This is a genomic window from Streptomyces sp. NPDC051020, assembly GCF_040683105.1.
Classification (GTDB): Bacteria; Actinomycetota; Actinomycetes; order Streptomycetales; family Streptomycetaceae; genus Streptomyces.
Window position 1 is genome coordinate 1 of the sequence record NZ_JBFBCG010000004.1, and the last position, 56220, is coordinate 56220.

Annotated in this window: 51 protein-coding genes, 2 pseudogenes and 1 riboswitch; of the genes and pseudogenes, 28 read left to right on the forward strand and 25 right to left on the reverse strand. The window is 67.5% G+C overall.

Features of this window, described 5'->3' with window-relative positions; all coding sequences use genetic code 11:
- Positions 1-254: 254 nt before the first annotated feature.
- From AB0N06_RS03325 to AB0N06_RS03335, 3 genes are all read right to left on the reverse strand, one after another.
- Positions 255-1523, reverse strand: a complete 1269-nt coding sequence (locus AB0N06_RS03325; RefSeq protein WP_366133069.1) for an MFS transporter — start codon at positions 1521-1523, stop codon at positions 255-257.
- A 124-nt stretch (positions 1524-1647) separates the two neighbouring features.
- Positions 1648-2730 carry an inositol-3-phosphate synthase gene (locus AB0N06_RS03330; protein WP_366133070.1) on the reverse strand — a complete coding sequence of 361 codons (1083 nt, stop codon included), beginning with the start codon at positions 2728-2730 and terminating at the stop codon, positions 1648-1650.
- 67 nt (positions 2731-2797) lie between these two features.
- Positions 2798-3505 (reverse strand): helix-turn-helix transcriptional regulator, encoded by a 708-nt coding sequence (locus AB0N06_RS03335; RefSeq protein WP_366133071.1) that lies wholly within the window; start codon positions 3503-3505, stop codon positions 2798-2800.
- A gap of 376 nt (positions 3506-3881) precedes the next feature.
- Between AB0N06_RS03335 and AB0N06_RS03340 the strand changes: the two genes are divergently transcribed.
- On the forward strand, positions 3882-6584 hold the full coding sequence (locus AB0N06_RS03340) for a transglycosylase domain-containing protein (RefSeq protein ID WP_366133072.1): 2703 nt from the start codon (positions 3882-3884) through the stop codon (positions 6582-6584).
- Between the two features lie 113 nt (positions 6585-6697).
- A complete protein-coding gene (locus AB0N06_RS03345; RefSeq protein WP_366133073.1) occupies positions 6698-8224 on the forward strand; it encodes a glycosyltransferase 87 family protein in 1527 nt (508 codons plus the stop codon).
- A gap of 88 nt (positions 8225-8312) precedes the next feature.
- Here the strand turns inward: AB0N06_RS03345 and AB0N06_RS03350 are convergent, their stop codons facing one another.
- The 3 genes from AB0N06_RS03350 to AB0N06_RS03360 form a co-directional block, all read right to left on the reverse strand.
- Positions 8313-9344 carry an alanine racemase gene (locus AB0N06_RS03350; protein ID WP_366133074.1) on the reverse strand — a complete coding sequence of 344 codons (1032 nt, stop codon included), beginning with the start codon at positions 9342-9344 and terminating at the stop codon, positions 8313-8315.
- Positions 9345-9477: 133 nt separating this feature from the next.
- Positions 9478-10596, reverse strand: a complete 1119-nt coding sequence (locus AB0N06_RS03355; RefSeq protein WP_366133075.1) for a peptidoglycan bridge formation glycyltransferase FemA/FemB family protein — start codon at positions 10594-10596, stop codon at positions 9478-9480.
- A 217-nt stretch (positions 10597-10813) separates the two neighbouring features.
- Positions 10814-11125 carry a hypothetical protein gene (locus AB0N06_RS03360; RefSeq protein ID WP_366133076.1) on the reverse strand — a complete coding sequence of 104 codons (312 nt, stop codon included), beginning with the start codon at positions 11123-11125 and terminating at the stop codon, positions 10814-10816.
- 278 nt (positions 11126-11403) lie between these two features.
- On the opposite strand from AB0N06_RS03360, the gene rpsF reads away from it, so the two are divergent.
- The 4 genes from rpsF (at position 11404) to rplI (ending at position 13119) form a co-directional block, all read left to right on the forward strand.
- Positions 11404-11694 carry a 30S ribosomal protein S6 gene (gene rpsF, locus AB0N06_RS03365; protein ID WP_015609864.1) on the forward strand — a complete coding sequence of 97 codons (291 nt, stop codon included), beginning with the start codon at positions 11404-11406 and terminating at the stop codon, positions 11692-11694.
- Between the two features lie 74 nt (positions 11695-11768).
- Positions 11769-12374 (forward strand): single-stranded DNA-binding protein, encoded by a 606-nt coding sequence (locus AB0N06_RS03370; RefSeq protein WP_366133077.1) that lies wholly within the window; start codon positions 11769-11771, stop codon positions 12372-12374.
- Positions 12375-12417: 43 nt separating this feature from the next.
- Positions 12418-12654, forward strand: a complete 237-nt coding sequence (rpsR, locus tag AB0N06_RS03375; protein WP_003967857.1) for a 30S ribosomal protein S18 — start codon at positions 12418-12420, stop codon at positions 12652-12654.
- 18 nt (positions 12655-12672) lie between these two features.
- Positions 12673-13119, forward strand: coding sequence for a 50S ribosomal protein L9 (gene rplI, locus AB0N06_RS03380; RefSeq protein WP_358856630.1), 447 nt, complete (start codon positions 12673-12675; stop codon positions 13117-13119).
- 90 nt (positions 13120-13209) lie between these two features.
- On the opposite strand, the gene AB0N06_RS03385 is transcribed toward rplI, so the two are convergent.
- Positions 13210-14547: an MATE family efflux transporter gene (locus AB0N06_RS03385; RefSeq protein WP_366133078.1), complete on the reverse strand. Its 1338-nt coding sequence runs from the start codon at positions 14545-14547 to the stop codon at positions 13210-13212.
- Positions 14548-15025: 478 nt separating this feature from the next.
- Between AB0N06_RS03385 and dnaB the strand changes: the two genes are divergently transcribed.
- The 5 genes from dnaB to AB0N06_RS03410 all read left to right on the forward strand — a co-directional run bounded on the left by dnaB (position 15026) and on the right by AB0N06_RS03410 (position 23348).
- Positions 15026-16486, forward strand: coding sequence for a replicative DNA helicase (gene dnaB, locus AB0N06_RS03390; RefSeq protein ID WP_327249482.1), 1461 nt, complete (start codon positions 15026-15028; stop codon positions 16484-16486).
- Positions 16487-16710: 224 nt separating this feature from the next.
- Entirely contained in the window at positions 16711-17439 is a 729-nt protein-coding gene (locus AB0N06_RS03395) for a TnsA-like heteromeric transposase endonuclease subunit (RefSeq protein WP_366133079.1), read from the forward strand.
- Positions 17436-19580: a helix-turn-helix domain-containing protein gene (locus AB0N06_RS03400; RefSeq protein ID WP_366133080.1), complete on the forward strand. Its 2145-nt coding sequence runs from the start codon at positions 17436-17438 to the stop codon at positions 19578-19580. Before AB0N06_RS03395 ends, AB0N06_RS03400 begins: the two co-directional genes overlap by 4 nt.
- Complete coding sequence (locus tag AB0N06_RS03405) at positions 19573-20700, forward strand: ATP-binding protein (protein ID WP_366133081.1); 1128 nt, start codon at positions 19573-19575, stop codon at positions 20698-20700. Before AB0N06_RS03400 ends, AB0N06_RS03405 begins: the two co-directional genes overlap by 8 nt.
- Positions 20697-23348, forward strand: coding sequence for a TniQ family protein (locus tag AB0N06_RS03410; protein WP_366133082.1), 2652 nt, complete (start codon positions 20697-20699; stop codon positions 23346-23348). Before AB0N06_RS03405 ends, AB0N06_RS03410 begins: the two co-directional genes overlap by 4 nt.
- A 136-nt stretch (positions 23349-23484) precedes the next feature.
- Here AB0N06_RS03410 and AB0N06_RS03415 read toward each other — a convergent pair whose 3' ends face one another.
- On the reverse strand, positions 23485-23973 hold the full coding sequence (locus AB0N06_RS03415; RefSeq protein WP_366133083.1) for a GNAT family N-acetyltransferase: 489 nt from the start codon (positions 23971-23973) through the stop codon (positions 23485-23487).
- Positions 23974-24115: 142 nt separating this feature from the next.
- Between AB0N06_RS03415 and AB0N06_RS03420 the strand changes: the two genes are divergently transcribed.
- Positions 24116-24529, forward strand: a complete 414-nt coding sequence (locus AB0N06_RS03420; RefSeq protein ID WP_366133084.1) for a cytidine deaminase — start codon at positions 24116-24118, stop codon at positions 24527-24529.
- Positions 24530-24802: 273 nt separating this feature from the next.
- On the opposite strand, the gene AB0N06_RS03425 is transcribed toward AB0N06_RS03420, so the two are convergent.
- Positions 24803-25564, reverse strand: a complete 762-nt coding sequence (locus AB0N06_RS03425; RefSeq protein ID WP_366133085.1) for a DUF6188 family protein — start codon at positions 25562-25564, stop codon at positions 24803-24805.
- 105 nt (positions 25565-25669) lie between these two features.
- On the opposite strand from AB0N06_RS03425, the gene AB0N06_RS03430 reads away from it, so the two are divergent.
- Positions 25670-26176 (forward strand): SigE family RNA polymerase sigma factor, encoded by a 507-nt coding sequence (locus AB0N06_RS03430; protein ID WP_366133086.1) that lies wholly within the window; start codon positions 25670-25672, stop codon positions 26174-26176.
- Between the two features lie 41 nt (positions 26177-26217).
- Positions 26218-27492: a hypothetical protein gene (locus tag AB0N06_RS03435; protein ID WP_366133087.1), complete on the forward strand. Its 1275-nt coding sequence runs from the start codon at positions 26218-26220 to the stop codon at positions 27490-27492.
- 511 nt (positions 27493-28003) lie between these two features.
- Here the strand turns inward: AB0N06_RS03435 and AB0N06_RS03440 are convergent.
- From AB0N06_RS03440 to AB0N06_RS03450, 3 genes and pseudogenes are all read right to left on the reverse strand, one after another.
- Positions 28004-28199, reverse strand: a pseudogene (locus tag AB0N06_RS03440) (glycosyltransferase); the annotation flags it as partial.
- Positions 28200-28208: 9 nt separating this feature from the next.
- On the reverse strand, positions 28209-30356 hold the full coding sequence (helR, locus tag AB0N06_RS03445) for an RNA polymerase recycling motor ATPase HelR (RefSeq protein ID WP_366133088.1): 2148 nt from the start codon (positions 30354-30356) through the stop codon (positions 28209-28211).
- Positions 30357-30544: 188 nt separating this feature from the next.
- On the reverse strand, positions 30545-31774 hold the full coding sequence (locus AB0N06_RS03450) for a glycosyltransferase (protein ID WP_366133207.1): 1230 nt from the start codon (positions 31772-31774) through the stop codon (positions 30545-30547).
- A gap of 223 nt (positions 31775-31997) precedes the next feature.
- On the opposite strand from AB0N06_RS03450, the gene AB0N06_RS03455 reads away from it, so the two are divergent.
- The 3 genes and pseudogenes from AB0N06_RS03455 to AB0N06_RS03465 all read left to right on the forward strand — a co-directional run bounded on the left by AB0N06_RS03455 (position 31998) and on the right by AB0N06_RS03465 (position 33705).
- Positions 31998-32144, forward strand: a complete 147-nt coding sequence (locus AB0N06_RS03455; RefSeq protein WP_366133089.1) for a hypothetical protein — start codon at positions 31998-32000, stop codon at positions 32142-32144.
- A pseudogene (locus AB0N06_RS03460) lies at positions 32138-32269 on the forward strand (dihydrofolate reductase); the annotation flags it as partial. The gene AB0N06_RS03455 and the pseudogene AB0N06_RS03460, both read left to right, overlap by 7 nt.
- A 554-nt stretch (positions 32270-32823) precedes the next feature.
- A complete protein-coding gene (locus AB0N06_RS03465) occupies positions 32824-33705 on the forward strand; it encodes a GNAT family N-acetyltransferase (protein ID WP_366133090.1) in 882 nt (293 codons plus the stop codon).
- Positions 33706-33783: 78 nt separating this feature from the next.
- On the opposite strand, the gene AB0N06_RS03470 is transcribed toward AB0N06_RS03465, so the two are convergent.
- A complete protein-coding gene (locus tag AB0N06_RS03470) occupies positions 33784-34389 on the reverse strand; it encodes a TetR family transcriptional regulator (RefSeq protein ID WP_366133091.1) in 606 nt (201 codons plus the stop codon).
- Between the two features lie 119 nt (positions 34390-34508).
- On the opposite strand from AB0N06_RS03470, the gene AB0N06_RS03475 reads away from it, so the two are divergent.
- Both AB0N06_RS03475 and AB0N06_RS03480 read left to right on the forward strand, forming a co-directional pair.
- On the forward strand, positions 34509-35093 hold the full coding sequence (locus tag AB0N06_RS03475) for a dihydrofolate reductase family protein (RefSeq protein ID WP_366133092.1): 585 nt from the start codon (positions 34509-34511) through the stop codon (positions 35091-35093).
- 64 nt (positions 35094-35157) lie between these two features.
- Complete coding sequence (locus AB0N06_RS03480) at positions 35158-36540, forward strand: serine hydrolase domain-containing protein (RefSeq protein WP_366133093.1); 1383 nt, start codon at positions 35158-35160, stop codon at positions 36538-36540.
- Between the two features lie 52 nt (positions 36541-36592).
- Here the strand turns inward: AB0N06_RS03480 and AB0N06_RS03485 are convergent, their stop codons facing one another.
- From AB0N06_RS03485 to AB0N06_RS03495, 3 genes are read right to left on the reverse strand one after another with little or no spacing between them, the layout of a single operon-like run.
- Positions 36593-37756, reverse strand: a complete 1164-nt coding sequence (locus AB0N06_RS03485; RefSeq protein ID WP_366133094.1) for a winged helix DNA-binding domain-containing protein — start codon at positions 37754-37756, stop codon at positions 36593-36595.
- A 46-nt stretch (positions 37757-37802) separates the two neighbouring features.
- A complete protein-coding gene (locus AB0N06_RS03490; RefSeq protein WP_366133095.1) occupies positions 37803-38255 on the reverse strand; it encodes a GNAT family N-acetyltransferase in 453 nt (150 codons plus the stop codon).
- A gap of 19 nt (positions 38256-38274) precedes the next feature.
- Positions 38275-38742: a MarR family transcriptional regulator gene (locus AB0N06_RS03495; protein WP_366133096.1), complete on the reverse strand. Its 468-nt coding sequence runs from the start codon at positions 38740-38742 to the stop codon at positions 38275-38277.
- A 138-nt stretch (positions 38743-38880) separates the two neighbouring features.
- Here AB0N06_RS03495 and AB0N06_RS03500 point away from each other — a divergent pair, with 138 nt between their 5' ends.
- The 3 genes from AB0N06_RS03500 to AB0N06_RS03510 all read left to right on the forward strand — a co-directional run bounded on the left by AB0N06_RS03500 (position 38881) and on the right by AB0N06_RS03510 (position 40925).
- Positions 38881-40092: an MFS transporter gene (locus AB0N06_RS03500; protein ID WP_366133097.1), complete on the forward strand. Its 1212-nt coding sequence runs from the start codon at positions 38881-38883 to the stop codon at positions 40090-40092.
- Positions 40093-40158: 66 nt separating this feature from the next.
- The gene (locus AB0N06_RS03505) at positions 40159-40587 is read left to right on the forward strand and encodes a heme-binding protein (RefSeq protein WP_366133098.1); all 429 of its coding nucleotides are present in this window, start codon (positions 40159-40161) and stop codon (positions 40585-40587) included.
- A 71-nt stretch (positions 40588-40658) separates the two neighbouring features.
- Positions 40659-40925 carry a hypothetical protein gene (locus AB0N06_RS03510; RefSeq protein WP_366133099.1) on the forward strand — a complete coding sequence of 89 codons (267 nt, stop codon included), beginning with the start codon at positions 40659-40661 and terminating at the stop codon, positions 40923-40925.
- Positions 40926-41096: 171 nt separating this feature from the next.
- Here the strand turns inward: AB0N06_RS03510 and AB0N06_RS03515 are convergent, their stop codons facing one another.
- Complete coding sequence (locus AB0N06_RS03515; RefSeq protein WP_366133100.1) at positions 41097-41987, reverse strand: GNAT family N-acetyltransferase; 891 nt, start codon at positions 41985-41987, stop codon at positions 41097-41099.
- Positions 41988-42394: 407 nt separating this feature from the next.
- Between AB0N06_RS03515 and AB0N06_RS03520 the strand changes: the two genes are divergently transcribed.
- Positions 42395-43564, forward strand: coding sequence for a globin domain-containing protein (locus AB0N06_RS03520; protein WP_366133101.1), 1170 nt, complete (start codon positions 42395-42397; stop codon positions 43562-43564).
- Between the two features lie 44 nt (positions 43565-43608).
- On the opposite strand, the gene AB0N06_RS03525 is transcribed toward AB0N06_RS03520, so the two are convergent.
- The 4 genes from AB0N06_RS03525 to AB0N06_RS03540 all read right to left on the reverse strand — a co-directional run bounded on the left by AB0N06_RS03525 (position 43609) and on the right by AB0N06_RS03540 (position 46807).
- Positions 43609-44088, reverse strand: coding sequence for an NUDIX hydrolase (locus AB0N06_RS03525; RefSeq protein WP_037702185.1), 480 nt, complete (start codon positions 44086-44088; stop codon positions 43609-43611).
- Between the two features lie 53 nt (positions 44089-44141).
- The gene (locus AB0N06_RS03530; RefSeq protein WP_366133102.1) at positions 44142-45038 is read right to left on the reverse strand and encodes a LysR family transcriptional regulator; all 897 of its coding nucleotides are present in this window, start codon (positions 45036-45038) and stop codon (positions 44142-44144) included.
- 229 nt (positions 45039-45267) lie between these two features.
- On the reverse strand, positions 45268-46392 hold the full coding sequence (locus tag AB0N06_RS03535) for a cystathionine gamma-lyase (RefSeq protein WP_366133103.1): 1125 nt from the start codon (positions 46390-46392) through the stop codon (positions 45268-45270).
- A gap of 37 nt (positions 46393-46429) precedes the next feature.
- Positions 46430-46807: a phage holin family protein gene (locus tag AB0N06_RS03540; protein ID WP_366133104.1), complete on the reverse strand. Its 378-nt coding sequence runs from the start codon at positions 46805-46807 to the stop codon at positions 46430-46432.
- 68 nt (positions 46808-46875) lie between these two features.
- Between AB0N06_RS03540 and AB0N06_RS03545 the strand changes: the two genes are divergently transcribed.
- From AB0N06_RS03545 to AB0N06_RS03560, 4 genes are all read left to right on the forward strand, one after another.
- Positions 46876-47193: a cupin domain-containing protein gene (locus tag AB0N06_RS03545; protein ID WP_366133105.1), complete on the forward strand. Its 318-nt coding sequence runs from the start codon at positions 46876-46878 to the stop codon at positions 47191-47193.
- Positions 47194-47320: 127 nt separating this feature from the next.
- Positions 47321-47533 carry a DUF5326 family protein gene (locus AB0N06_RS03550; protein ID WP_345512737.1) on the forward strand — a complete coding sequence of 71 codons (213 nt, stop codon included), beginning with the start codon at positions 47321-47323 and terminating at the stop codon, positions 47531-47533.
- A gap of 246 nt (positions 47534-47779) precedes the next feature.
- Positions 47780-48550: a helix-turn-helix domain-containing protein gene (locus AB0N06_RS03555; RefSeq protein WP_366133106.1), complete on the forward strand. Its 771-nt coding sequence runs from the start codon at positions 47780-47782 to the stop codon at positions 48548-48550.
- A 101-nt stretch (positions 48551-48651) separates the two neighbouring features.
- Positions 48652-49089 (forward strand): SsgA family sporulation/cell division regulator, encoded by a 438-nt coding sequence (locus AB0N06_RS03560; protein WP_037702202.1) that lies wholly within the window; start codon positions 48652-48654, stop codon positions 49087-49089.
- Positions 49090-49170: 81 nt separating this feature from the next.
- Here the strand turns inward: AB0N06_RS03560 and AB0N06_RS03565 are convergent, their stop codons facing one another.
- Entirely contained in the window at positions 49171-50508 is a 1338-nt protein-coding gene (locus AB0N06_RS03565) for a YibE/F family protein (RefSeq protein ID WP_366133107.1), read from the reverse strand.
- Positions 50509-50578: 70 nt separating this feature from the next.
- Positions 50579-50712: riboswitch (TPP riboswitch) on the forward strand.
- Between AB0N06_RS03565 and thiC the strand changes: the two genes are divergently transcribed.
- Positions 50705-52492: a phosphomethylpyrimidine synthase ThiC gene (gene thiC / locus AB0N06_RS03570; protein ID WP_366133108.1), complete on the forward strand. Its 1788-nt coding sequence runs from the start codon at positions 50705-50707 to the stop codon at positions 52490-52492. (Overlaps the previous riboswitch by 8 nt.)
- A 151-nt stretch (positions 52493-52643) precedes the next feature.
- Here the strand turns inward: thiC and AB0N06_RS03575 are convergent, their stop codons facing one another.
- The 3 genes from AB0N06_RS03575 to AB0N06_RS03585 all read right to left on the reverse strand — a co-directional run bounded on the left by AB0N06_RS03575 (position 52644) and on the right by AB0N06_RS03585 (position 55989).
- Positions 52644-53468, reverse strand: coding sequence for a hypothetical protein (locus AB0N06_RS03575; RefSeq protein ID WP_366133109.1), 825 nt, complete (start codon positions 53466-53468; stop codon positions 52644-52646).
- A 182-nt stretch (positions 53469-53650) separates the two neighbouring features.
- Positions 53651-54703 (reverse strand): metallophosphoesterase, encoded by a 1053-nt coding sequence (locus tag AB0N06_RS03580; protein ID WP_366133110.1) that lies wholly within the window; start codon positions 54701-54703, stop codon positions 53651-53653.
- 173 nt (positions 54704-54876) lie between these two features.
- Positions 54877-55989, reverse strand: a complete 1113-nt coding sequence (locus AB0N06_RS03585) for a LacI family DNA-binding transcriptional regulator (RefSeq protein WP_358856609.1) — start codon at positions 55987-55989, stop codon at positions 54877-54879.
- Positions 55990-56220: the final 231 nt, after the last annotated feature.

Consider the following 56220-nt stretch of genomic DNA (forward strand, 5'->3'; position numbering starts at 1 on the left):
CGACGTTCCCCTTCTGGATCCGAGTGCGGATGGTCTCGGCTTCGAGTGACCGCGTTGCGAGCACCGTACGTGCGTACCACGGCAGTCACGTGAAACAGCGCCCCTCGATGCAGCAGCTATCGGTACGTGCCCCGGAAGAGGGGCGGCCCGTCGACTGCATCGGCGTCAGGCAGAGAACCATGCTGTCCCGGGTCTTACGGCTGCCGGATGTTTCGGTGTGGACCCTGCGCCGCTCTTCATTTGACGCGCGCACGCTAGAGCACTTCACTGACACGACTCCACCGGAACATCGTCACGGCGACGATCCCGTAGAGCAGCGCAAGCCCGATCACCACTGTGGCCGACTTCCCGTCAGGAGGCAGTGCCACAGCGGCTACTGCGGCGGCGCCCACAAAGGCCACGTTGAACAGCACGTCGTACAGGGAGAAGACGCGACCGCGGAATGAGTCGTCCACCGCGGTCTGCACCACCGTGTCCGTCGCGATCTTCGTTCCCTGAGTGACGGCTCCGAGGGCGAATGCCGCGACCAGCATCGGTCGAGGGGCGAACCACAGCCCGAGCGCGGGCTCAAGGACGGCAGCCGCGGCAGCGCACGTTGCTATCCAACGGAACCGGCCGAGCCGTCCAACCGCCCAGGGCGTCACCACGGCCGCCGCGAAGAATCCCGCCCCCGAGGCGCCCACGGCCAGTCCGAGCAGGGCCAGACCGCCGGATTCGCTGTCGGACCAGGCGTACCGGCACAGCATCAACACCATCACGGTCAGTGCCCCGTAGCAGAACCGGACCACTGTCATGGCGGCCAGTGCCCGTGCGGCGTCCGTCCGTTCCGCTAGATGGCGCAGCCCGTCGACGAGTCCGTGCGCGGTGGTGGCGAGAGCGTCCCTCAGCCGGACAGGACTGCCGTGCATATCCGGTCCGAGGAGTTGGGTGGCCAGGCTCAGGGAGGCCAGCGCCGAGGCGAGGTAGAGACCCGCGCCCAGCAGCACCACTGCGGCATCCGAGTCCGCAGCCACGAGGCGTACGGCGAAGGCGAGGCCGCCGCCCGCCGTGGCGGCGAGCGTGCCAGCTGTCGGTGAGAGCGAGTTGGCCATGACCAGCCGGTCCCTGTCGACGACCCGCGGCAGTGCGGCCGAGAGCCCCGCCAGCACGAAGCGGTTCACCCCGGTGACGCACAGCGCGGAGGCGTAGAAGAGCCAGTCGGGTGCGGTTCCGAAGATCAGCAGGGCGGTGCAGCAGGCGAGGGCTGCGCGCAGCAGATTGCCGTAAAGGAAGACTTGGCGGCGCGGCCAGCGGTCCAGCAGGACGCCGGCGAAGGGGCCGATGAGTGAGTACGGCAGCAGCAGCACGGCCATCGCGGAGGCGATGGCCGCCGCCGACGTCTGTTTCTCCGGGGAGAAGACGACGTGCGCGGCGAGGGCGACCTGATAGACGCCGTCGGCGGCCTGGGAGAAGAGCCGTACGGCCAGCAGACGACGGAAGTTCCGAAGGCGTAGGAGTACGCGCAGATCACGTACGACGGGCATGTGGGCAAGGGTCACATATGTTGAGGGTCCCCGGGCGGATTGCCCGGGGACCCTCAACGAGGCGGGAGCGGAAAAGCGTTGCCGCTCATCGCCCTGCCGCGTTCACGCGCCGTTTCCGGTCGTGTCAGCGCTCGACGTCGCCGTTGATGAACTTCTCGACGTTCTCGCGGGCCTCGTCGTCGAAGTACTGGACCGGCGGGGACTTCATGAAGTACGAGGACGCGGAGAGGATCGGGCCACCGATGCCACGGTCCTTGGCGATCTTCGCGGCGCGCACGGCGTCGATGATGACACCGGCGGAGTTCGGGGAGTCCCAGACCTCGAGCTTGTACTCCAGGTTCAGCGGAACGTCACCGAAGGCGCGGCCCTCGAGGCGCACGTACGCCCACTTGCGGTCGTCCAGCCAGGCCACGTAGTCCGACGGACCGATGTGGACGTTGTCCGCACCGAGCTCGCGGTCACGGATCTGCGAGGTGACGGCCTGCGTCTTGGAGATCTTCTTGGACTCCAGGCGCTCACGCTCGAGCATGTTCTTGAAGTCCATGTTGCCGCCGACGTTCAGCTGCATCGTGCGGTCCAGGATGACACCCCGGTCCTCGAAGAGCTTCGCCATCACGCGGTGGGTGATGGTGGCGCCGACCTGGGACTTGATGTCGTCGCCGACGATCGGGACACCGGCCTCGGTGAACTTGTCCGCCCACTCCTTGGTGCCGGCGATGAAGACCGGGAGGGCGTTGACGAACGCGACCTTGGCGTCGATGGCGCACTGCGCGTAGAACTTCGCAGCGACCTCGGAACCGACGGGCAGGTAGCAGACGAGGACGTCGACCTGCTTGTCCTTGAGGACCTGGACGATGTCGACCGGGGCCTCGGCGGACTCCTCGATGGTCTGGCGGTAGTACTTGCCCAGGCCGTCGTGGGTGTGGCCGCGCTGGACGGTCACGCCGGTGTTCGGAACGTCGGCGATCTTGATGGTGTTGTTCTCGCTGGCACCGATGGCGTCCGCGAGGTCGAGGCCGACCTTCTTCGCGTCGACATCGAAGGCGGCGACGAACTCGACGTCACGCACGTGGTAGTCGCCGAACTGGACGTGCATCAGACCGGGCACCTTGCCGGCCGGATCGGCGTCCTTGTAGTACTCGACGCCCTGCACCAGCGAGGCGGCGCAGTTGCCCACGCCGACGATGGCTACGCGAACCGAACCCATTCCGGTTGCTCCCTGTGTTGAGTGTTCTCGGTGATTCCGATGAAGGCCCTGCGGAAGTGCCGGGACTTCACTTGCCGGTGTCGTCGGACGGATCCGGCGGGGTATGACCCCGGTGCCGGGGCAGGCCGTCCGTCTCCCCTGCTGTGTTCTGCTGAGTGGAGCCCTCGGGCGAGGATCGTCGCTGATCCCGTCCCGACCGCTCGCTCTCGATGAGCTCGTTCAGCCAGCGCACTTCGCGCTCCACGGATTCCATGCCGTGTCGCTGCAGCTCAAGCGTGTAGTCGTCGAGTCGTTCGCGGGTGCGTGCCAGAGAGGCGCGCATCTTCTCCAGCCGCTCCTCCAACCGGCTGCGGCGGCCTTCCAGGACGCGCATCCGCACCTCGTGCTCCGTCTGTCCGAAGAAGGCGAAGCGGGCTGCGAAGTGCTCGTCCTCCCAGGAGTCGGGGCCGGTGTGCGAGAGCAGTTCCTCGAAGTGCTCCTTACCTTCTGCCGTCAGCCGGTAGACGATCTTGGCGCGCCGTCCTGCCAGTGAAGAGGCAGGGGCGACCCCACGTCCGCCGGCGGGTGGGACCTCTGTCGGACCGTTTCCCGGTTCCTCGATCAACCAGCCGCTGGCTACCAGCGTCTTGAGGCAGGGGTAGAGGGTGCCGTAGCTGAAGGCGCGGAAGATCCCCAACGAGGTGTTGAGGCGTTTGCGCAGCTCATACCCGTGCATGGGGGACTCGCGGAGCAGACCGAGTACGGCGAATTCGAGGATGCCGGAGCGTCTGCTCACCTTCGCCTCCTCCTTCTCCGAGTGCTCTCGCGGATCCTTATGCCGAGCTGATGTATCGACTCGATACATCATGACGATAGATCGCTCACCGCGATGCGACAAGGGGGGTCATCGTGAACGGCGTCACATCACCAATTCATAGGAAGCGACTTGCGTGATTTGGGGTGAACTTGGGCCCTAGGTGGGTTTTGACCGTGCGTAGTCTGTGCGGCATGCAGACCACCGGGAACCGCGCGACGCCCCCGAGCGTCAGTCGTCGCGGACTGACCGGACGCACTGCGGATGAGCCTGTCGCAGGGTCCGTCCGTAATTCGGGGGGACCGGATCTCAACTGCCGCTTCCAGGCGCTCTCGCCTGCCCGAGGAGTAGTCGTTCGATGAGCGAGCACCGTCGCAAAACGCAGCAACCGCAAGGTGGCGGGCGTGCCGCGACCAGACGAGCCGCCCAGCAGCCCGCAGGGCGCCGCGCAGCTCCGTCACGCGGAGTAACTAATGAGTCACCTTCTGGTTCGTACGACGACGAGAGTCCGTACGGCGGGCGTGCCGCGGCCAGACGAGCCGCACAGCGTGGAAGCGGGAGCCGGCGTGCCGCCGAGGGAGGTGGAGCGGGTCATGGCGGCGGGGGCGGCCGACGCCGCGGTGGTGGCGGCGACGGGTACGAGGGTCCCGGTCGAGGCCGCGGGCGCGGCAGTCAGCGTCCCGTCAAGAAGCGCTTCATCGACTACCCGCGCGCCGGCAAGTACGGAGCGCGGCGCTGGGTGCCGTCGTGGAAGCTGGTCTCCAGTCTCTGTATCGGCTTCCTCGGCCTTCTCATGGGTGTTGCCGGGCTGGCATACGCGATGGTCGGGACGCCCGACGTGAAGGCTGCCGCCGAGGCGGAGAACAACGTCTACTACTGGGCGAACGGCAAGCAGATGATCGCCACGGGTGGCGAGGCCAACCGTCAGATCATCGATTACGAGCAGATCCCCGAGGCCATGCGGAACGCCGTCATCTCGGCGGAGAACAAGTCGTTCGAGACCGACAGCGGCATCGACCCGATGGGTATCGCCCGGGCCTTCTACAACATGGCCAAGGGCGGACAGACCCAGGGCGGTTCGACGATCACCCAGCAGTACGTGAAGAACTCGCGTCTCTCCCAGGAGCAGACCCTGAGCCGGAAGTTCGAAGAGCTCTTCATCACGATCAAGGTCGGCAAGACGGAGAGCAAGCGGACGGTCATGGCCGGCTACCTGAACATCTCGTATTACGGGCGAGGCGCATCGGGGATCCAGGCCGCGGCACGTACGTACTACGGCAAGGACGCCAAGAAGCTCAATGCAAGCGAGTGCGCCTTCCTGGCCGCTCTGCTGAAGGGCCCGACCTACTTCGACCCGGCCGGCGTTACCGAGGCCGACCCGAAGGAGGCGACCCCTGCGAAGAACAAAGACCGGGCGGAGAAGCGCTGGCGCTGGATCCTCAACGAGGAGGTGAAGGACGGGCGGATGACCCAGGAGGAGCGCGCCAAGTACACGGAGTTCCCCATGCCGAAGCCGCCGAACCAGAACGCGCAGCTGACCGGTCAGACCGGCTATCTGGTGTCCCTCGCCCGGAAGAGCTTCCTCAACAACAACAAGGGCGTCACCCCGGAAAAGCTTGCTTTGGGCGGCTACGAGATCCACACCACCTTCGACGAGAAAAAGGTCAAGTCGCTCAACGCCGCGGTCAAGAAGGTCTACGACCGCAAGATCAAGCCGAAGCAGCGCCCCAAGACGGACACACACGTCCAGTTCGGCGGCGCTTCGGTGGATCCGAAAACCGGCGCCATTCGCGCGATCTACGGTGGTCAGGACGCGACGCAGCACTACACCAACAACGCCGACACCACCGGTGCGCAGGTCGGTTCGACGTTCAAGCCGTTCGTGCTGACTGCCGCGATGGAGTACGGCAAGCGTGACCCGTCAGGCACGGAGGATCAGGATGCGTCGCAACGCACGAAGGTCTCCCCGAAGAGCATCTACAACGCCGACGACAAGCTGAAGATCAAGAAATACAACGGTGAGATCTGGACCGACGAGAACGGCAAGGAGTGGCTGCAGACCAACGACGGCCATGAGTCGAGGGGGAACATCACCCTTCGCGAGGCCATGCAGTGGTCCGCCAACTCCCCGTACGTCCAGCTCGGTATGGACGTCGGCACCGACAAGGTGAAGGACGTTGCCGTCGCCGCAGGCCTTCGTGACGACGACTCCATGGCCGACTCGACCGTTCCGTCGTTCTCCATCGGTACGTCCCAGCCCAGTGCGATCCGGATGGCGGGGGCCTACGGCACCTTCGCCGACAGCGGGATGCAGCACGACCCGTACTCCGTCGAGGAAGTCAAATACCGCGGCGACATCATCTATCAGCACAAGAAGGTTCCCAAGCGCGCCTTCGACAATGCCGTCGCCGACAACGTCACCGACGTCCTGAAGAACGTCGTCGAGCACGGGACCGGGACGCCTGCCAAGCTCCCCGGTCGTGATGTCGCGGGCAAGACGGGTACGACGGACGACAACAAGTCCGCCTGGTTCGTGGGGTACACCCCGCAGCTGTCGACCGCCATCAGCATGTTCCGGTATGACGACAACGAGAAGCACAAGAACCGCAAGTTCGAGAAGATGTACGGCACGGGTGGCGAGAAGACGATCCACGGTGCCTCGTTCCCGGCCCAGATCTGGCACGACTACATGGCCGATGCGCTGGAAGGGGAGGACGTCATCCCCTTCCCGAAGCCGGAGCCGTGGGGCGAGACGGTCTACGGGGGCGGCGCCCCTTCGCCGAAGCCGACCATCGAGCCTTCGGAGACCCCCTCCACCACACCGTCCACGACACCTTCGATGACGCCCTTCTCCCCCACGCCCGACCCGAGCGGCAGCTGCCGGCCGTGGGACCGGAACTGCCAGAACAGCAGCGGGGGCAACTCGGCCGTCAGCGGCGGAGGCGGATCTCCCACTCCGACCGACGGGACTACGTCTCCGGGGACCCCGTCAGGCGGCGGGGGCAACGGGAACGGTAACGGGAACGGGAATGGCGGTCTCTTCGGAGTCCCGACTGGATAGCGCCCGAACGGCAGGCCCATAGGCACAGCCGGAAGAAGGCCACGAGGGCCGCCGCACCACTCGGTGCGGCGGCCCTCGCCGTTTCCACAGCCCCGTACGGCAGGATGTGCGGCATGCCAAGCGCAGAACACACGAGCGTGCATCAGGAACGGCCCGTCGTTCGGCCCACGCACCAGGACGAGATCGCCGCGGCCGGCAGCGAGCTGATCGGCGGGCGGTCGGGGCGCTGGGCGCGGCTCGGCTCCGGCCCCCTCACGCCTGTGCGTGTCGTCGCCCTGGTGGCGATCGGGATGTTCGCGCTCGGCATGGTGCAGAAAGTGCCTTGCTACAACTGGGCGTGGTTCAGGGGCGCCAGCTCGCAGTACACGCATGCCTGCTACTCCGACATTCCGCACCTCTTCGTCGGACGTGGTTTCGCGGACGGTCTCGTGCCGTACTTCGACCGGCTGAGCGGCGACATGCAGTACCTGGAGTACCCCGTCCTGACCGGGGTGTTCATGCAGATCGCGGCCTGGCTGACGCCCGGTGGCTCCATTCAGTACCGCGAGCAGTTGTACTGGATGGTCAACGCGGGCATGTTGTTGATCTGCACCGCGGTCATGGCGGTGTGTGTCGCCCGTACGCACCGGCGCCGTCCGTGGGACGGACTGCTGGTCGCTCTCGCGCCGGCCTTCGCGCTCACCGCGACGATCAACTGGGACCTGCTGGCCGTCGCGCTGACGGCCGCGGCCATGCTCATGTGGTCCCGGCAGCGGACTCTGGCCTTCGGTATCCTCATCGGCCTCGCCACAGCCGCCAAGCTCTACCCCGTACTCCTGCTGGGGCCGGTCTTCGTGCTCTGCTGGCGGGCCGGTAAATGGCGGGAGTTCTTCGTGGCGACACTCGGCGCGGCCGCATCATGGCTGGTGGTGAACCTGCCGGTGATGGTGTTCGCGCCCGAGGGATGGAAGAAGTTCTACACGTTCAGCCACGACCGGCCGCTCGACTTCGGCTCGTTCTGGCTGATCATCTCGCAGCGCACCGGCATTTCCATCCCGGTCGACACGGTGAACACCGCATCGACGCTGCTGATGTTCTTCTTCTGCGTATGCATCCTGGTGCTGACGCTGACGGCCCCGCGTCGGCCCCGCTTCGCCCAGTTGGTCTTTCTCGTCGTCGCGGCGTTCATTCTCACCAACAAGGTCTACTCGCCACAGTACGTGCTGTGGCTGATCCCCCTTGCCGCGCTGGCGAGGCCGCGGTGGCGGGACTTCCTGATCTGGCAGGCGTGCGAGGTCATGTACTTCCTCGGGATCTGGATGTACCTCGCGTACACGACGAGCGGCGACAAGCACCAGGGGCTGCCGACCGAGGGATATCAGGTGGCGATCGCCCTGCACCTGCTGGGCACGCTCTACCTCTGCGCCGTCGTCGTTCGGGACATTCTGATGCCGGAGCGGGACGTCGTACGCAGGGACGGTTCGGACGATCCGTCGGGCGGCGTGTTCGACGGTGCCGAGGACGTCTTCGTGCTGGGGCATGCGGCGGCGCATCCGTCGCGGCACGCGGTACCCGCGGTCGAGGGGCCGCGGGTGGAGTGGGGTGCGGCGCACCCGCCGGTCACAGACCGAACAGGGGCACATCGGTCGGCCGCGGACTGAACAGGGCCCCGCCAAGGGCGCGAAACCCTTGGCGAGGCCCTGGCCCCATCGGTCGTGGGGGCGGACGACGCTACGTTCGAAACACGCCCTAGCGGTCGACGAGGCGGTCGAACTGGGTGGTCGTGTGGCGCAGATGGGCCACCAGCTCGTCGCCGACCTTCGGTTCCGGTGCGTCCGCGGGCACGAACAGGATCGACACCTGCATGTGGGGCGGTTCGGCGAACCAGCGCTGCTTGCCCGCCCAGACGAAGGGCGACAGATTCCGGTTGACGGTGGCCAGGCCGGCGCGGGCGACGCCCTTGGCGCGGGGCATCACGCCGTGCAGCGCCTTCGGGGCCTCCAGGCCCACGCCGTGCGACGTGCCGCCGGCGACGACCACCAGCCAGCCGTCGGAGGCGGCCTTCTGCTGGCGGTAGCCGAAACGGTCACCCTTGGCGACGCGCGTGACGTCGAGGACGGCACCCCGGTACTCCGTCGCGTCGTGGTCGCCGAGCCACAGCCGTGTGCCGATCCGGGCGCGGAAGCGGGTCTGCGGGAACTGCTGCTGCAGCCGGGCCTGTTCCTCGGCGCGCAGATGGCTGACGAACATGGTGTGCAGCGGCAGCCGGGCGGCGCGAAGGCGGTCCATCCAGCCGATGACCTCCTCGACCGCGTCCGAGCCGTCGGTGCGGTCCAGCGGCAGGTGCAGCGCGAAGCCTTCGAGACGTACGTCCTCGATAGCGGCGTGCAGTTGCCCCAGTTCCTCCTCCTTGACGCCGTGACGCTTCATCGAGCTCATGCACTCGATGACGACCCGGGCGCCCACCAGCGCGTGCACGCCGTCCACGGAGGAGACCGACCGGATGACGCGGTCGGGCAGCGGCACGGGCTCCTCACCCCGCCGGAACGGGGTGAGGACCAGCAGATCGCCGCTGAACCAGTCCTTTATGCGGGCTGCCTCGTAGGTGGTGCCGACGGCGAGAGTGTCGGAGCCGAAGCGGGACGCCTCGTCTGCGAGCCGCTCGTGACCGAAGCCGTATCCGTTGCCCTTGCAGACCGGGACGAGCCCGGGGAACTGGTCGAGGACGGATTTCTGGTGCGTCCGCCAGCGCGCGGTGTCGACGTAGAGGGAGAGCGCCATGGCCGGTCCGGAACCTTTCTGGTGGCTGCGGTGTATCAGAGGTATGTGGAGCTTGTCGAAGTGTCTGAGCCTGCAGGCCTGCCTGCCGGCGGGCCTGCTGAAGCGCTCATTGAAACGGATGATGCCGGTTTCGTCAGCGGCGCGACATATACATGTCCAGCGCCTTGTGCAGCAGCTTGTTGAGCGGGAAGTCCCACTCGCCGACGTACTCGACGGCTTCGCCGCCGGTGCCGACCTTGAACTGGATCAGGCCGAAGAGGTGGTCGGTCTCGTCGAGCGAGTCGCTGATGCCGCGCAGGTCGTAGACGGTGGCGCCCATCGCGTAGGAATCGCGCAGCATCCGCCACTGCATGGCGTTCGAAGGCCGTACCTCGCGTCCGATGTTGTCGGACGCGCCGTACGAGTACCAGACGTGCCCACCGACGACGAGCATGGTTGCCGCGGAGAGGTTCACCCCGTTGTGGCGCGCGAAATACAGTCGCATGCGATTCGGGTCCTCGGAGTTGAGGACGGTCCACATGCGCTGGAAGTAGGAGAGGGGACGCGGCCTGAAGCGGTCGCGCACAGCGGTGATCTCGTACAGCCGCTGCCATTCGGCGAGGTCCTCGTAACTGCCCTGGACCACCTCGACGCCGGCCTTCTCAGCCTTCTTGATGTTGCGCCGCCACAGCTGGTTGAAGCCCTTGAGGACGTCTTCGAGCGAGCGGTTCGCCAGCGGCACCTGGAAGACGTAGCGCGGCTGCACGTCACCGAAGCCGGCGCCGCCGTCCTCGCCCTGCTGCCAGCCCATCTTCCGCAGTCGGTCCGAGACTTCGAAAGCGCGCGGCTCGATGTGCGTGGCCTCGACGTCGCGCAGGCGCTTCACGTCGGGGTCCTGGATACCGGCCTTGATGGCGGCTGCGTCCCAGCGGCGGATGACGACCGGCGGGCCCATCTTCACCGAGAAGGCGCCCTGTTGCTTGAGATGCGCGAGCATCGGCTGCAACCAGTCGTCGAGGTTCGGCGCGTACCAGTTGATGACCGGGCCCTCGGGGAGGTATGCGAGATACCGCTTGATCTTCGGGAGTTGGCGGTACAGCACCAGGGCGGCGCCCACGATCTCGCCGCTCTTGTCGAACCAGCCAAGGTTCTCCGAACGCCATTCGGTCTTCACATCCGCCCACGCCGGGACCTGGCAGTGACTGGCCGACGGCAGACTCTGGATGTACGCCAGATGCTGCTCTCGGCTGATGGTCCTCAGGGTCAGGCTCATGCGGGGCGCTCCTCGGCAGGTGTGTCCCCATCGGTCAGGGGCTCCGGCTCTCGCGCCGAAGCCTACTGCGACCGGGGAGCGCGTCGTCTGGCCCTGTCGGACCTATGTCGGCCAGGTGGGTCCCGGCTGTCCGCCCCCGGGGGCCTGGACGACCCACTGAGAGGGTGCGAGCGGACGTGCCGGGACCGGCGTCCGGAGGCGTTCGGGACAGGCGCGGCTACAGGCCGCCGAAGAGACCGCCGTGGGCCATTCCCAGGTAGAACCCGATGGCGGACGCGCCTATGCCGAGGATCAGCGGGAACCTCTCGCGGGTGGTCACCGAGATGTACTGCCCGTATGCACCAGTGAGGATCCCGATGAGCCCGGCCCACGAGCTGAGCAGATGCAGGCTGTGGAACATCGCCGTCACGAAGGCGATAACACCGAGGGCCACGGTTACCGCCACCAGAGTGTCCTGGAGCGGATGGGGCCTGCCGTCCGTGGCGAGAAGGGAAACGCGGGGGCGGGTTGTTCGCACTGTCTGTGCCATGGAGTACCTCCTGGCCGAAAAGGCGGCGCATCGTGGCGTCGCTCACACCCGATGTGTACAGATTGCGTCTCCTGAGCACCGGATTTCAACCGGAAGCCGGTGTGCGGGTACTCTGTACGGTCTGCGGCGGTGTCTGCCCAGGCCAGCACGGCAGCTCTCCTCGGAAGGGGGCGTTGTCAGTGGCGGCTGTTTGACTCGGAGACACTGTTGCTTACGCATCACGACCCTCCTGCCACGGAACGACCGTGGCCGCTGAGTCCAAAGGAGGTGGGTTCCACATGCGTCACTACGAGGTGATGGTCATCCTCGACCCCGATCTCGAGGAGCGCGCTGTCTCCCCGCTGATCGAGAACTTCCTCTCCGTCGTCCGTGAGGGCAACGGAAAGGTTGAGAAGGTCGACACCTGGGGCCGTCGTCGTCTCGCTTACGAGATCAAGAAGAAGCCCGAGGGCATCTACTCGGTCATCGACCTGCAGGCCGAGCCTGCGGTCGTCAAGGAGCTCGACCGCCAGATGAACCTGAACGAGTCGGTCCTCCGGACCAAGGTCCTCCGTCCCGAGATCCACTGAGCATCTAGCTCAGCGGTCATCGGGTTCGAGTAGCAGCAAGCAGCCAGAAGCAATCCCCGCCGAGAGGTTCACCCATGGCAGGCGAGACCGTCATCACGGTCGTCGGCAATCTCGTCGACGACCCCGAGCTGCGCTTCACCCCGTCCGGTGCGGCGGTCGCGAAGTTCCGCGTCGCGTCCACTCCCCGCATCTTCGACCGGCAGACCAATGAGTGGAAGGACGGCGAAGGCCTGTTCCTCACCTGCTCGGTCTGGCGGCAGGCGGCGGAGAACGTCGCCGAGTCGCTCCAGCGAGGCATGCGCGTTGTCGTGCAGGGCCGGCTGAAGCAGCGGTCGTACGAAGACCGCGAAGGCGTGAAGCGCACGGTCTATGAGCTGGATGTCGAGGAAGTCGGCCCCAGCCTCAAGAACGCCACGGCCAAGGTCACCAAGACCACCGGTCGCGGTGGCCAGGGCGGCCAGGGTGGTTACGGCGGTGGCCAGCAGGGCGGCGGCAACTGGGGCGGCGGTCCCGGTGGCGGCGGCCAGCAGGGCGGCGGCGGTGCTCCCGCTGACGACCCGTGGGCCACCGGCACGCCGGCCGGCGGCCAGCAGGGCGGGGGTCAGCAGGGCGGCGGAGGTGGTTGGGGCGGAAGCTCCGGCGGCTCCGGCGGCGGCTACTCGGACGAGCCTCCCTTCTAGGGCAGCTCGTACCCCCACTTCTTGATCACACAGGAGAAACACCATGGCGAAGCCGCCTGTGCGCAAGCCTAAGAAGAAGGTCTGCGCTTTCTGCAAGGACAAGACCCAGTACGTGGACTACAAGGACACGAACATGCTGCGGAAGTTCATTTCCGACCGCGGCAAGATCCGTGCCCGCCGCGTAACCGGCAACTGCACGCAGCACCAGCGTGACGTCGCCACGGCAGTCAAGAACAGCCGTGAGATGGCGCTGCTGCCCTACACGTCCACCGCGCGATAAGGGAAGGGTGACCGAATAATGAAGATCATCCTCACCCACGAGGTCTCCGGCCTCGGCGCTGCCGGCGACGTCGTCGAAGTCAAGGACGGGTACGCCCGTAACTACCTGGTTCCGCGTGGCTTTGCCATCCGCTGGACCAAGGGTGGCGAGAAGGACGTGGCGCAGATCCGCCGCGCCCGCAAGATCCACGAGATCGCGACGATCGAGCAGGCCAACGAGGTCAAGGCCAAGCTCGAGGCCGTGAAGGTTCGTCTGGCTGTTCGCTCCGGCGACGCCGGCCGTCTCTTCGGCTCCGTCACCCCGGCCGACATCGCTTCGGCGATCAAGGCTGCCGGTGGCCCGGACGTCGACAAGCGTCGCGTCGAGCTCGGCTCGCCGATCAAGACGCTCGGCGGGCACCAGGTGTCCGTGCGTCTGCACCCCGAGGTTGCGGCGAAGCTCGGCATCGAGGTCGTTGCTGCCTAAGGGCACAGCTCACCAGAGCAACTGAAGGGCCGCACCCCGCGGGGTGCGGCCCTTTGTCGTTTCACGTGAAACAGGGGCGACTGCCGCTGCTCAGCGGGTGGCTCCGGTGACGATCCACCTACCCGAGCGCGTGCGCAGCCAGAGCGTCACCATGCGGACCGTCATCATCAGTGCCATCGCCCACCACAGAGCATTCAGGCCCCCGCCGAAGGTGGGCACGAGCAGGGCGACCGGAGCGAAGACGGCCAGGGTGATCAGCATGGCCCAGGCGAGGTACCGACCGTCTCCGGCACCCATCAGCACGCCATCCAGCACGAAGACCACACCGGCGATCGGCTGGCACACGGCCACCACCGGCAAGGCAGGGAGCAGGGTGCTCTGCACGTCCTGGTCGCCGGTGAACAAGGGGATGAACAAGGGACGCGCGAGCACGATCAGTGCTCCGAGCACCACACCTGAGGCAATGCCCCACTGCACCATGCGGCGGCATGCCTCGCGTGCGCCCTCGGTGTCATTGGCTCCCAGGTAGCGGCCGATGATGGCTTGCCCAGCGATCGCAATGGCGTCGAGAGCGAAGGCCATCAGGCTCCACAGGGAGAGGATGATCTGCTGGGCGGCGATATCGGTGTCGCCCAGGCGTGCGGCGACGGCGGTGGCGATCATCAGGACGGCACGGAGCGACAGTGTACGAACCAGCAGGGGGACGCCTGCCTGGGCACTGGCCCTGATCCCTGCCGTGTCGGGGCGCAACGATGCGCCGTGCCGGCGTGCTCCGCGCACCACCACGACCAGGTAGGCCGACGCCATACCGACCTGGGCGATCACGGTGCCCCAGGCCGATCCGGCGATACCGAGACCGGCGCCGTAGACAAGCCCCGCGTTGAGGGCTCCGTTGGCCGCGAAACCGCCGATGGCGACATACAGCGGGGTCCTGGTGTCCTGCAGGCCGCGGAGCACGCCGGTAGAGGCCATGACTATGAGCATGGCAGGGATGCCGAGGCTGGAGATCCGTAGATAGGTGGTGGCGTACGGCGCGGCAGTGTCGGAGGCGCCGAAGACATCGACGAACCAGGGGGCAGAGGGCAGGGCCACGGCGATGACCGCGATGCCGAGGAGCAGTGCCAGCCAGATGCCGTCCATGCCCTGCCGTATTGCGGAGGCGAGATCGCCCGCGCCTACGCGTCGCGCGACTGCTGCCGTGGTGGCGTAGGCGAGGAAGACGAAAATGCTCACGGCGGTGGTCAGCAGAGCCGCGGCGACGCCCAGGCCGGCCAGTTGCGGTGTGCCGAGATGGCCGACGATGGCGCTGTCGACCATGACGAAGAGCGGCTCGGCGACGAGCGCGCCGAAGGCGGGGACGGCGAGTGCGACGATCTCGCGATCGTGCCGTCGGCGGCTGGAATATGAGGTCGCGGTGGCCTGGGGCATGGGGGTCAATCTAACCTTCCACAGGTAACAGATGCAACGCCTTGTCAGTCCTTACATTTACTGGCGCTGAGTGTTCTCCTGTGTGCGGTTTGCCGTGATCTTGTGCTGGCTCGGAAAGTTTTTCTCCCCCACAGGCCGTGGATGGAGAAATCCCAGGTCAGGGCTGTAGTCGGGGCGGTGTTATGAGTTTGTCCACAGTGCTGTCCCCTGCTCCGTGCACAGGTTCTGCGGAGTTCTCCACAGCATCTGGTCCGTCGTCCACATGCCCTGTGGATAACCAGATTGGCTGACGGTGCGGCGGGGCCTACCGTGGACCGGCGCCCACACCCCGTTTCAGCCCTGGAATCCCGCAGAACTCGACGTGCCGGAACCGGAGTCGAGCGTCTTGTTTGTCGGTGCTGTGCCGTAAGAAAGAGTGGCACGGCGAAGGTCCGCGGAGCGGACGGGAGGAGGTGGCACGGTGAGCATTCCCGAGCCTTTGGACGACCCCTGGGCCGACACCGGTCCCAGTGACCGTCTGCCCGTTACCCGCCAGCGTCGCGGTGAAGGCCGGGACCGCGGCGAGCAGCACGACCGCGGCAGGGAGAGCGGCGGCTGGGACGGCGGCTCGCCCGGATTCGAGCGCGTGCCCCCTCAGGACCTCGACGCCGAGCAGTCGGTCCTCGGCGGCATGCTCCTCTCCAAGGACGCCATTGCCGACGTCGTGGAAATCATCAAGGGGCACGACTTCTACCGCCCCGCCCACGAGACCGTCTTCCAGGCGATCCTCGACCTTTACGCCAAGGGCGAGCCCGCCGACCCGATCACGGTCGCGGCCGAACTGGTCAAGCGCGGCGCGATCACCAAGGTGGGCGGCGCCCCCTATCTGCACACCCTCGTCCAGTCCGTGCCGACCGCGGCCAACGCCTCGTACTACGCGGAGATCGTCCACGAGCGGGCGGTCCTGCGACGGCTTGTCGAGGCGGGCACGAAGATCACGCAGATGGGATATGCGGCCGACGGTGACGTCGACGAGATCGTGAACTCGGCACAGGCCGAGATCTACGCCGTCACGGAGCAGCGCACCAGCGAGGACTATCTGCCGCTGGGCGACATCATGGAGGGCGCGCTCGACGAGATCGAGGCGATCGGTTCGCGCTCCGGTGAGATGACCGGCGTACCGACCGGCTTCACCGACTTCGACGCCCTGACCAACGGTCTGCACCCGGGCCAGATGATCGTCATTGCGGCGCGTCCGGCCATGGGTAAGTCCACGCTGGCCCTGGACTTCGCGCGGGCCGCGTCGATCAAGAACAACCTCCCGAGCGTGATCTTCTCCCTCGAAATGGGCCGCAACGAAATTGCGATGCGACTGTTGTCCGCCGAGGCGCGGGTGGCTCTGCACCACATGCGTTCCGGCACGATGACCGACGAGGACTGGACGCGGCTGGCCCGCCGGATGCCGGACGTCTCGGCCGCGCCGCTCTACATCGACGATTCGCCGAACCTGTCGATGATGGAGATCCGGGCGAAGTGCCGTCGGCTGAAGCAGCGGAACGACATCAAGCTGGTGATCATCGACTATCTGCAGCTGATGCAGTCCGGTGGCTCGAAGCGTGCCGAGAGCCGTCAGCAGGAGGTTTCGGACATGTCCCGAAACCTCAAGTTGCTGGCCAAGGAGCTGGAGCTCCCGGTCATCGCGCTGTCCCAGCTGAACCGTGGTCCGGAGCAGCGTACGGACAAGAAGCCGATGGTCTCCGATCTTCGTGAATCCGGCTCCATCGAGCAGGACGCCGACATGGTGATCCTGCTGCACCGCGAGGACGCGTACGAGAAGGAGTCCCCGCGGGCGGGCGAGGCGGACCTGATGGTGGCCAAGCACCGTAACGGTCCGACGGCGACGATCACTGTGGCATTCCAGGGCCACTACTCACGCTTCGTTGACATGGCGCAGACCTAGAGGATGTCTTTGTAGGTTTCCAGATTCCGTGGCCACTTTCCATCAGCGATGGCCGCTGCGTGGCCAATAGGACACGGGGATGGAAATCATGCCCCGTGGACGAGTAGTTCCCCTCTTCGTGTACAGGAACTCCCCAGTAGTCGTCTTCACGCCTTATCGGGGCAGGACCCCAGCGTTTGGCGGCTGACGGGCCGCCTCGGGAAACGCGGGGTAGGGGTGGTCCGATGGGTACAGCGGTGGCCGCGCCGGTACGACTGAGTGTCCGGCGTGGTGACGAGGCCGTGGTGGAGGACTTGGACTGGCCGTCGGTGCCGCTCGGGCTGCTGCGGGAGGCCCGGCCGTGGCGGACGTTCCGCTGGTACAAGGGGCAGCAGCACTATTCGGGCACGTACTGGTCGGCGACCGTGGGCGATCACGTGATCTACGAGTCGCGGCTGGAGCTGGGGCGGTTGCTGTTCGCCGACTTCGCTCCGGAGGTGCGGCACATCGTCGCCCAGCCCTTCCTACTCAAGGCCGCCCTGGACGGCAAGGTCCGTAAGCACATCCCGGACTATCTGCTGCTGACGGACGACGGTCCGGTGGTCGTGGACGTCAAGCCACGCCACCGGTTGCATAAGCCGGAGGTCGCCTTCACGTTCGCCTGGACGCGGGAGGCGGTCATGTCACGCGGGTGGCGGTACGAGGTGTGGAGTGAGCCGGATCCGCACGGGTTGGAAAACGTCCGGTTCCTGGCCGGCTACCGCCGCGCCTGGCTGTTCGACCCTGACCTGGTGGCGGCTTTGCAGGCCGTGGATCTGGACGGGATGTTGCTGGGCGATGCCTTCCGGCTGCTGCTCGAGCGTCCCTGGCCGCTAGTGAAGTCGGCGGTACTGCACCTGCTGTGGTCTGGGCATGTGATGACCGCGCTGGACCGGCCGCTGAGTGCGGGGCACGTGCTGCGGAGGGCCGCATGAGTGGGGCGGGGGCGAAACTGGGCGTCGGGACGCACTTCCGGCTGGACGGCGAGACGGTCGAAGTCATGGAGTTCGCCAGCATGGCCACGGGGATGGAGGTCATCCTCAAGGACGGACGCGACCGGCTGGCCCGGATGTCGCTGCGTGAGTTGCTGACTTCGGATCGCGCCGAGTTGATCCACGACGGATCGGGGCCGTCTTCCGCCGATGACGAGGACGTCGCGGCCGTGGTGCTGAACCGGCTGGCCAAGGAGGAGAAGAAGGAAGTCCTGGAGCGGGCCGAGCATGTCCGGGAGATGCTGACGGGCTACCGCTCCGGCAGCGAGGACCTTCCGCGGCCGGGCGAGCCACGGCCTCAGTACGCTCCTGGCCTGCCGCTGCAGGCCCGGTATGAGGCCAAGGCAGCGGAACTGGGGGTGTCCGCCCGGTCGACACGCCGGTGGGCACAGGCCTTCCGCGAGCACGGCGAGGCTGGTCTCGTGCCGAGGGCGGCTCGGGCGGACGGCGGGCTGAGCAATGCTGATCCGCGCTGGGTCGAGGCCGCGGAAGAGGTGCTGAGCGAGTACGAGGAAGAGTCGCGGCCCTCAGTGAAGGTGGTGCTCGAAGAAGTCGAGGCCCGTGTCAAAACTAAATTCAAGCTGGTCAAGGTGCCGGTGCCACCGCAGACAACGGCCTACCGGTGGATGCAAGAACTGGAGCGACGTCATCCGACGTTCCGGCTGAGCACGCAGCGCAACCGCGACATCGCCGACCGCCCACGGGGCGTCTACGGGAAACTGAGGCCCACGCGGCCGGGCGAGTACGTGCTGATGGACACCACGCGGTTGGACGTGTTCGCGCTCGACCCGGTGACGCTGCGGTGGATGCAGGCGGAGCTGACCGTCGCCATGGACTGGTACACCCGCTGCATCATCGGTCTGCGGGTGACTCCAGTGTCGACGAAGGCCATCGACGCGGCGGCCGTGCTCTACCAGGCATACCGTCCCCAGCCGGTGCCGGAGAGCTGGCCGAGGGAGGCGGCCTGGCCCGAGCACGGCATTCCGCGCGGGGTGCTGGTGGAGGCTGAGGCCGTGCATGGGCCCGTCACTGGGGTCTGGGGGCCGAAGGTGGTTCCGGAGACGTTGATCGTCGATCACGGCAAGATCTATCTGTCGGCGCATCTGACCAGCGTCTGTCGCAGGATGGGGATCTCGGTGCAGCCGGCGAGGCTGCGCACGGGCCGGGACAAGGGTCCGGTCGAGCGGTTCTTCCGGACCCTGCGGGAAGACCTGCTACAGAGGCTGCCTGGCTACAAGGGACCCAATATCCACTCGCGTGGCTTGAATCCGGAGAAGGATGCCTTCTTCTTCCACCACGAGCTTGAGGCGACCATCCGGGAGTGGGTCGCGGTGGACTATCACCGCACGCCACATGAGGGATTGCTCGACCCTCACTTGCCGAAGGTGGAGCTGTCTCCGGCGAGGATGTTCGAGCACGGTCTCGCGCGGGCGGGCTACATCGAGGTGCCCCGCGACCCGCACCTGGCTTACGAGTTCCTCGACGTCACGATGCGCACGGTCCAGCACTACGGCGTCGAAATCAACGGACGCCGCTACAACGGCGGCTGCCTCGACGGGCTCCGGGACATGGGCGGCTCCGACATCGACCTGGACAAGCGGCGGCTGGAGTTCTTCGCTGATCCCGACGACGCCACCCGGATCTACTTCCGGGACCACGACCGCGTCTGGCACACCCTTGAGTGGGAGCACGCGCCCAGCCTGGACATGCCGCTGAGCGAGGAAGCGCTGCAGTTCGCCCGACGCCTAGCGGCGAAGGAGTACACCTATCCCGACGACCGGCTTGCCATCGCCCTGCTGCTGAAGCGGTGGAACCTCGGCCTGGGTACTTCCCTGGTCGAACGGCGGATGGCCCTGCGGCTCTCCCGCGAACAGGCCGCCTTGGATCTTCCGGAGCCGCGAGCCGGCGCCGTCAGTTCGCTGCCGTCGGTCGCCCGCGTGCTGTCCCTGCCCGCCCAGTCCGAGCCTCCGGCAGCCGAAGCCGCCCCAGTGGTGGAAGAGGGCGATGACGACGGGGACAGCCTCGAAGAACTGGACGAGGAAATCGACTTCTACGCAACCGCCTTGAAGGACATCGATGGCTGACCGGAAGCGTTCCGAGGATGATCTACAGGCCAAACTCGATCACCTCACGCTGTCCCGCAAAGAAGGCTTCCGGCGCCTGGTGGACGCTCCGTCGCGGCCCCGCCCCGAACACCTCACCCGCCGTCAGTTGTCTCTTCTGGGGGAGGAAGGCCGTGCTGACTACGACCGGCGCCGCCGCAAATGGCACGCGAACCTCGGGCCCCTGCGCACCCCGCAGATGGAAGCCCTGCACGAAGACCTTTGGGACATCATCGACAGCAACGAGCAGGACAGCGACAAGGTCAAAGGCAGCATCGCCATTGACGCCTTCCCCGGCCTGGGCAAGACCACGGCCGCCCTCGCCTTCGCTAAACGGCTCCACCGGCGTGTGATCGAGGAGGAGGGCGAGTACACCGATCAGGGGCATGAGCGGTGGCCGGTCTGTCGAGTGGGCCTGACCAGCAACACCAGCATGCGCGACTTCAACCGGGCGATCCTGGAGTTCTTCGCTCACCCCGGACGCTTCCGCGGCACCGCCACCGACTTCGGCTTCCGCGCGCTCGACTGCGTCCTCTCCTGCGAAACGACGCTCCTGATCGTCGATGACCTGCACTTCCTGCGCTGGAGGAATCGGACCGGAATCGAGGTGAGCAATCACTTCAAGTACATCGCCAACGAGTTCCCCGTGACCCTGCTCATGATCGGCGTCGGACTGCAGGCGCGGGGCTTGTTCGACGAGGGCGACAGCTACGAAGACGCCGTACTTGCCCAGACGGGACGCCGCACCACCCGGCTGGGCATGAAGCCGTTCACCATCGACACTGAGGAAGGACGCACAGAGTGGCGTAACACCCTCCTCGCGATCGAGGAACGGGTCGTCCTGGCGGACAAGTACCCCGGCATGATCGCGGATGATCTGTCCGACGAGCTCTTCGCCCGCAGCACCGGACACATAGGCTCCCTCATGACACTGGTCAACCGTGCCTGTCAGAGAGCCGTACGCACCGGGGCAGAGCGGATCGACCTCGACCTGCTGTCGAAGGTCAAGAACGACGCCGCCTCCGAGAAAGGACGCGAAGAACTTCGACAGGCATTTGCCGCCGGGCGGCTGGTCAGCAAGCCCAAGAAGAAGGCAGCGTGAGCACCCTCCGATCCCTGCCGATCACGGTCCCGCCGTTGCCCGGTGAGGCGCTGGACTCGTGGTTCGAGGTGATCGCCCATCGATTGCGGACACCCTTGAGCGACCTGCTGCCAGCTCTTGGCCTGGCCCGACGGGTCGAAGCGGGCGACTGCCACCGCGACATCCCAGCCCGCTGGGCGATCCTGCTCCGTGACAACGAAGCCGCCGGCATCTCTCACGCCACCGGCGTGAACCCCCAGGTTCTGCACGCGATGACGCTCGCACACTTCGACGGCCGAGCACTCAAGATCAAACGGGAAACGAGGCAGGTCAGCCGATGGCACCACTGGGGACGCCAGGCCGGATCACGCTTTTGTCCGGACTGCCTGGCCGAGACGAAGGGCCGGTGGAAGCTGAGCTGGCGGCTGGGCTGGATGTTCGCCTGCCTCGATCACAACCGCTTGCTCGCCGACGCGTGCTCCCAGTGCGATCAAATGCCTTGGAAACGGCTGCATCAGCAGCGCTATGTCCCGGAGCCGGGAACATGCGCCTTCCCAGGCCAGCGCGGAGAACCCGGCAGAAGGCACCAACGCTGCGGCTACCGACTCTCCGAGGTCGCAAGCATCGAGCTTGGGCCCGGGCACACGCTGCTGACGGCACAGAAGCTGCTGACGGAGATCGCGGAGAACGATTCAGCAGAGTTCGGCATCTACGCGAGCACTCCACAGAGAATCTCCGCATTGGAAGCTCTGGCTGATCTTCGTGCCCTTTCCTCCCGGCTCCTGACCGACGCCACGGACAGCGGTCTGGTCATAATCCTGCCGCACGACACGCACGAGATCTATGAAGGAGTGAAGGGATCCCTTCCCGAAGCCGTGGGCGCCGTTCCCGCCAGGCGCAGTCTGACCGCACCCGTCCAGGCCATCGGGATTGCCGCTGCCCTCCAAGTCCTCGGGCAGTCCGATTTCCATGCAGCCGGCCGCGAGCTTCGGCACCTCGTCGCGGCTGCAGACCCCTCAGAGACGCTCAAGCGCCTGACGGGCTTCCACAGGATGCACGGCATCACTCCGCTGCTGAGCGCCGTCCAGCTGACAGCTCAGGAACCGATGCTGCGACCGAGTGATCAGCTTCGCTACCGGCTTCCGGCTTTCCTCCCCTCCAGGCCATCCCCTCGCGGAGGCTTGGCGGACCAGCGCGTTCACAAGATTCCCTCGTGCTTCTGGCCTGGTTTGTCCGTCCTGTTGTCGCCGCCGCAAGGCGCATACACCCGGACATTCCGTCCTTGCCTGTCCGCTTCCCTGGCTTTGGTGGGCACACGGGACGACCTCAGAGTGATCACACGGCGTCTCGGCGGCGTGACCACCCGGCAGATGACCTCGAAAATCCTGCAGCTCTTGCATGATCAGGGGCTCTGGTCGGTCGTCAACACGGCACTGGTGCGGCTGGCGGACTACCTCGACGCACACGAAGTGCCCATCGATTACCAGCGCCGCCGCATGCTGGACTACACCGATCTACTTCCTGAGGCCCGATGGCGCCAGATCTGCGACGAAGACGGCGTCCAACCCGGCCAGGGACGCCGTCTCACCGTCGCGCGAAGCACACTCTTCGAGCAGATGAGCGGACTCCCAGCCCACCTCGCCCCCGCCCACTTCGCGATCACCCGCGCGATGGACCGCCCGCACGTGAACTACTTCGCCGCGTTCCTGACACCTGAAGTCAGAGACGGCCTGCACCGCGCTGGAGCCGACTTCCTCGCACAGAACGGCATCGAGGGTGAACCCTTGGCCTGGGAACCACCAACGGTGATTGCCGAGGGCCTGGAAACGGCAGGTCATGACCTGGAGAAGATCGACATCGGCCATCTTCACCACATGATCCGTTCGCCGTCCATGACGACGGAGCAGGCTGCCCGCGAACTCGGCACGTCGCATGAAGCTGTCCGAGTTCTGCTGCACCGATCTCCCGCACCGGCCCAGCCGAGGCCACGAAGTCGCCGACGGAACGACGGCGAGGCCATGCGAATCGCGAAACAGGCCTTCCCGCCGGACGAGTTCCGGCGGCTCTACTACACGGAACGTCTCGGCCTCCGCCAGATCGCGGACCTCGCCGGCGTCAGCCGCAACGTTACGAGGCGTCTCGCCGAGCAGTACGGCATCGAGGTCCGCGAGCCCAACGCAACAGGACCGCGCAAGGGCTACGTCGACGGAGCATGGCTCCGCGAGCAGTACTTGGTCCGTGGCCGACCCCTGGCAGACCTTGGCCGTGAGAGAGGCCTCAGCCCCACAACGATGACCCGATGGGCCAAGCTGCACGGAATCCCCGTGACCAAGGTGAACGGGCATACCCGTCCCGAACTCGCGCAGTTGGCGGCTCAGGCCAGAGAGGCACCGGAAATCCTCCGTCCCGCCTTCACGGGGCCCGGCGCATGGGACCGCCTCCACGAGCTCGCCGCAGTGTCACGCTATCGGACACTCAAGGAAGCCGCCGCAGCACTCGGAACCCACCACACGGCCCTGATCACGAGAATTGGAAGACTGCGTCGCGAGATCGGACACCCACTCCTCACCCGTGCAACCACGGCTTCACCGATGAAACTGACCCCGATGGGCGAAGCTGTGGTCGCAGCGATCCACGCGGCCACGGCGCTGGGCACTGCGGATGTCTGACCCGTTCTGAACGCGTGATCCACGATGGCCAGGCTTGATCCTCTTTACTTTCGGAGGTATTTGTGGCCCTGATGCTGGCCGCTCCGGAAGAAGCTCGTCCCTGGCTGGACGAAGAAACAGACGCCGACCGGCCGATCTATGGCTGCACGCTCTTGGAAAGGTACATTGACGACACGCCATAGCCATTGCGTTGATACATGGCAATTGCCGCCTCATTGTCTCCGACGACGTTCAAATTGAGCGACGTCCTGCCCTCGCGGGCAACGAGCTCCTCGGCGGCGGCGAGGATGGCGGATCCGTATCCGTGGCGCCGGAACGGCGCGAAGACGTTGATGTCGTACAGCCAGGCTGAACTGTTGGTGCCCGCAGCCTGGCGCGGATCCGGGCCAATCCATGCGTTCCCCACGACCTCGCCTGACCCGTTCTCCGCCACCACGAGATGGTGACCATTCGTGTCGAGCCCGTCCGGGAGGAACTGGATGGTGCCCTGCCGGACCCGCTCTCGAGCCAGCTCTTGGGGCATGATCTTGCCGAGTTCACGGACCGTCTCAGCTTCACGATGCTCAGTCGCCACGTCGTACTCCGACGACGTCATCTTCCGCAAGGTCACCTTCTGCGCGTCCATGCCACCATCCTCAACTGGTCACTGGTAACAGCGATACCGAGTTTCCAGATTCGACACGCAACCTGGTCCCACCGCTGATATTCGCTTGAACAACATCGCCGCGCGGGCCAACGTCGCCTGACACCTGACGAAGGCAGAGAAGATGATCACGCAGTCCCACCCCGTCGACCACGAACTCATCGAGGCCGCGGCACACGTTGCTCGCACTCGCTGCCGGGGCGACAACCACACCATGGCAGCCGCAGCCCGCACCCGGGACGGCCGGATCATCACCGCGGTGAACGCCTACCACTTCACCGGAGGACCCTGCGCAGAGCTGGTCCTCATCGGCGCGGCAGCCGCCCAGGGCGCCTACGAGTTGGACACAATCGTCGCCGTGGGCGACCGCGACCGAGGGGTCGTTCCCCCCTGCGGCCGGTGCCGGCAGGTCCTTCTTGACTACTTCCCCGCCCTCAAGGTCATCGTTGGCAAGGGCGATCGCATCCGAACCGTGGATATCACCGACTTGCTACCCGAAAGCTACGTCTGGGCCGACCATCAACTCGAGGCCGAGTGAACCGCGCTCCTCACCATGGGCTGACACATCCAGTCGGCAACAGGGCGAACGCTGCCTGATGATGCGGCACTAAGCACCGCAGACGCCTCCGGGCTCGCGCGCCGAGGAAAATGACACGCACCATGGGAATTCGGCACGGACACGATGCTGGAACGGTGCGTAAAGCCGCAGGTCGCAAGAACTGACGGTGAATCAGGTAATGGGAACCTACAGTCTTTGTAGGGTCTCAAATTTCGCGGCAGAATCTCAGCTCCGATGGCACATCGGTGGCACTTATGCCGTCTTTCTGAGACTTGCTGGTTGTCCCGTCGCATCGTAAGTGGCAGATTCGCAGGGCTTCGCAGTCCGATCTTGCGGATCCTCACCCGTTCCGTAGCGGGACCAGACGGCAAGGTCCCCGCCGGGCAACGAGACGAAGCGCCATCCTCGGGGTTCGGTGATCTGCCAGGCTTCGAACGATGCGTTGGGCGAACGGTTCAGATGCGTGCCGCCGGCGAACACCATCCGCAGGGCACCGGACTTGAACGCAACCGCGGAGAGGACTTTTGTCCCGAACAGTGGAAGAACCCCAGCCACGTCCTGGGCCTCCGACGTCAACAGCACACCGGGATCAGCGCGCAGTGACCCTGCCGAGAGCCGAGCCGGTGCTTCCGGCGATACGTCCCACCCTGCCTCCAGGACGAGAGTCAGACGAACGTCGATGCTGATCCTCACGACACTCAGGCCATGGAGGTTCAGGACCCACCGGTCCTCGTACTCGACCGGATCCACTTCAGTACTCATCACCACACCGTGATCCACTCCAGCGCAGACGCCGAGGAGCACTTCACCATCGAGCCCGGCTCCGAGCTCGCCCGGCGAGCAAGCGACAAGCCCGGCTTCATGGCCCCGCCGCGGGCCGTGAGTACGGCCGTCGCGGTGATCATCGCCCTGCATGTTCTCGAACAACACGATGTCCACCGGGCCGGCGAGAGGATGCGGGGCCCTGCTGGAGGCCATGCGCGAGAAGCTCTGGCAGATCAGCGCCACCAGCATCGACAGCTGGGGACGAGGCCTGACCCCAGAGAAAGCAACTCGGGTGAAACATCCTGCTGCCCCCACCGCATCTAAATGGTGTAGGCGACGAGGCAAGGGGGGCGGATGAGACGGTCCCAGGAGAGCGCCTTCCGGGAGTTCGCGGCGGCCCGCATGGGGCATCTCTTCCGTTCGGCGTGCCTGTTGACCAGCGGCGACACCTATCTCGCCGAGGATCTGGTGCAGGAGACGCTGGGGCGGATGTATGTGGTGTGGGGTAGGTCGTCGAAGCTCGGCAATCCGGCGGCGTACGCGCAGACCGTTCTTGTGCGAGTCTTTCTGGCGCACCAGCGGCGGCGTTCGGCGGGAGAGCGGCCGAGCGACGAGATTCCCGAGGTCACGGCCGCGCAGGGTGATGCCTCGCTGCGGCTCATGCTCCTGGACGCGCTACGGAAGCTGCCGGCAAAGGACCGGGCGGTGGTCGTGCTGCGGTACTGGGAGGACCGGTCCGTCACGGAGACTGCGGACGTCCTCAACGTCAGCTCCGCAGCCGTACGCACCCGCAGCACCCGTGCACTCGCCCGGCTGAGGGTGCAACTGGGCGACAGTATCGGAGAGTTCGTCGCGCACTGATCAGCCCGACTGACTATGACGAGAAATGGTGGTGGTTTGGCATGTCTGGAACGCAGGAAGACCTGGACGCCTTCGAAGCCGGGCTCGGTGACGCGCTACGCCGCACCGGGGAGGTCTTCATCGTGGAGGGGCGCCCGCTGGTGGACGGCGGCGTCGTGCGCGGCAGGCGGAGGTTGCGGCGCAGGCGGGTCGCGGCCGTGACCGGCAGCGTCGCGGCGCTCGCCGTCGTGGGGTTCGGGACGTCGTACACCACAGGGGCGTTCGGCGGCGGCGCGGGGCACGGCGGGGCGGGCGTGGCCGCGCAGCCGAAGGTGCAGGAGACCGGCCCTTCGACGAAGTCGTCGCCCGGCAAGGGGCCGCAGCTCTCGGCGCAGCAGGTGATCGAGAGGTTGGAGGGACTGCTGCCGGAGGGGAAGATCAGCGGGCGGGCAGGGCGCGGTACGGCCGACCGGTTCGGGCCATCGGCGCACCTCGTCTTCGACGATGGCGAGGGTAAAGCTGCGATCGGCGTGAGCGTCGGCGCCATCGACCCGGACGGCACGGAGGCGGAACAGCAGCTCGAATGCCCCGACAAGACCTTCGTGCTGCACGACTCCTGCCGGAATGAGACGCTTGCCGATGGTTCGCGCCTGATGGTGTTGCGCGGGTACGAATACCCTGACAAGCGCATGGACACCAAGTGGTGGCACGCCTATCTCGTGGCCCCCGACGGATACACGGTCGATGCCAGCGAGTGGAACGCGCCCGCAGAGAAGGGCGCCGCCGTTTCAAGGGCCGAGCCCCCGCTCACTGTTGGGCAGTTGAAGGGACTCGTCACCTCCGATGAGTGGCGGCCCGTGATGAACGCCCTGGGAAAGGCGGCCCCGGAGCCGGTACGGCAGCCGTCGGCGCAGGGGCAGGACGGCCAGGCGATCCTGAGAAAGCTCAAGTCGCTGCTGCCCGTGTCCGCGAAGGTGGCCTCCGGGCGCGGTGACGACGGATATGCATATGTCGTCGTGAATGACGGCAAGGGCGCGAGCCTGGTGCAGATCAACGTGCAGCCGAACATGTCAGACGTGGAGGGGGAGCTGTTCGAGGCCGGGGCGGAGGTGCTGCCGGACGGGACAAAGGTCGTCACACGTCAGGGCCGGGGCGAGAAGGGCGGCGCGGGCGTGGTGATGTGGACCGCCGACACCATCCGTACGGACGGCCTCCGGGTCGTGGTGTCCGCGTTCAACTCCGGTTCTCAGAACGCGAAGGCCACACGACAGACACCCGCACTGACCATGCAGCAGCTGAAGACGATCGCCACGAGCGGGAAGTGGGCCGGAAAGTAGGGTTGACCGATGACGGCCCGGTGGGTCGTGGACGTCAAGCCGTGTCACCGGCTGGAGCGGCCGGAGATCGCGTTCACGTTCCCGTGGATTCGGGAGGCACTCGAACCCGCGGCTGACACTGCACCTGCTGTGGTCCGGACACGTGACTACGGAATTGGGCGAGCCGCTCAGTGCAGGGCACGTGAGGTCGTGGAGTTTGCAAGCCTGGTGACGGGCATGGAGGTCATCCTCAGGGACGCGCGTGACCGGCTGGTGCGGATGTCAGTACGTGAACTGCTCACCTCTGAGCGAGCTGTACGGACTCACCGCGGAGCTGCCTGTTTCGGAGTGGGTAGGCCACGATCCGGAGCAGCTGGCCCAGGAGGAGTTCGACGAAGTCCGGGACGTTGCTCGACAAAGCATCACAGCCCGACTTCGTTGATCCATCAGCCATCCGAGGCCCCCGCCATCATCTCGACATGGCCTCAGCCCTTCCCCGTACCGTCCGAGCCGTGGACACCGATCAGCTCCTCCGGCCGTCGATCAGGGCGAGGTCGGCCCAGCCGCGCCCGATCCGCGCGCGGCGGCCCTGCGCGCGGATCACCTCGAGGGCGGCCGGGCGATGTCCGTCGATGCGCGCATGGGCATGCTGCCGAAGCCCACATACACCGGTGGTGTGCCCCGGCGTCCAGGAACGCCACCAGCTCGGCCGGGAGCAGGCGTCCGTCTGCCTGACGTCAGGAGCTCGTGAGGATGACGAGTTGCTGGGTCGCTCGGGTCATCGCGACATAGCGGTCGACCGCTCCTTCGATGCCTTTGCCGAACGCCTCTGGGTCGATGAGAACGACCAGGTCGAACTCGAGCCCCTTCGACAGCTCCGGGGTCAGCGACCGGACGCGGGATGTCGTCCGGAATGTGGGATCGCCGATCACGCAGGCGATCCCGTCGGCATGTGCGGCGAGCCAGGTGTCGAGGACCGAGCTCAGATCCGAAGCAGGTCCGTGTACGACGGGGACGTCGCTGCTGCGGATGGAGGTCGGCACGTTGGCGTCCGGGAGCACGGCCCGGATGACCGGCTCGGCCTCCGCCATGATTTCTTTCGGCGTCCGGTAGTTGATGCTCAGGGAAGCCAGGTTGATCCGGTCGAGCCCGATCCGCTCGAGCCGTTCCTGCCACGACTCCGTGAACCCGTGCCTGGCCTGGGCGCGATCCCCGACGATGGTGAAGCTCCGGGACGGGCACCGGAGCAGCAGCATCTGCCACTCTGCGTCGGTCAGTTCCTGAGCCTCGTCCACGACGATGTGCGCGAACGGGCCGGCGAGCAGGTCAGGTTCGGTGCCGGGCAGTGCGGCCTCGTCGACCAGGGTGTCCTGTATATCCTTTCCGCGTAGCATGGTCACCGCACCTTCACCGTCGTCATCGGCCTCAAGCAGGGCGTCGACGACCTTGGCCATGTGCTCGCGTTCGGCGGCGACAGAGGCGTTGTGCCGACGCTTACGCCGCGACGCTTCCGGGTCGCCGAGCCGCTGCCGTGCTGCGTCCAGGAGCGGCAGGTCGGACACCGTCCAGGCCTGGGCGTCTCCGCGCTGCAGCTGCGACACGTCCTCGGGGCTGAGCCAGGGAGCGCACTTCCGCAGGTAGGCGGGTACCGACCACAGGTCTCCGACGAGGTCATCCGCTTCGAGCAGCGGCCACGCGCGGTTGAAGGTCGTGAGCAGCTCCCTGTTCCGCAGCAGCGACTTGCGAAGCAGGTCGGCCGAGACGTCGCCGTCGTGCCTGTCCACCAGGATCGTGAGCAGCTCCTCCCAGATCTGGTCGCGCGCCTCGTTGTGCGGAGTACCGGGTTCTGCCGCTCCGAACGCCACGGCCCAATCGTTGGCGTCCAGCTGGATGTCGGACCAGTGGGTCGTGATCGTCATCGCCTTGGTGGGCGGCTCCTCGTAGAACCCGACGGCCGTCTCGATCGCCTTCACCAGGTTCGCGGACGACTTCAGGAGGGCCACGTTCGGGTCGGCCTCGATCGCTGCTGCGGCTCCCTCGGCGACGAGGTCCCGCAGGGTGCAGGTCTGCACGCCCTCCTCTCCGAGGCTGGGGAGGACGTCGGCGACGTAGCCCAGGTAGGGCTGGTGCGGACCGACGAACAGCACGCCGCCCCGGCGGTGACCGAGGCGAGGGTCGGAGTAGAGGAGGTAGGCGGAGCGGTGCAGAGCGACGACGGTCTTCCCCGTACCCGGACCGCCGTCGACGACGAGAGCACCACGGGATCCCGCGCGGATGATGGCGTCCTGGTCGGCCTGGATGGTGCCGAGCACGTCTCGCATCCGGGTCGACCGGTTGCTGCCCAGGCTGGCGATGAAGGCGGACTGGTCGTCGAGCGCGGCGTGCCCGGCAAACCCGTCCGAGGTGAACACCTCGTCCCAGTAGTCGCTGATCCGGCCGCGGGTCCAGCGATACCTGCGGCGGCTTGCCAGACCCATCGGGTTGGCGTGGGTGGCTCCGAAGAACGGCTCGACCGCGGGGGAGCGCCAGTCGAGCAGCAGCCGACGACCCGCGCTGTCCGTAAGGCCGAGTCGTCCGACATACACGGGCTCGGGGTCGTCTGCGCTGACCATGTGTCCGAGGCACAGGTCCAAACCGAAGCGGCGCAGTGCGCGGAGGCGAACGGTCAGCCGGTGGACCTCCGCATCCCGGTCCATCGCCTGCCGGCCGATGCCGCCGGGTGCCTTGCGCTCGGCGTCGAGGCGGTAGGTCAGCTCGGTGATCGACTGCTCGAGGCACTCCGCGATGGCTGCGAAGTGCTGCTCATCGCCGGCGATCAGCGTCGGGTCGGCCTTGGGGGAGAGGTGGTCGGGAAGGTCGAACGCGCTGGTGGTCAGGGGGTTCACTCATCAGCTCCGATCTGAGGCCGCTTGCAACCATTGCGAGCGGCAAGGCGTCTGTCTGGACCGGCGTGACGAACCTGGTGGGACGAGCAACGCTCCGTCGGACGTGGACCCCGTGGCCGTTGTCGGTTCAGGTCGCCAGGGTGCGCAGGTTCCCGTGTCTGGGGCCTGGCTCGATGATCCGGTGTGGTTCACGCGGACACGGGCGGCCTTTCTCGACCGGCCGAGTCGAGCAGCAGCTTCGCGGCCACCGTTGCCCCGTCGGTGCGGATCGTGCCGGCCACGGCCGTCGCTCGTGCCCGGGTCTCGGGGGTCAGGGCCGTCTGGAGCGTGGCCGACAGGGACTCGAAGGTCGGAGTCGGCCCGTCGTGTGCCACGCCGATGCCCAGGTCGGCCACCCGGCCGGCCCAGTACGGCTGGTCCACCATCTGAGGTACCACTACCTGGGGCGCGCCGGCCCGGGTGGCCGTCGTCGTGGTGCCTGCGCCGCCGTGGTGCACGACGGCGGCCACCCGGCCGAACAGTGCCTGCTGGTTGACCTCGCCGACGGTGAAGCAGTCGTCCTGGCCGTCGATCAGGGCGAGGTCGGCCCAGCCGCGCCCGATCAGCGCGCGGCGGCCCTGCGCGCGGATCGCCTCGACGGCCGCCCGGGCGATGTCCGTCGATGCGCGCATGGGCATGCTGCCGAAGCCCACGTACACCGGTGGTGTACCGGCGTCCAGGAACGCCACCAGTTCGGCCGGGAGCGGGCGTTCGTCCGGCAGGATCCACGTGCCGGTCTGTACGACGTCGAGGCCCGGCGTCTCCTGCCACGGGTCCAGGACCGGGTCCGTCGCCAGCCACGGCTGGTCGCCGATGACGTAGTCGCGGACGTCGTCCACTGGTGGCAGGCCGATCGACGCCCGGTTCGTATTGAGCGCCTCACCGAACAGCGCGTTGATGCTCTGGGCATCCAGGTCCCACAGAACCCGGTTGTCGGTCACCTCCGGCGGGAACGGCCGGCCCGGATACGCCAGCGGCGCGTGGTGCGGCGACGGCAGGGTGAGCTGCTGGAAGGTCACGGACACGGAACGGATGCCCAGTTTCTCTGCCACCGACCGTGCGCCGGCCGCGGCCGGCAGCGCGCCGGTCGCCACCAACGCATCGCATCCCTCGGCCGCCGCGGTGACCGCGTCGAACTGGCTGGCGATCAACTCGGCCGCGCGCCCGGGCAGGGATGACGACGGCGCCGCCGCAGTCATCAGCGCGCGTGCCGACTGGCCGACCGGCACGAGCGGCACGCCAACACCGGCCAGCAGCTCCGCGAACTCCTTGTCCGGCGGCGCGCACACCCGCACCTCCGCGCCGAGTGCCCGCAACCGCACCGCGAGGCCCACCATCGGTTCGACGTCCCCGCGCGACCCATACGTCGACAACAGCATCCGCACTTCGCGACTCCCATGTCCTCAAGTTCTGGCTTCGGTCGGCGATTTTGCGGCACGACCCTGGTCTTGCCGCAAGCCCCCCGGTGCGCTATACGTTGAGAGTGGAAAGGAGCGGGTACTCCCCTTTCCTTATTTTGTCGTCCGCTGCGGACGGACCACCTCCTCGCGAAGCGGCGGCGCGCCGCGTACGGCGGTACCGTCGGCCCAGGAGGATCTCCGCATGGGCCCACGGATGCAGCCGCGGAACGAGAAGTTCTTCACCCTCTTCAGCAAGGCCGGCTCGAACATCGTCGAGAGCGCTGCCCTTCTCAGGGAGTTCGTCGCCGCGCCGCACGAGCACTGGGCGGAGCCCGGCAAACGCCGGTGATCCTCGGCGGCGGTAAGGCGATCTTCCCCGGCGGCGGCGCGCTGCGCCCGCTGGATCTGGTCTCCACGGTCACCAGCGGCACGGGGATACACGTCTGCACCTGTCGGCCGGTCACCGAGGGGTAGTCGGGCGGTGGGGCGCCGGGGCCGTGCGCCGGGCCGACCCTGGTGGCCTTACGGTTCCGGCGCTTGCAGGTTCGCCTCGTTCGACCCGTCCGTCGACGCGGCGGTCATCCGCCGGTTGCGCCGCTGCCGGCGCCGAGGTCCTGGGCGCAGGACACGGCCGCCCCGGTGGTGCGCAGCGTCATGTCGGCCCATTCCCGGCCGGCTCCTGGTCGAAGCACTCCGGGGCCGTCGGCCGGTGCCCGAGCGCGACGGGGCGGGGCCTTCTCGACTTCGCGGGACGCCTTCCGGGGAGCGGGCCCGCTGGACCGACAGCCACGCGGTCAATCGTTCTTTGTCCGCCCGTGCCGCAGGTCGGAACCCATGCCGACCGGACGTGCCACGGTGGGTTCGGCAGCTGATGAACGCCGTTGCTGCGGACCCTGGCGATGGATACGGTTGCCGGGTCGTCCCGAGCGCGGAGCGACGTCATCGACAGGAGGTGTGCAGCACATGCGCAGGAGCCGTCAGCACCCGAACTCGTGCACTGCCATGCCACCACTCATGACGGAGACATCTTGTCGATTCGCATCACCCCGCTGACCGACCCCGACCCCGGCCCGGCCGCCCACCGCCTGGCGTGGCTCGCATCCGGTCCCACCGGAGCTCCGACCGGATCAGCCTTTCTGCGTCTTGTCACGACCACCGGTCAGGATCACCTGGCCGAGCTCGAACTCGCCGTCCATCCGACCGAGAGGCGGAACGGTATCGGCTCACAGCTACTGGAAGCGGCTGTGACCACTGCTCGAGCCGAGGGCCGGAGCTGCGTCACCGCTCAGGTAGACGCGGGTTCACCCGGTGACTTGTTCCTTTCGGCACGGGGCTTTCGCAAGGTCCTGACCCTGACCTTCGCCCGGCTCGCGTTGGCGCGGGCGGACCTCGCCGCTCTCACCGAGATCATCGGGGAGCCGCACCCCGGCTATCGGCTGGCGTCATGGACTGGAACCGTCCCCGATGAGCTCGCCGAGACTTTCGCGGCTTCGCGGCGGGCCATGGACGACATGCCGATGGACGACACCGATTACGGCACGGTGAGCTGGGACGTGGACCGGGTCCGAGCAGTGGCACAGGTCATCGAGAAGCGCGGCGACCTTCTGTACACGGTCGCCGCCATCGACCTGTCGAACGGCACGATCGCCGGTTTCACCGAGCTGGTCGTCCCCGGCGCCGGCAGGGGTGACGGCCAGCACTACGGCACCGGTGTCCTGCCCGAGCACCGCGGACATGGCCTCGGCCGATGGATGAAGGCTGAGGCAATCCGGCAGGCCGTCGAGTGCCACCCGGATCTCGGCGGTCTGCTGACGGACACGGCCGACAGCAACCGGCCCATGCGCGCGATCAACGACGCGTTCGGATATCTGCCGACCTATAAATCGCTTCTGTACCAGCTCGATCTGTAGACGCGATGCCGCAGGGCCGGGGTTGCTCTCTCGCCCGGACAGGGCTGCCCCGGCCATGCGTTGCCCTCCCCGAGCGGGTCACCCCGCAGGGATGATGCGGGTGACGACCGTCTCCACAAGCCGGTCCAGGACGGCATCGGTGTGGGGAGCGTCGACGGCCTCGCTCCCGGTGAGCACGTCGGGCAGTGTGAGGTGCTCCAGCAGCAGGCCCGTCATGGCGAGATACAGCACGAGGACGGCGTCGGCATCGCCCGGCAGCCCCGCTTCCCGGTGGAAGCGGACGCTCTCGTCCAGATTGGCGCGGAAGGTGCGGTTGAGCCGGTCGCGGAGGGCGGGGCGCCGGGTGGCCTCCAGGCGCAGTTCGAGCATGGCGAGGTAGCTGGTGCGATCGGCGGCCATGCGCTGCACCAGCCATCGCATGAGTTCGGTGACCAGCTCGCGCGAGGGAGCCGGACGCATTGCCTCCTCGACTCCGACCGGGTCCGGTGTCATCCGGTCGGTGATCCGGGCGCAGGCTTGCATGAACAGGTCGTCCCGGTTGGCGAAGTAGTTGGACGCCGTCCCGACCGGTACGCCTGCACGTGTGTCGACCGCGCGGAAGGTGAGCCCTCGCGCACCTTCGTGCGCCAGCACTTCGATGGCGGCATCGACAAGTGCCGTTCTGCGCTCCGGGTTCCTGGCCATGTGTGTCTCCTCTTCCTTCGGTCCCTCTGCGGAAAGGGCTTGCGCAACCACTACATATGAAGCACTATAAATGAAGTGGTTCATATGTCCGAGCCAACGCCACATTGAACGGGGATCTTGTGCGAAAGCTGACCTACTTCATTGCCTGCTCCATCGACGGCTTCATCGGCGACCCGAGCGGTGATGCGTCGTCCATGTACCGGTTCGTGGATGAGGAGTTCCTCGACTACCTCAAGTCCCAGTATCCGGAGACGGTTTCGACCGCAGGCCGCAGGCAGCTGGGATTTCACGGCGTCAGGAATCAGAAGTTCGACACCGTGATCCAGGGAAGGGCCAGCTACCAACTGGCCCTGGACGTCAACATCACCAGTCCGTATGCCCAACTGCGCGAGTTCGTGGCATCCCGGACCATGAAGGAGTCGCCGGATCCGAACGTCGAACTCGTCTCCGGCGACGTGGTCGGCAGGGTGCGGGAACTCAAGGCGGAGGACAGCGGCCTCGGGATCTGGCTCTGCGGTGGCTCACAGCTCGCCGGGGAACTGCTCGACGAGATCGACGAGCTCGTGATCAAGACGTATCCGCTCGTCTACGGCTCGGGTATGCCGATGTTCGGATCGGATTTTGCGGCCACGGAGTTCATGTTGGATTCGGTGGCCGTCTTCGACAGCGGAGTACTGGTCAGGACGTACAGCCGCAAGCGCTGACCCCCAGGCCCGCGGGCCGCGAAATCGGGTCGCCGACGAGTCGATGTGCCGGTACTTGTTGACCATGACCTATTCCTCAGAAGAGTTGCTTCCCGGTACGCAGCGGGCGCTGCTGCACCGCATCGCCTCCGCACAGGTCGAAGGCCGTACGCCCTCGCTCGTCGCTGCGGTGCAGCGCCAGGGCCGGATCGTCTGGAACGGATCGCGCAGTTGCGTCGACGGCCACGCCCCCGACTCCGATACGCAGTTCAGGATCGGTTCCCTGACCAAGATCTTTACAGCCGTGCTGGTCCTGCGGCTGCGTGACGAGGGTCTGCTCGATCTCGACGACCCGCTGGAAAAGCACCTGCCAGGGACGGGCGTCGGCGGGGTCACCGTCCTCCAACTACTGGGCCACAGTGCGGGGCTGAGCGCCGAGTCGCCCGCGCCTTGGTGGGAGCGGACGCCGGGAACTCTGCGCCCCGAGCTGGCCGATGTCCTCGGCGAGCAGACGCGGATGCATCCTCCCGGCCGTCGTCACCATTACTCGAACCCCGGCTACTCGGTGCTCGGAGCGCTGATCGAGGCGGTGCGCGGCGCATCCTGGGCGGAGGTGCTGCAGCGCGAGATTCTGGAACCGTTGGGCATGCGTCGTACGAGCACCCAGCCACAGGAGCCGCACGCGGGTGGCTGGGCCGTCCACCCGTGGGCCGATGTCCTGCTTCCCGAACCGGCGGAGGACCTCGGTCTCATGGCACCGGCCGGGCAGCTCTGGTCGACCACCACCGACCTCCTTCGGTTCGCCGCCTTCCTTGTCGAGGGGGATGACCGTGTGCTCGGCGCCGCCTCGGTGGAGGAGATGCGTGCTCCGTCGGTGCCGTCCGCGTCCGGTTCAGGGGAGGGCGCTTACGGTGTCGGCCTGCAGGTCGTACAACAGAACGGCCGCACCCTGCTCGGGCACACCGGCTCGCTGCCGGGGTTCCTGGCCACGCTCTGGTTCAGCATCGAGGACGATGTGGCCGTCGTGGTGCTCACCAATGCCACTTCTGGGCCGCTCGCCGCAACGATCGCCGCGGATCTTGTGGAGATCGTCGCCGAGGCCGAGCCGCGCATCCCTGAGCCCTGGCGCCCGCTGCCCGAGGCCGACCCGGGACTCCTCGCGCTGACCGGACTCTGGTTCTGGGGCACACGCCCGAATGTCCTGCGCCTGACCGCAGATCGAGGGCTGGAACTGGGGCCGCTGCGTGGCGACGGCCGCGGTGCCCGATTCGTCGCGCAGCCGGACGGCACCTGGACCGGCCTCGACGGTTATTACGCGGGGGAGACGCTCCGTGTCGTCCGGGACGTCGACGGAAGCGTGAGCCACCTCGACCTGGGGTCGTTCGTCTTCACACGTGAGCCGTACGATCCCGCGTCGGCCGTTCCCGGTGGGGTCGACGCGGAGGGCTGGCGGGGCCTCGGCGCCTGAGCGTCACGGCTCCGGCGTCCCGTTTCACGTGAAACGCGGCGCCGGAGCCCGCTCATGCCGTCAACTCCCTCTCCAGCGGCGTCCGGAAGCGTGGAGTGATCCGTGTTTCCCCCACCCACTCCGACAGCCGGGCAGCCTCCGCCTCGATCGCACCGGTCGCATCCCGGCCGATGTCGGACAGCAGCCGCCAGACCGGCTCGCCATCGGCTCGCTGTGCCCAGCCACCCACGATCTCGCCGTTCCACCACACCGTCGGGCCGATGTTGCCGGCCCGGTCGAAGAGTGCCGCCCGGTGCTCGGCCGGAAGATGGAAACCGCGATCGGCCCAACCCATCGCACTCGGGTCGAGGGCGGGAAGCAGTGCCGCCCACGGCTCAAGGGACGGTTCGGTCTCCGTGTCCCCCGGGGAGACCCAGCCCGTCGCGCCGCTGTCGAGCCGCACCTCCTCGGCTCCGGTGGCTGCCAGCGCGCTGCGTACCTGGCCGAGTCCCCAGCCCGTCCACCACTTCAGATCGGCCTCGGTCGCGGGACCGTACGAGCGGAGATAGCGCAGGGCCAGTTCCGCCTGTGCCTCTGCGGGCTCCCGGGCGGGCCATGGCTCGCCTGCCGTCCAGCGGAACTGGCTGGAGGTCCAGGAGCCGCGCGGCCGGTCCCGGCGGATCAGGCCTTCGGCTGCCAGTACCCGCAGAACACGGGTGGCGACTCCCTGAACCGTCTCCTGTTTCTTGCCGGGGAAGATCGTGATCTTCGTACGCAGCGCCGGCACGGCGGCGGACAGCTCGCTGCCGGTGGCAGAGCCGCGCGCTGTGAGGGCGGCCAGGGTCGCCTTTTCCGTCTCGACGAGCCAGCTCTCGTCCAGTCCGTTCCCGTCGTCCTGCAGGTGCTTGAGGAAGGTTCGGCGCTCCTTGGCGGCCACGGCTCGGGCGTTCGACGCATCGACATACGGGGCGAGTCTGCTCGACACCGTGAAGAGGGTGTTGCGCATGGAGAGCAGCCGGACCAGCGAGATGTCCTCGTAGAGAGCCCGCTCCACCGTGTCCACGCCTGCCTCGGCGAGCCGGGCGCAGGTGGAAAGAAAGACAGTGGCCGCGTCGGTGGCGTGCAGGGCAACGACCGCGTCGGCCACGGACACCGCGGATGCGGCCCGCACGGAGGGCCCCAGGAGGTGACGTCGGCCGATTCTGATCCGGCGCTGTGTGTCGCTTATGGCATGCATCGAGCGCTCCTTGGGTCCGTCGGATCCTGTGGATTCCGAGCTGCGGTCACAGAGCGAGCTTGAAGCCTACGTGACTGGCGGTGAAGCCGAGCCGCTCATAGAAGCGATGGGCATCGGTCCGGGTCGCATCGGACGTCAGCTGGACCAACTGACAGTTCTGGCGCCGGGATTCGTCCACGGCCCACTGGATCAGCCGGGTGCCGAGGCCGCTGCCGCGCTCATCGGCATGGACGCGAACACCCTCGATGATGGAGCGGGTCGAGCCGCGCCGGGAGAGCCCGGGGACCACCGTCAGTTGCAGGGTCCCGACAACACCGCCTTCGCGGACGGCGACGACCAGGTGCTGGTTCGGGTCATCGGCGAGCCGCTGGAACGCGGCGTGATAGGGGGCGAGATCGTCCGGCGACTCGCGCTGCGCTCCCAGCGGATCGTCCGCGAGCATGGCCACGACGGCCGGGATGTCGGTGGGGGCCGCAGGGCGTATTTCCAGATCGCTCATGATCGGCAGACTACGCAGTTCAGGTGGCCTGTGCGGGGACCTTCAGCTCTTCGACCGCTGTGACGAGCGGGGCCAACTCGGGGTTCCTGGCCGCCTCGTCGAGGGCGGCGCGCAGAGCGGCGTCATTGGTCGGCCGGGCCTGGGCGAGCAGTGTGAGGCCGGCATCGGTGACGTTGGTGTAGATGCCGCGGCGGTCGGTGTCGCAGAGATACCGGGTCAGCAGCCCGCGGTCTTCGAGGCGGCTGACAAGACGGGTGGTGGCGCTCTGGCTGAGCACGACCGCGTCGGCGACCTGCTTCATCTGCAGATGGCCGCCCGCGCCGTTGTGCTGTCGGCTCAGGACGTCGAGCAGGGAGTACTCCCGCACGCTGAGCCCGTGCCCGGACTGCAGGGCCCGTTCGATGTGGGACTCGATCTTGCCGTGGAGCAAGGAGAGGGCGCACCAGCCCTGCGAGAGGGCAGTCAGTGCAGGGTCCGTCGCTGTCATGGTCTCTCCTCCGTGCGGAGCCGCTTGCATCCAGGATAGAGGACATCTGCAATAGCCCGCGCTTGCAAGTAACGAGCGTCTGCAATTATTGTCGACGCCCGTAAGGTGCAGATGCAATCTCTTGGGAAGGTGAAACCCATGCCGCTCGCGCTCCTCGCCCTCGCCATTGGGGCATTCGGTATCGGAACCACCGAGTTCGTGATCATGGGGCTGCTCCCCGAGGTTGCTGCGGACTTCCAGGTCTCGATCCCCACCGCGGGATTCCTGGTCACCGGCTACGCGCTCGGAGTCGTACTCGGCGCTCCGCTGATGACGGTCCTTGGCACGCGGGTCTCGCGCAAACGCATGCTCATGCTCCTGATGGGGCTGTTCATCGTGGGCAATGTGGTGTCCGCCGTCGCCCCCGTCTTCGGTGTGATGCTCGCCGGGCGAGTGATCGCCTCCCTCGCCCACGGTGCCTTCTTCGGCATCGGATCGGTCGTCGCGGCCGATCTGGTCGCCCCACAGAAGAAGGCCGGCGCGATCGCCATGATGTTCACCGGCCTCACCGTCGCCAACGTCGTCGGCGTGCCGCTCGGCACCTACATCGGGCAGAGCGTCGGGTGGCGGACCACGTTCTTCGTCGTTGCGGCCCTCGGAGCCGTCGGCCTTCTGGGTGTGGCCAGGCTGGTGCCCGAGCAGCCGAAGGCCGAAGGCGTGCGGCTCCGCCATGAGCTGGCCGCGTTCCGCAATGTGCAGGTGCTGCTCGCCATGGCGATGACCGTCCTGGGCTTCGGTGGAGTTTTCGCCGCGATCACCTACATCACGCCGATGATGACCGAGATCGCCGGCTACTCCGCGTCCTCCGTCACCTGGCTGCTGGTCCTCTTCGGGCTCGGCATGGTCGGGGGCAATCTGCTCGGCGGCAAGTTCGCCGACCGCCACCTGATGCCGATGCTGTACGTGTCGCTGGGCGCCCTGTCCGTGATCCTGGCAGTCTTCACGCTGACCGCCCACAACAAGATCGCGGCAGCCGTCACCATCGTGCTGATCGGTGGCCTGGGCTTCGCGACCGTACCCCCGCTGCAGAAGCGGGTTCTCGACCAGGCGGCGGGGGCCCCGACCCTCGCCTCCGCCGTCAACATCGGCGCCTTCAACCTCGGCAACGCGCTGTCGGCGTGGCTCGGCGGCCTCGTCATTGCCGCCGGTCTCGGTTACACCGCACCCAACTGGGTCGGCGCCGCGCTGGCTGCTTCCGCTCTGGTCCTCGCTGTCCTCTCCAGCGCCCTGGAGCGCCGGACGGTCACCCGCAGCCGCCTTGTCGCCGGACGCATTCCCGAGCCGGTCGAGGCATCCGGCGTCCGGCACTGACATCCCCACTACGCCCGCGCTCATCACAGGGCGCGCACTCTCCACCGCACCAAGGAGCCATCCCTCATGAGCACCACCCTCCCCACGGCCGTTGCCCCGCTGACCATTCAGGACGCGGAATTGCTGGTCGCCGCAGCCCGCACCGCCGCCGAAGCCGCCGGCGTCACCGCCGCTGTGACGGTCCTTGACGCGGGCGGCCACCTGCTGGCCTTCCGCCGCGACGACCGGGCCGTACTGATCGCGGGCGAGACCAGCACCCGCAAGGCGTACACGGCCCTTCAGCTCGGCGCCCCGACCGCCCACCTTGTCGACGCGGTCCAGCCGGGCGGGCTCTTCCACACCCTGCCGACCGCCCTCGACCGGCCGCTGCTCTTCATCGCCGGCGGTGTTCCGGTCTTCCGCGACGGTCGGCTGATCGGAGCCGTCGGCGTGGGCGGTGGCGCGCCCGAGCAGGACCACGGCTTCGCCACGGCCGCCGTGACGGCTCTCTGCTGACTCGCGAACCGCTGCGAGGGCAGCGGAAATCCATTGATGTCCGTTCCCATGTGCCAGGAGAATCCCGGAACATGGGAACGGACATCGTCGATTTCATCGAGTGCCGGGCCAGTTGGTACGAGAAGGGCAAGCCCTGGTCGGCCGCAGTCGATCTGCTCTACATGGGCCGGAGTTACGACGCGTTCGGCTGCCTCTTCGGCGTGCGCAACCGTGCCGGCTTTCGACCGCTCGCGGCCGGCCGTGGGCTGCCGGGGGTGTCCGCGACCGCGCCCGTCAGGAGTTCGGGAGCATGGCGGCTGACGCGCGCAACGCCACCTGGATCGGCCGGGACGAGCTGAAGACCGTTGACTGGGACGAGCCCACAGTGGCGTCGGACGCGCGGACGACCCGGCGCGAGGCCGTTCCGGTGGACGGAGACTGGAAGCCGGTGTGGACGGTGATGGAAACGCCGGCTGCCATCCACGGTGACAGGCATTTCCCCGGCCCGGCGCCGTTCAGCACGGTCCGCGTCAGCCCGTCGCCACGGTCAAGGGTGCGAAGCGACGGGTCCAGTCGCCGGGCAGGTCCGGAGACCGGTAGGCCATCACCGTGGTTCCGCGGCCGGCCGGCTGCAGACCGCACTCCTTGAGCCGGTCCAACAGTTCTTCATGGCGTGCGTCGATGTCCGCGCGCAAGGGGCGGTCCGTCGCCTGCGCGAGGGAGCCGACGAGCGCCAGCGCCGTGACGGTGTCCCGGGCGATCAGCGGACCGACCACATGGACCCCGTCGCTCGGCCACAGCGCCGCGTAACCGACAAGCCCGTCCTTGTCCTCCGCGACCCGGAGGTGATCTGCGAAGACCGGCAGCCGGGCAAGGAGATGCGTCCGGTCCGCGCCGAACACCTCCACGTCCAGCCGGAGCAGGGCACGCAGATCCTCGGCCGTCGCCGGACGGACGGCCACGGTGGACGATGCGGGAGTGCCGACACCCGACGCGCCGGCCGGCCGGAAGTGACCACTGATGCGCTCGGCCCGGCCCACCCCTTCGAAACCGAGCTCTTCGTACAGCGGCTGCCCGGCCGGCGTCGCGTACAGGCTGAGGGGCGTCTCCCCCGCTGTTTCGATCACCTGGTGCATCAGGTGCCGGGCGATCCCCTGGCGCGCGTACCGCTCGGCGACGAGGAGCATGCCGATGGCGGAGAGGCCCTGGCCGTACGAGGTCATCACACACGCGGCCATCAGGCCTTTGCCCTCGGGAGCATCGATGCCGTAGCCCGTCCCAGCAGAGAGGAGCAGGGCCCAGCGGTGCTCGTCACGCGGCCAGCCGCGGTCCTCGCAGAGATTGGCGCAGGCGACCAGGTCTCCCCGGGTGAGGCGCCGGATGGGCGTATCGGTGTGCGGGTGGGGCAGTGGGCTGGGCATGAGGGCCAGGCTGTCCGACGCAGTGATCGCTCGTCCACCGCTTTAACGGATCCGACCGAGACGCATGTGCGCCGTCCGTGCCGACAGTGCCCGCGCGGCCAGAGAGCCGAGCCCGCGGTGAGGGCTCGGCAGCGAGCTGCACGCGTGCGCAGTTTCACGTGAAACACGTAGCTGAGTGACGGTCAGAGGTGATCCGGCTCTGATGTGTGTTGCCCGTATTGTCCTCGGTTCCCGGCCTGGCCATGGGGCAAAAGAGCGTAACAGGAGAACTGGCTCGGATACCCGGACTTCCCGCTATTTGTCCGACCTGCAGGTGTCGCAGGCATGCTGGGGCGAGGGACCGCAGGCGGTGCGTGCGGTGTCGGCACGCTCATGCGACCAGCAGATGCTCGAGGCGAGGCACAGTTATGGACGCTCCGGCCACCATGTCGACCGGCGACGGAACTCCGAGAGCTCCCGACGCGACCCTGATCCGCCGCACCCTGGCAGAGCTCACTCCTGTCGCGGACCAGGCCACCTCGTACTTCTACGCCCTGCTCTTCGTGCGCCACCCCGATCTGCGGGCCATGTTTCCGATCGCGATGGACCCCCAGCGCGACCGTCTCCTCCGGGCGATCCTCACGGCTGCCGACCGGATGGACGACCCCTACGCGCTGACCGAGTACCTCGGCGGACTGGCCCGCGGGCACCGTAAATACGGCACTCTGCCCGCGCACTATCCCGCATTCGGCGAGGCTCTCCTCGGTGCACTGAGCCGCTACGCCGCCACCTGGGACGGGGAGACCGAAGCGGCCTGGATCCGTGCCTACACCGCGATTTCGCAGATCATGATCGACGCGGCTGCCGAGGACGAGGAACGGGCTCCCGCCTGGTGGCTGGCGGAGGTTGTCTCCCACGACCTCAGAACGCCCGACACAGCGGTCCTCACCGTCCGTCCCGACCAGGCGTATCCCTTCCTCGCCGGCCAGTACGCCGCCATGGAAACCCCGTGGCGGCCGCGGATCTGGCGGCACTACTCCTTCGCCTCGGCCCCTCGGCCCGACGGTCTGCTCACCTTCCATGTCAAGGCGGTCCCGGCGGGCTGGGTCTCCAACGCGCTGGTGCGCCGGGCCCGCCCCGGCGACGTGGTGCGTCTCGGCCCGCCCACCGGCTCGATGACCGTCGACCACACCACCCACAACGGTCTGCTCTGCCTGGGCGGCGGCACGGGTATCGCGCCCATCAAGGCACTCGTCGAGGATGTCGCGGAGCACGGCGACCGGCGCCCGGTGGAGGTCTTCTACGGCGCACGCAGCGACCGCGACCTGTACGACATCGACACAATGCTGCGGCTCCAGAAGACCTTTCCCTGGCTCGCCGTGCGGCCTGTGGTCTCCAGCGGTACGGGGAAGGGGCTGAAAAGCCTGCTGCCCGACGCGCTGCGCGAAGGCGGTCCGTGGCCCGAGTACGACGCCTATCTCGCGGGGCCGCCGGGGATGATCCGCAGCGTCGTGGACGTCCTCAGAGGGATCGGTATGCCGCCCGAGCACATCCGGCATGACTCCGTCGAGGAACTGGCGCCCCTGGGTCCGGGCTGACCACGACGGCTCATCCCGTCGGCACCGGGCCTCCGGGCTCGGGATCAGCCCAGGTCCGGCGCATGCATCGCCCGGACGCCCTCGATGTTGCCGTCCAGGTAGTGGCGCAGCGACAGAGGCACGAGATGGACGGCGGCGATCCCGATCCGGCTGAACGGCACCCGTACGACGTCGTACTCGCCGCACGGATCGTCGATCTCGGGACCGTGCCGCCGGGACAGGTCCATCGAGTCCAGCCGGCAGACGAAGAAGTGCTGGACCTTGACACCCTTCACCCCACCGCCCTCGATGTGTTCCACGGTGTCGACGAAGCAGGGGACCACATCGGTGATCTTGGCGCCGAGCTCTTCGTCCACCTCGCGGTGGAGTGCGTCGACGACGGTTGCGTCCTCGGGCTCGACCCCACCGCCCGGCGTGAGCCAGTACGGATCCACCCCCGGCTTGGTGCGCTTGATGAGGATGAGGTCGTTGCCGTCGAGCAGGATGGCGCGTGCGGTGCGCTTGACCACAGGACGTTCGGTCATGGCAAGAGAGTGGCCCACAGAACCCTTTCTGAAACACCCGCCCTGCCGTCGGGTCACCAATCGACGGCAGCGCGCACCAGCCACTCGTGTGCCCGCGCGATATGCGACAGCGCGAGTGTGCCGGTCCGCGCGGCCAGGAAGTAGGTGCGCAGCGGCGGCACGGGCGGGTCCAGGAGGGCCACCACCTCGCCGCGCTCCAGTGCCCCCTCGCACAGATAGCGCGGTAACACAGCGAGTCCGGCGCCCGCCGCGGTGCACTCCAGGACCGCGCGCAGATCCGGCGCGATGACGGTGCCCGCTGCGGTCGGCCGCCCGTCGAAGACGGCGGCCCAGTAGCGGGAGACGAGCGGAAGGCTCTCATGCACCTCCACCACCGGCAGCTGCTGAAGCACCACGGGACCCTTGTGCCGCAGCGCTCCGGGTCCGAGGCGTGCCGCCCAGCGCGGGGCGGCGACCAGCACATGCTCTTCGTCGCAGAGCGGAGTCGCGGTGAGCAGATCACCGCGCGGACGGGCCGTCGCAATGGCCAGATCATGATGGCCGGCGGCGAGCCCCTCCAGCGCCTCCTCGGAATGGGCGAGGAACGTGCTGCGCAGGGCGAGACCCTGGGAGACGAGGGGAGTGAGTGCGGGCAGGGCCCGCAACGAGGTGAATTCCGGCGGACCGGCCAGATGCAGCGTCCGTACGACCGCCTCCTCGTCGAGCCCCGTCTCGGCGATCTCGACCAGTGCGTCCAGATGGGGAGCCGCCCGGTGCGCAAGCTCGTCGCCCACGGTGGTCGGGGTGACGCCGCGGGCCCTGCGCAGGAAGAGCGGACGGCCCAGCTGCCGTTCCAGCGTGCGTATCTGCGAGGTGACCGCGGGCTGGGAGAGACCGAGCAGCGCGGCGGCCCGGGTGAAGGAACCGGCCCGGTGCACCGTGACGAATGTGCGCAGCAGGGCCAGGTCCATGTCCGGTTCCCTCCCGCCGTTTTGACGTGTCCGACCCGAACAATCATAAATATGTCGATAGGTCGCTGTCGCTACTGTGATTGGACTCTGACGCAGAGTCAATTAACCTTGTGCAGACGGTTCTTCGCGCGTGGAGCCGGGACGGTCCGAGCCACGAGGGGGGAGGCTCGGGCCGTCCGTACCGCTGGTTCTCCTCTGTCCTGAGCTGGCCCCTGGTGTCCCTCCCGCACTAGCCCATCGCCTTGTCCAGGGCCCGCTCCACGTCGGCGATCAAGTCGTCCGTGTTCTCGGCGCCGACCGAGAATCGGATGAAGCCTTCCGGTACGGCGTCGCCGCCCCAGCGCGCCCGACGTTCGGCGGTGGAGCGCACGCCGCCGAAGCTGGTGGCGTCGTCGACCAGCCGCAGTCCGGCAAGGAAGCGCTCCGCGATCTCGCGGTCGGGCAGCACGAACGACACCACGGAGCCGAAACGTCGCATCTGACGCGCGGCGACCGGGTACGAGGGGTCGGTGGGCAGCCCGGGATACCGCAGCCCGGTCACCTCCTGCCGTTTGCCCAGCGCCTCGGCGAGAGCCAGCGCGGTCGCGCACTGCCGGTCGACGCGCAGCTCCAGCGTGGCCAGCGAACGGTGCGCGAGCCAGGCCTCCATCGGGCCGGGGATCGCCCCGGCCACCTTGCGCCAACGCCGGACACCCGCCGCCAGCTCCGGATCCCGGCACGTCACATGGCCGAGCAGGATGTCACCATGCCCGGTCATGCCCTTGGTGTCACTGGCCACGGAGAAGTCGGCGCCCCATTCCAGAGGGCGCTGGCCGAGCGGAGTGGCGAGCGTGTTGTCCACGGCCACCAGAGCGCCGGCCGCGTGCGCGGCGTCGATGACCCGCCGCAGGTCGCAGACGTCGAGCCCCGGATTGGACGGTGTCTCGATCCACAGCAGCCGGGCCCCTTCCAGGACCGCAAGCTGTCCGTCGCTCCCGGTCGGCGCGGTCCGCACCTCGACCCCGTACGCCTCCAGCTGCTCACGCACCAGGGGCAGCGCCTGATAGCCGTCGTCGGGCAGGACGACGGTGTCACCGGTACGCGCCCGCGACAGCAGCACCGCCGATATCGCCGCCATTCCGGAGGCGAACACCGTGGTCTCGACGGCCTCTCCCGGCGCTTCGAGCTCGCCGATGGCCCGTTCCAGATGGGTCCAGGTCGGGTTGGTGTCCCGTCCGTAGGTGTACGGACCGGTCGGCTCGCCGGAGAGATGGAAGTGCGCGGCGAAGACCGGACCGGGCAGGGTGGGTTCGTACTGCTCCGGTTCGGGAAGGCCTGCCCGTACCGCCCGGGTGCCGTCGCCCATGTTGCTCATGTTGCTCTCTGTTCTCTCTGGTCTGCGCGGCGTCGGATCAGTCCTCGTCGGGCAGGACCACGTTCAGTGCCCACGACACGATCGAGATGATGAGACCGCCGAGCACGGCGGTCCAGAAGCCGTGGACATGGAAGCTGAGATTGAACTGGCCCGCCAGCCAGGAGGTCAGCATCAGCATCAGCGCGTTCACCACGAGGGTGATCAGCCCCAGTGTGAGGATGAACAGCGGCAGGGTGAGCACCTTCACGATCGGCTTGACCACGAAGTTCACCAGCCCGAAGAGCAGGGCGACCAGGATCAGGGTGAGCACCTTGCGGCCGGTGCTGCCGCCCGACAGCGTGATGTCGTCCAGCAGCCAGATGGCCACGGCCAGCGCACCCGTGTTGGCGATCGTCTTGACTACGAAATTCTTCATGTGTCTGATCGTGGCAGACATGATCGGTGGCGGACACCGGCTGAACAGAAGCAGGGAGCGGACGGGCCATGAAGGCATTCAGGCTGGACGAACTGGAGGCGGAACGTGCCGCCAACGACGGCGCGTATCTGCAGTTCCTGCGGGAGCGGAACATGTCCGTCGGCCTGTACGCGCTGGACGCCGGCGAGCTCGACCCGCAGCAGCCGCACCAGCAGGACGAGGTCTACTTCATCATCAGCGGTCGTGCCTCGATCACCGTGGGCATGGAGACCACGCAGGTGGGCAGGGGAAGCGTGGTGTACGTACCGGCCGGGGTGGCCCACAAGTTCCACCACATCACCGAGGATCTGCGGGTCATGGTGGTCTTCTCTCCACCCGAGAGCTGAGCCTGGCTCTCAGGGATCCCTCGGGGTTCGATCAGGGGAGATCAAGGGCTCCGGAGCCCCCGTCGGCGACCCCCGCGCCTCTAGCATCGAGTCAGGTACTCACAGGAATGAGGTAGGGACGATGGCTGTGCGGGAGATATTCGCGGGGATGCCCTGGTGGGTGAAGTGGGTCGCGGTGCCCGTCATCGCGATCGTGGTGTTCGGCGGTCTGATCGCCAGCGTGATCGGGTTCGTGATCGGTCTGCTCTTCAAGGTCCTGGTGTTCGTCATCCTGGTCGGTGGCCTCGTTTTCGTCGTACGGAAGTTCATGTCTTCCTCGTCCTCGCGCGGCGACTGGTAGGGGCGGGCGGTCTCCAGTCGGGCGATTAGCCCAGCTGAGCTAAGCGCAGGATGAAACGACGCCCCCTGCTTATGCGGCCTATACAGTGGCAGTCCGCTGCCGCCGCCTGGGATTTAACTGTCCGTCACCGCTGTGCCCAGTGGTTTGTGCATACGTCCGGTCTCCGGACCTCAGGTTTGCGGCAGGACCGTGGGGGCGGCCCCCACGGACGGGCCGACCGCCCGTCGCCATGCCTGGGGGTGACTTTTGACCACGGCATCGAGCACCGCTGTTCCGACGTTGATCGGTTCGGTTCAGCGGGCGTTGAGGCTGTTGGAGGCTGTGGGCGCCCATCGGGACGGGGCGCCCGCGAAGCAGCTCGCACGGGAAGCGGGACTGCCTCTTCCTACCGCCTATCACCTGCTGCGCACCCTCACCCATGAGGGCTACCTGCGCCGCGCGAACGGTGTTTTCCTCTTCGGCACCGCCGCAGAGAGGCTTGTCGACGACGGCTGTCTGCAGAATCGTCGCAGCAGAATGACCCAGTCGCTGGCCCGCTGGCGCGACATCATCGGTGCGCCGGTCTACTGCGCCGTCTACCGTGACGGCGAGATCGAACTCATCGCGGTTGCTGACACCCCCGCGGCTCCCGCGGCGGACGAGTGGGCCTCGTTCCGGGAGACCGGGCATGCCCATGCGCTCGGTCAGTGTCTGCTCAGCCAGCTCGACGAGAAGGCCCGTGAGGACCATCTGGACCGTCACCCTGTGCGGCCTCTCACCCGCTATTCGGTGCGGGACCGACCGGCGCTTCTTGAGCGTTTGAGGTCGTTGGAGCGGATGGAACCTGTCATCGAACGACAGGAGTACGCCCTCGGGACGGTCTGCGCGGCCATCCCGATCACGGCCGGATTCACTGCAGCCGCCATGGCGATTTCCATGCCTCTCGAGCAGGAAGATCGATTGCTCCCCGCAGTCGAACGACTACGCGGCGAAGTGGCAAGCCTCTTGCGTTCGTTCGTGTTCTCTATCAGTATCTGAAAAATCACTCCTTGTGATCTGCTATCGCGTGCACCACGATGGCGTCAATAGGGCCATGGGGGATCATTCCTGGCCAGATTCAACTACTGCGGGGTTGGACGATGCGCGAGTCGGTTCAAGCTGAGGTCATGATGAGCTTTCTCGTTTCCGAGGAGCTCTCATTCCGTATCCCGGTGGAACTCCGGTACGAGGTGTGCGATCCGTATGCGATCCGGATGACCTTCCACCTGCCCGGCGACGCCCCCGTCACCTGGGCTTTCGGCCGTGAGCTGCTGCTGGACGGCCTCAACAGCCCCAGCGGCGACGGCGATGTGCACATCAGTCCCACGGAGCCCGAGGGACTCTCCGACGTACACATCCGGCTGCAGGTCGGGACGGATCGCGCCCTGTTCAGGGCCGGTACAGCGCCACTCGTCGCGTTTCTCGACCGCACGGACAAGCTCGTGCCCCTCGGGCAGGAGTGCACGCTGAGTGACTTCGAGGGCAGCCTGGAAGAGGCGCTGGGCCGGATCCTGGCCAAGGAACAGAACGCCGGCTGAGGAAGAACTGCGCGGACGGCCTACCGGCCGATCGAACGCCGTATCTGCCGAACGGGTGATATGTGCTCCGCGTCGAGGTGCTCAATGCCTCGCCCTGCGACGCCGGCCCCTCCCGCCCCGTACGGGTGCCGAAGCTCCTGCTTCCGCGCCGAGCCCTGTGCGGTCCGCGGAGACCACCAGCGCCGCGAGCACCGTCGTCACCGGAACCGAGGCGACCAGTCCGATCGAGCCGACCAGCGTCCGGACGATCTCCTCCGCCACGAGCTCGCTGTTGGCCACCGTCCCCACGCTGCTCTGCGCGATCGAGAACAGCAGCAGCAGGGGAAGCGCGGCGCCTGCGTAGGCGAGCACCAGCGTATTGACCACCGAGGCGATATGGTCGCGACCGATCCTGATCCCTGCGCGGTACAGCTTTCGCGCACCCATGGTCGGGTCCGCCTGGTGCAGCTCCCAGACCGCCGACGTCTGGGTGACCGTCACGTCGTCGAGCACACCGAGCGAACCGATGATGACGCCGGCCAGCAGCAGGCCGCTCATGTCGATGTGGGGGTAGAGGCCGTGGATCAGACCGGTGCTGTCGTCGGTGTTCCCCGTCAGGCTCGCCCAGCCGATGAAGAGCGAACCGAGCAGCCCGATCAGCAGCAGTGAGATCAGGGTGCCGATGACCGCGACCGAGGTGCGTGCGGTCAGGCCATGGCACATGTAGAGCGCGATGAGCATGATCGCGCTGGCCCCGACGACCGCGACGAGCAGCGGATTCGACCCCTGAAGGATCGCGGGGAGGATGAACAGGGTCAGTACGGCGAACGACACCGCGAGCGCGACCAGCGCCATCAACCCGCGCATTCTGCCGACGACGACCACTGCGAGAGCGAAGATCCCGGCCAGCAGCGCCATCGGGAACTTCCGGTTCACATCCGTCACGGAGTACTGCAGGTCATGGGGCGCGTCGGGGGCGTACGCCACAACCACGCCCTGCCCCTCGCGCAACTGCCGAGGGGCGTCGGGCTGAATGATCTCGACGAACGTGCGCCCCTTGTCGTGCCCGGCCGTCACCTCGACCGTGGCCTTCTCGCACAGCCCCGGTTCCTGACCGGTGCCCGCGTCCTTTGATGGCGTCGTGGTGCCGCCCGTGACCGGCGTCTGCGCGGCATTCACGTCCTTGCAGTCGACCTTGTCGACGTTCACCACCTTGCCCTGCTGGGTCTGCCGGTCGAAACCGACACCGGTGCGCTCGTGCGCGGGCGCACCGCCCGGCCAGAGAACCACCAGGCCGACAACGACCGCGGTGGCGAACGGGATCAGCACGCCCGCGATGACCTTGCGCAGATGTGCGGAGACCGGCGCAGCAGGGCCGTGGCTGTGCGAATGCCCGTGCTGATGGTCCTGCGATCCGGGGGCGCTCTTAAGGGATGTCACCGGGCGATCATCGCAAGAAGGAACAGGCCCTCTGTCCAGCACGCCGGAACAGGCGCTAGCGTGGTGGCACCTTTGCACACGCGGGAGCTCGGAGCACCGGGCTGAGAGGGCGCTGATATCCGTACATCCGTACGGGACAGGCTGCGCCGACCGCCGAACCTGTTACCGGGTAATGCCGGCGTAGGGAGTAGGTCTCATGACCACATCGGACGCACGCACGCCTGCCTCGAACCAGAGCGACGAGGCCGGCACGTCCATCGGCTGGCACAAGGGATACGTCCAGGGCTCCCGCCCGGACCTCCAGGTGCCGGTCCGAAAGGTGCACCTCACCAACGGCAAGGACGTGACGCTGTACGACACGTCGGGGCCGTACACCGATCCCGCCACCGAAACCGACGTACGGCGCGGTCTCGCACCCCTGCGGGAGAACTGGATCACCGCCCGCGGCGACACCGAGGAGTACGTGGGCCGCCCCGTCCGCCCCGAGGACGACGGGCTGGGGCACACCTCGCCGCGCGGACTGCGTAACCTCGACGCCGTCTTCCCCGGCCGTCCGCGCCGTCCGCGCCGCAGCCGCGACGGGCAGCCCGTCACCCAGCTCACGTACGCCCGCCGGGGCGAGATCACCCCGGAGATGGAGTACGTGGCGATCCGGGAGAATGTCGAACCCGAGGTCGTACGCGAGGAGATCGCGGCCGGCCGGGCGGTCCTGCCGGCCAACGTCAACCACCCGGAGACCGAGCCGATGATCATCGGCAAGCGGTTCCTGGTGAAGGTCAACGCCAACATCGGCAACTCCGCGGTCACTTCCTCCATCGAGGAGGAGGTCGAGAAGATGACCTGGGCGACGCGGTGGGGCGCCGACACGGTCATGGATCTCTCCACCGGCCGCAACATTCACACCACCCGCGAGTGGGTACTGCGTAACTCCCCCGTGCCGATCGGCACCGTGCCCCTCTACCAGGCCCTCGAAAAGGTCGACGGCAGGGCGGAGGAGCTGACCTGGGAGATCTACAAGGACACTGTGATCGAGCAGGCCGAGCAGGGCGTCGACTACATGACGGTCCACGCCGGCGTGCGGCTGCCGTATGTCCCGCTCACCGCCCGGCGCAAGACCGGGATCGTCTCCCGCGGTGGGTCGATCATGGCCGCGTGGTGCCTGGCTCACCACAAGGAATCGTTCCTGTACGAGAACTTCGAGGAGCTCTGCGAGATCCTCGCGACGTACGACGTGACGTACTCGCTGGGCGACGGACTGCGCCCCGGCTCGATCGCCGACGCCAACGACGAGGCGCAGTTCGCCGAACTGCGTACGCTGGGCGAGCTCAACTCGGTCGCCAAGCGGTTCGGCGTCCAGACCATGATCGAGGGCCCGGGCCATGTCCCGATGCACAAGATCAAGGAGAACATCGACCTCCAGCAGGAGATCTGCGAGGAGGCGCCGTTCTACACGCTCGGCCCGCTGACCACCGATATCGCCCCGGCGTATGACCACATCACCTCGGGCATCGGCGCGGCGATGATCGCCTGGTGGGGGACGGCGATGCTCTGTTACGTCACGCCCAAGGAGCACCTGGGCCTGCCCAACCGGGACGACGTGAAGACGGGCGTCATCACCTACAAGATCGCGGCCCACGCTGCGGACCTCGCCAAGGGGCATCCAGGGGCGCGGGACTGGGACGACGCACTGTCGGACGCGCGGTTCGAGTTCCGCTGGGAGGACCAGTTCAACCTGGCACTCGACCCGGACACGGCACGGGAGTTCCACGACGAGACGCTGCCGGCCGAGCCGGCGAAGACGGCCCACTTCTGCTCGATGTGCGGCCCGAAGTTCTGCTCGATGAAGATCAGCCGAAGCATCTCGGAGCAGTTCGGCGGCGACGGGCCCACGGCGACCGAGGCCGAGATCGCCGAGGGCATGATGAAGAAGTCGGCGGAGTTCGCGGCCGCGGGCAACCGGGTGTACCTCCCGCTCACCGACTGAGTACGCCGTACTGGAGCGGCCCGCACCCCCCCGGAAACTGCCGGGGAGCCGCGGGCCGCTCCACCGGCCACCCGCCGGGTGTCGGTGGGAGCCGTTACGTTTCTCGCGTATGCAGGCCGCAGGCGGAGACGCGCCGGGCCGCGGCGGCCGGTCAGTCAGGTTCGTGTTCCGGGCCGCCGAAGTCCGGGCTGGTGAAGTCCGGGCTCGTGAACGACGGGCGGGGCCCCGCCGCCGGCCCCTCGTCCGGCCCCGTGAAGTCCGGTCTGCTGTAGCCGATCTTCGGGATGCGGTGGGCCGACGGGTGCGGGGTGCGCGACGCGGCGCCTGCGGTGGGATCGGCGAGTGCATCGCGCAGGAACGGCAGGATGCCGCGCTCCAGCAGCGCATGACGCCAGGCCTCCCTTGCGCGCGCCACCTCCTCCGGCAGCTCGTCCTCGGCATCCTCGGCGGGCAGCGCGGTCGATCCGTTGCGCAGCGCCGTGATGAGCAGTCCGACGGCGGCGGCCAGTATCGCGGCCGCCGTCACCGCCGCGAAGAACCACCCGGCGGCGACCATGGTGTCGGCGAATGAGGGGGGCCGGCTGAGCATCTTCAGCAGATAGCCGACCAGCAGGAAGATCAGTGCGGCGGTGCCCGCGAGCATCGGCGCCAGGACCGTGACGACCGCCCCTATCCCGGCGCCCGGCCGGTCCGGATCGTCCGCGTCGGAGCCGAGGCCCGAGCCCTGGGCGGAGTCGGCGGCCGGTGCGCGCAGCTCGTTGCGAGCCTTCACATAGTGGTCGTACTCGGTGGCCGCCGCCGTGGTGATCAGTGCCGTGGCGTTCAGTGCCATGGTGCGCAGCTGTTCCGCGTTGAGCCGTTCGCCGACTCCGGCGAGATCCGGTCGTTCGTGAGCGTGACGCAGCGCGTCGCCGAGGATCCGCTCGTACTCGGGTCGGTCCTCGGCCAGCAGGTGCGGAGCGCTGTTCATGTGCATCCCCCGATGCTCCGTTGGGCCTGACTACCCGCACTGGCCGGACAGTTGGGCGGAAACGGAGGAGAGCCTGCTACTGATACGCCGATGGTAGAGCGCCCACGGCACGGGGTGACAGGGGGTTTCCGTAAATAGGCCCAGTGGTCGGCGTGGTCAGGTCGTTGATGCGTCTTCCCCGAAGACCGTCAGTCATGCAACGGCAGCTGGACGACCAGTAGCTTTCCGGCCATGGTCACGCCGCCGTCCATGGCGATCGCGAGCCCGTCCGCGTATACGTGCGGGCCCTCCACCACGGGGCCGGCGCTGTCCTCGCCGTCCTCCGAGCCGACCTCGCCGAGGAGATACGGAATGGGGCTGTGACCATGGACGATGCGCTGTCCGCCGTAGGCCGCCATCAGCTCCTGGACCGCCTGCGGACCCGCCTCGTCGCGGAAGGCGAACCGCTTGGTGAGCTTACGGAAGAGGTCCCAGCACTCATCGGCGTCGTTACGCGTGAGAATGGCGTGCACGGTGTCATTGACGTCCTCGATGGTGGAGCCGTAATCGAGGTACGCCGTCGTGTCGGAGTGCAGCAGCAGATGCCCGTCCTCCTCGACGACCGCGTCGAGCCGGGACATCCACTGGAGGTGGTGGTCCTGGAGCCGCTCCATGTCGTTCTTCTGGCCGCCGTTGAGCAGCCAGGCGGCCTGGAACGTGGCGGTGCCGGCCCCGGAGTTCACCGGCGTGTCGCCGAACCGCTTGGCGCCGATGAGCAGCAGTTCGTGGTTGCCCATCAGGGCCTTGCAGTAGCCGCCCGCGGCCGCGGCCTCGGCGGACAGGCGCATGACGAGTTCGATGACGCCGACGCCGTCCGGACCGCGGTCGGTGAAGTCACCGAGGAACCAGAGCCGGGTGTTGCCCGCGGCCCACTGCCCCTCCGCATCGATGAGCCCCTGTTCGGCCAGGGCGGCGTGGAGTTCGTCCAGATAGCCATGGACGTCGCCGACGACGTACAGCGGTCCGAGCCCCGGGTCCTGGGCGGGCCGAGGGTCGGGGACGGTCTGAACCCGGACGGTGTCACGGTTGATCACGGGAAGATCGCGCGCGGTGGGCGTGTAGCCCTCCGGCTCGTCCGCCGGAACGGCACTGCCCGGATGCGGCGCCGCGGGCGGCACCGGAGTCTGCGCATAGGGCGGCACGCGGAAGTCACGCAACGTCGCCGTCCGCACCACGGGTTCCTGACCGGCCCCCTGTGTCATCGACCCCTCCACCACCGTCGCGCCGCCGTACACCTGACGGGCCCTGCTGGTCGGGGTGGTCCGCGGTGTCGTGCGCCCATCATAGGAATGCGGATCGTGCTGTGTGACGCACCAGGGGTGGTGAATCCGGGCGCACGTGGGGTTCACCGATTGATTTGTCTTAATTGCGCTGATCAGTCCCCTGAAGGGGACCGCGGGGCGCTGACCGTGGTGCGGGGCGGACGGCGTTGCGAGGACGTCCGCACGATGAGTTCTGTCGGTATGACCTGTTCCACCGGGCCGTCCTGGTCGACGCCTTCGATGGCGTCGATGAGGAGCTGGACGACCGCCGTACCGATCCGGCGCGGTTTGAGCGAGAGCGTGGTGATGGGCGGCTCGGTCGTCGCGTACACGGTGGACTCGCTGCAGCAGACGAGCAGGAGGTCCTCGGGGACGCGCAGACCGTACCGGCGGGCGGCCGCCAGCAGATCGGTGCCATTGGGATCGAAGAGCCCGTAGACGGCGTCGGGCCGGTCCGGGCGGGCGAGTAGACGGTCGGCGGCGACCGCCCCCGCGCACGGGTCGTGGGCGGGATAGGACTCGTACACCGGGTCCTGGCCCACGCGCTCGCACCAGTGGAGGTACGCGGTGGTGGAGAGGCGGGTGTACGTGTCGGTGGTGGTGCCGGTGAGCAGGCCGATGCGGCGGGCCCCGGCGGCGGCGAGATGGTCGAGGAGGTCGAGCACGGCGGCCCGGTGGTCGTTGTCGACCCAGGCGGTGACCGGGAGGGTCCCGGCCGGGCGGCCGTCCGAGACGACGGGCAGCCCCTGCCGGACGAGTTCGGTGACGACCGGGTCCTGGTCGGAGGGGTCGATGACGACAGTGCCGTCGAGAGCGACGTTCGACCAGACGTCATGGCGTGAGGTGGCGGGGAGGATGACGAGGGCGTACCCGCGGGCGAGCGCGGCGGAGGTGGCCGCCCTGGCCATCTCCGCGAAGTAGGCGAATTCGGTGAAGGTGAAAGGTTCATCCCCGTACGTCGTCACGGTCAGGCCGATGAGGCCGGACTTGCCGGTACGGAGGGTTCGGGCCGCGGCGGACGGGCGGTAGCCCAGGCGCTCGGCGACCTCACGGACGTGGCGGCGGGTGGCGTCCGGGAGCCTGCCCTTGCCGTTGAGCGCGTCGGAGACAGTCGTGATGGAGACCCCGGCGGCGGCGGCCACATCACGGATTCCCGCTCGTCCCTGCCGGCCGCCGCGCCGGGGGGTTTCCGTCCGGCTTACCTGGTGCTTCCCTGCTGCTGTCATGGCGAGCCGATAGTAGGGCTCGCGCGGACGGTTGGCCCGGCCGCATATTCACATGTCGACAGGCACGTTTCTGCATGGTCACCTGGCGATAAATGCCTTGCAAAACAAGGATGTTGGCGGGTTTTACCGTGGTGTGTCATGGATTGAGGAGGATGGTCCTCCTCAACGGTCGATGTTTCGAAGAGGTCTCAACTCACCTCTTCGGGGACGCGCGCCACGGAGTGAGCCACC

Excerpts from the sequence above, each read along its gene's own strand:
- AB0N06_RS03325 (WP_366133069.1), bottom strand. The coding sequence starts at position 1,523 with ATGCCCGTCGTACGTGATCTGCGCGTACTCCTACGCCTTCGGAACTTC.
- AB0N06_RS03330 (WP_366133070.1), bottom strand. The coding sequence starts at position 2,730 with ATGGGTTCGGTTCGCGTAGCCATCGTCGGCGTGGGCAACTGCGCCGCC.
- AB0N06_RS03340 (WP_366133072.1), top strand. The coding sequence starts at position 3,882 with ATGAGCGAGCACCGTCGCAAAACGCAGCAACCGCAAGGTGGCGGGCGT.
- AB0N06_RS03345 (WP_366133073.1), top strand. The coding sequence starts at position 6,698 with ATGCCAAGCGCAGAACACACGAGCGTGCATCAGGAACGGCCCGTCGTT.
- AB0N06_RS03350 (WP_366133074.1), bottom strand. The coding sequence starts at position 9,344 with ATGGCGCTCTCCCTCTACGTCGACACCGCGCGCTGGCGGACGCACCAG.
- AB0N06_RS03355 (WP_366133075.1), bottom strand. The coding sequence starts at position 10,596 with ATGAGCCTGACCCTGAGGACCATCAGCCGAGAGCAGCATCTGGCGTAC.
- AB0N06_RS03360 (WP_366133076.1), bottom strand. The coding sequence starts at position 11,125 with ATGGCACAGACAGTGCGAACAACCCGCCCCCGCGTTTCCCTTCTCGCC.
- rpsF (WP_015609864.1), top strand. The coding sequence starts at position 11,404 with ATGCGTCACTACGAGGTGATGGTCATCCTCGACCCCGATCTCGAGGAG.
- AB0N06_RS03370 (WP_366133077.1), top strand. The coding sequence starts at position 11,769 with ATGGCAGGCGAGACCGTCATCACGGTCGTCGGCAATCTCGTCGACGAC.
- rpsR (WP_003967857.1), top strand. The coding sequence starts at position 12,418 with ATGGCGAAGCCGCCTGTGCGCAAGCCTAAGAAGAAGGTCTGCGCTTTC.
- rplI (WP_358856630.1), top strand. The coding sequence starts at position 12,673 with ATGAAGATCATCCTCACCCACGAGGTCTCCGGCCTCGGCGCTGCCGGC.
- AB0N06_RS03385 (WP_366133078.1), bottom strand. The coding sequence starts at position 14,547 with ATGCCCCAGGCCACCGCGACCTCATATTCCAGCCGCCGACGGCACGAT.
- AB0N06_RS03395 (WP_366133079.1), top strand. The coding sequence starts at position 16,711 with ATGGGTACAGCGGTGGCCGCGCCGGTACGACTGAGTGTCCGGCGTGGT.
- AB0N06_RS03400 (WP_366133080.1), top strand. The coding sequence starts at position 17,436 with ATGAGTGGGGCGGGGGCGAAACTGGGCGTCGGGACGCACTTCCGGCTG.
- AB0N06_RS03405 (WP_366133081.1), top strand. The coding sequence starts at position 19,573 with ATGGCTGACCGGAAGCGTTCCGAGGATGATCTACAGGCCAAACTCGAT.
- AB0N06_RS03415 (WP_366133083.1), bottom strand. The coding sequence starts at position 23,973 with ATGGACGCGCAGAAGGTGACCTTGCGGAAGATGACGTCGTCGGAGTAC.
- AB0N06_RS03420 (WP_366133084.1), top strand. The coding sequence starts at position 24,116 with ATGATCACGCAGTCCCACCCCGTCGACCACGAACTCATCGAGGCCGCG.
- AB0N06_RS03425 (WP_366133085.1), bottom strand. The coding sequence starts at position 25,564 with ATGCTGGTGGCGCTGATCTGCCAGAGCTTCTCGCGCATGGCCTCCAGC.
- AB0N06_RS03430 (WP_366133086.1), top strand. The coding sequence starts at position 25,670 with ATGAGACGGTCCCAGGAGAGCGCCTTCCGGGAGTTCGCGGCGGCCCGC.
- AB0N06_RS03435 (WP_366133087.1), top strand. The coding sequence starts at position 26,218 with ATGTCTGGAACGCAGGAAGACCTGGACGCCTTCGAAGCCGGGCTCGGT.
- AB0N06_RS03450 (WP_366133207.1), bottom strand. The coding sequence starts at position 31,774 with ATGCTGTTGTCGACGTATGGGTCGCGCGGGGACGTCGAACCGATGGTG.
- AB0N06_RS03455 (WP_366133089.1), top strand. The coding sequence starts at position 31,998 with ATGGGCCCACGGATGCAGCCGCGGAACGAGAAGTTCTTCACCCTCTTC.
- AB0N06_RS03470 (WP_366133091.1), bottom strand. The coding sequence starts at position 34,389 with ATGGCCAGGAACCCGGAGCGCAGAACGGCACTTGTCGATGCCGCCATC.
- AB0N06_RS03480 (WP_366133093.1), top strand. The coding sequence starts at position 35,158 with ATGACCTATTCCTCAGAAGAGTTGCTTCCCGGTACGCAGCGGGCGCTG.
- AB0N06_RS03485 (WP_366133094.1), bottom strand. The coding sequence starts at position 37,756 with ATGCATGCCATAAGCGACACACAGCGCCGGATCAGAATCGGCCGACGT.
- AB0N06_RS03490 (WP_366133095.1), bottom strand. The coding sequence starts at position 38,255 with ATGAGCGATCTGGAAATACGCCCTGCGGCCCCCACCGACATCCCGGCC.
- AB0N06_RS03495 (WP_366133096.1), bottom strand. The coding sequence starts at position 38,742 with ATGACAGCGACGGACCCTGCACTGACTGCCCTCTCGCAGGGCTGGTGC.
- AB0N06_RS03500 (WP_366133097.1), top strand. The coding sequence starts at position 38,881 with ATGCCGCTCGCGCTCCTCGCCCTCGCCATTGGGGCATTCGGTATCGGA.
- AB0N06_RS03505 (WP_366133098.1), top strand. The coding sequence starts at position 40,159 with ATGAGCACCACCCTCCCCACGGCCGTTGCCCCGCTGACCATTCAGGAC.
- AB0N06_RS03510 (WP_366133099.1), top strand. The coding sequence starts at position 40,659 with ATGGGAACGGACATCGTCGATTTCATCGAGTGCCGGGCCAGTTGGTAC.
- AB0N06_RS03515 (WP_366133100.1), bottom strand. The coding sequence starts at position 41,987 with ATGCCCAGCCCACTGCCCCACCCGCACACCGATACGCCCATCCGGCGC.
- AB0N06_RS03520 (WP_366133101.1), top strand. The coding sequence starts at position 42,395 with ATGGACGCTCCGGCCACCATGTCGACCGGCGACGGAACTCCGAGAGCT.
- AB0N06_RS03525 (WP_037702185.1), bottom strand. The coding sequence starts at position 44,088 with ATGACCGAACGTCCTGTGGTCAAGCGCACCGCACGCGCCATCCTGCTC.
- AB0N06_RS03530 (WP_366133102.1), bottom strand. The coding sequence starts at position 45,038 with ATGGACCTGGCCCTGCTGCGCACATTCGTCACGGTGCACCGGGCCGGT.
- AB0N06_RS03535 (WP_366133103.1), bottom strand. The coding sequence starts at position 46,392 with ATGAGCAACATGGGCGACGGCACCCGGGCGGTACGGGCAGGCCTTCCC.
- AB0N06_RS03540 (WP_366133104.1), bottom strand. The coding sequence starts at position 46,807 with ATGAAGAATTTCGTAGTCAAGACGATCGCCAACACGGGTGCGCTGGCC.
- AB0N06_RS03545 (WP_366133105.1), top strand. The coding sequence starts at position 46,876 with ATGAAGGCATTCAGGCTGGACGAACTGGAGGCGGAACGTGCCGCCAAC.
- AB0N06_RS03560 (WP_037702202.1), top strand. The coding sequence starts at position 48,652 with ATGCGCGAGTCGGTTCAAGCTGAGGTCATGATGAGCTTTCTCGTTTCC.
- thiC (WP_366133108.1), top strand. The coding sequence starts at position 50,705 with ATGACCACATCGGACGCACGCACGCCTGCCTCGAACCAGAGCGACGAG.
- AB0N06_RS03575 (WP_366133109.1), bottom strand. The coding sequence starts at position 53,468 with ATGCACATGAACAGCGCTCCGCACCTGCTGGCCGAGGACCGACCCGAG.
- AB0N06_RS03580 (WP_366133110.1), bottom strand. The coding sequence starts at position 54,703 with ATGACACAGGGGGCCGGTCAGGAACCCGTGGTGCGGACGGCGACGTTG.
- AB0N06_RS03585 (WP_358856609.1), bottom strand. The coding sequence starts at position 55,989 with ATGACAGCAGCAGGGAAGCACCAGGTAAGCCGGACGGAAACCCCCCGG.